The organism is Acinetobacter sp. GSS19, from assembly GCF_028621895.1.
Classification (GTDB): domain Bacteria; phylum Pseudomonadota; class Gammaproteobacteria; order Pseudomonadales; family Moraxellaceae; genus Acinetobacter.
Window position 1 is genome coordinate 1,326,171 of the sequence record NZ_CP117520.1, and the last position, 57,671, is coordinate 1,383,841.

General features: G+C 44.5%; 54 protein-coding genes (2 of these 54 cut by a window edge). 10 read left to right on the forward strand and 44 right to left on the reverse strand.

Translation table 11 applies throughout. The features are described 5' to 3' along the window. The 18 genes from tadA to PGW99_RS06465 form a co-directional block, all read right to left on the reverse strand. A protein-coding gene (gene tadA / locus PGW99_RS06380; RefSeq protein WP_273776752.1) for a tRNA adenosine(34) deaminase TadA crosses the window boundary here: on the reverse strand, window positions 1-280 show its 5' portion. 233 nt of this gene lie to the left of the window's left edge; only the first 280 of its 513 coding nucleotides appear in the window; it begins with the start codon at window positions 278-280; the stop codon falls past the left edge of the window. A 7-nt stretch (window positions 281-287) separates the two neighbouring features. Continuing rightward, window positions 288-1,412, reverse strand: coding sequence for an enoyl-CoA hydratase/isomerase family protein (locus tag PGW99_RS06385; protein ID WP_273776753.1), 1,125 nt, complete (start codon window positions 1,410-1,412; stop codon window positions 288-290). Further along, entirely contained in the window at window positions 1,409-2,122 is a 714-nt protein-coding gene (ung, locus tag PGW99_RS06390) for a uracil-DNA glycosylase (RefSeq protein ID WP_273776754.1), read from the reverse strand. Before ung ends, PGW99_RS06385 begins: the two co-directional genes overlap by 4 nt. A gap of 37 nt (window positions 2,123-2,159) precedes the next feature. Continuing rightward, window positions 2,160-2,756 (reverse strand): 6-pyruvoyl trahydropterin synthase family protein, encoded by a 597-nt coding sequence (locus tag PGW99_RS06395; protein WP_273776755.1) that lies wholly within the window; start codon window positions 2,754-2,756, stop codon window positions 2,160-2,162. A gap of 253 nt (window positions 2,757-3,009) precedes the next feature. Beyond that, window positions 3,010-3,609 carry a TetR/AcrR family transcriptional regulator gene (locus PGW99_RS06400; protein ID WP_273779452.1) on the reverse strand — a complete coding sequence of 200 codons (600 nt, stop codon included), beginning with the start codon at window positions 3,607-3,609 and terminating at the stop codon, window positions 3,010-3,012. A 46-nt stretch (window positions 3,610-3,655) separates the two neighbouring features. Then, on the reverse strand, window positions 3,656-4,429 hold the full coding sequence (locus PGW99_RS06405; protein ID WP_273776756.1) for a TatD family hydrolase: 774 nt from the start codon (window positions 4,427-4,429) through the stop codon (window positions 3,656-3,658). A gap of 30 nt (window positions 4,430-4,459) precedes the next feature. Continuing rightward, entirely contained in the window at window positions 4,460-4,801 is a 342-nt protein-coding gene (locus tag PGW99_RS06410; protein ID WP_273776757.1) for a PilZ domain-containing protein, read from the reverse strand. A gap of 18 nt (window positions 4,802-4,819) precedes the next feature. Beyond that, the gene (locus PGW99_RS06415) at window positions 4,820-5,803 is read right to left on the reverse strand and encodes a DNA polymerase III subunit delta' (RefSeq protein WP_273776758.1); all 984 of its coding nucleotides are present in this window, start codon (window positions 5,801-5,803) and stop codon (window positions 4,820-4,822) included. 12 nt (window positions 5,804-5,815) lie between these two features. Further along, a complete protein-coding gene (gene kdsB / locus PGW99_RS06420) occupies window positions 5,816-6,577 on the reverse strand; it encodes a 3-deoxy-manno-octulosonate cytidylyltransferase (RefSeq protein ID WP_273776759.1) in 762 nt (253 codons plus the stop codon). Between the two features lie 9 nt (window positions 6,578-6,586). Then, window positions 6,587-7,597, reverse strand: coding sequence for a tetraacyldisaccharide 4'-kinase (lpxK, locus tag PGW99_RS06425; RefSeq protein WP_273776760.1), 1,011 nt, complete (start codon window positions 7,595-7,597; stop codon window positions 6,587-6,589). Window positions 7,598-7,599: 2 nt separating this feature from the next. Continuing rightward, window positions 7,600-9,327, reverse strand: coding sequence for a lipid A export permease/ATP-binding protein MsbA (msbA, locus tag PGW99_RS06430; RefSeq protein WP_273776761.1), 1,728 nt, complete (start codon window positions 9,325-9,327; stop codon window positions 7,600-7,602). Then, window positions 9,327-9,752 (reverse strand): ExbD/TolR family protein, encoded by a 426-nt coding sequence (locus PGW99_RS06435; RefSeq protein WP_273776762.1) that lies wholly within the window; start codon window positions 9,750-9,752, stop codon window positions 9,327-9,329. Before PGW99_RS06435 ends, msbA begins: the two co-directional genes overlap by 1 nt. A 14-nt stretch (window positions 9,753-9,766) precedes the next feature. Next, the gene (locus PGW99_RS06440; protein WP_273776763.1) at window positions 9,767-10,405 is read right to left on the reverse strand and encodes a MotA/TolQ/ExbB proton channel family protein; all 639 of its coding nucleotides are present in this window, start codon (window positions 10,403-10,405) and stop codon (window positions 9,767-9,769) included. Window positions 10,406-10,453: 48 nt separating this feature from the next. Continuing rightward, window positions 10,454-11,341 carry a ParB/RepB/Spo0J family partition protein gene (locus PGW99_RS06445; RefSeq protein WP_273776764.1) on the reverse strand — a complete coding sequence of 296 codons (888 nt, stop codon included), beginning with the start codon at window positions 11,339-11,341 and terminating at the stop codon, window positions 10,454-10,456. Continuing rightward, the gene (locus PGW99_RS06450; protein ID WP_273776765.1) at window positions 11,338-12,120 is read right to left on the reverse strand and encodes a ParA family protein; all 783 of its coding nucleotides are present in this window, start codon (window positions 12,118-12,120) and stop codon (window positions 11,338-11,340) included. The genes PGW99_RS06445 and PGW99_RS06450 overlap by 4 nt, the downstream gene beginning before the upstream one ends. Before the next feature lie 24 nt (window positions 12,121-12,144). Next, entirely contained in the window at window positions 12,145-12,777 is a 633-nt protein-coding gene (gene rsmG / locus PGW99_RS06455) for a 16S rRNA (guanine(527)-N(7))-methyltransferase RsmG (protein ID WP_273776766.1), read from the reverse strand. An 84-nt stretch (window positions 12,778-12,861) separates the two neighbouring features. Further along, complete coding sequence (murU, locus tag PGW99_RS06460; protein WP_273776767.1) at window positions 12,862-13,551, reverse strand: N-acetylmuramate alpha-1-phosphate uridylyltransferase MurU; 690 nt, start codon at window positions 13,549-13,551, stop codon at window positions 12,862-12,864. Then, a complete protein-coding gene (locus tag PGW99_RS06465) occupies window positions 13,551-14,567 on the reverse strand; it encodes an aminoglycoside phosphotransferase family protein (protein WP_273776768.1) in 1,017 nt (338 codons plus the stop codon). Before PGW99_RS06465 ends, murU begins: the two co-directional genes overlap by 1 nt. A gap of 120 nt (window positions 14,568-14,687) precedes the next feature. On the opposite strand from PGW99_RS06465, the gene PGW99_RS06470 reads away from it, so the two are divergent. Both PGW99_RS06470 and PGW99_RS06475 read left to right on the forward strand, forming a co-directional pair. Further along, complete coding sequence (locus PGW99_RS06470; protein ID WP_273776769.1) at window positions 14,688-17,102, forward strand: LPS-assembly protein LptD; 2,415 nt, start codon at window positions 14,688-14,690, stop codon at window positions 17,100-17,102. After that, on the forward strand, window positions 17,102-18,409 hold the full coding sequence (locus PGW99_RS06475; RefSeq protein ID WP_273776770.1) for a peptidylprolyl isomerase: 1,308 nt from the start codon (window positions 17,102-17,104) through the stop codon (window positions 18,407-18,409). The genes PGW99_RS06470 and PGW99_RS06475 overlap by 1 nt, the downstream gene beginning before the upstream one ends. 99 nt (window positions 18,410-18,508) lie before the next feature. On the opposite strand, the gene hfq is transcribed toward PGW99_RS06475, so the two are convergent. The 4 genes from hfq to tsaE all read right to left on the reverse strand — a co-directional run bounded on the left by hfq (window position 18,509) and on the right by tsaE (window position 22,492). Beyond that, window positions 18,509-19,027, reverse strand: coding sequence for an RNA chaperone Hfq (hfq, locus tag PGW99_RS06480; protein ID WP_273776771.1), 519 nt, complete (start codon window positions 19,025-19,027; stop codon window positions 18,509-18,511). 95 nt (window positions 19,028-19,122) lie between these two features. Continuing rightward, window positions 19,123-20,067: a tRNA (adenosine(37)-N6)-dimethylallyltransferase MiaA gene (miaA, locus tag PGW99_RS06485; RefSeq protein WP_273776772.1), complete on the reverse strand. Its 945-nt coding sequence runs from the start codon at window positions 20,065-20,067 to the stop codon at window positions 19,123-19,125. Between the two features lie 6 nt (window positions 20,068-20,073). Next, complete coding sequence (gene mutL, locus PGW99_RS06490; RefSeq protein ID WP_273776773.1) at window positions 20,074-22,026, reverse strand: DNA mismatch repair endonuclease MutL; 1,953 nt, start codon at window positions 22,024-22,026, stop codon at window positions 20,074-20,076. Next, window positions 22,016-22,492 carry a tRNA (adenosine(37)-N6)-threonylcarbamoyltransferase complex ATPase subunit type 1 TsaE gene (gene tsaE, locus PGW99_RS06495; RefSeq protein ID WP_273779454.1) on the reverse strand — a complete coding sequence of 159 codons (477 nt, stop codon included), beginning with the start codon at window positions 22,490-22,492 and terminating at the stop codon, window positions 22,016-22,018. Before tsaE ends, mutL begins: the two co-directional genes overlap by 11 nt. 159 nt (window positions 22,493-22,651) lie before the next feature. Here tsaE and PGW99_RS06500 point away from each other — a divergent pair, with 159 nt between their 5' ends. The 3 genes from PGW99_RS06500 (at window position 22,652) to PGW99_RS06510 (ending at window position 24,524) form a co-directional block, all read left to right on the forward strand. Then, window positions 22,652-23,563: an RluA family pseudouridine synthase gene (locus tag PGW99_RS06500; RefSeq protein ID WP_273776774.1), complete on the forward strand. Its 912-nt coding sequence runs from the start codon at window positions 22,652-22,654 to the stop codon at window positions 23,561-23,563. A 108-nt stretch (window positions 23,564-23,671) separates the two neighbouring features. Beyond that, window positions 23,672-23,971, forward strand: coding sequence for a type II toxin-antitoxin system RelB/DinJ family antitoxin (locus tag PGW99_RS06505; protein ID WP_273776775.1), 300 nt, complete (start codon window positions 23,672-23,674; stop codon window positions 23,969-23,971). A gap of 109 nt (window positions 23,972-24,080) precedes the next feature. Further along, on the forward strand, window positions 24,081-24,524 hold the full coding sequence (locus PGW99_RS06510; protein WP_273776776.1) for a GNAT family N-acetyltransferase: 444 nt from the start codon (window positions 24,081-24,083) through the stop codon (window positions 24,522-24,524). Here PGW99_RS06510 and PGW99_RS06515 read toward each other — a convergent pair. Further along, entirely contained in the window at window positions 24,514-25,227 is a 714-nt protein-coding gene (locus tag PGW99_RS06515) for a pseudouridine synthase (protein WP_273776777.1), read from the reverse strand. The two genes, PGW99_RS06510 and PGW99_RS06515, sit on opposite strands and share 11 nt — an antisense overlap. A gap of 133 nt (window positions 25,228-25,360) precedes the next feature. Between PGW99_RS06515 and PGW99_RS06520 the strand changes: the two genes are divergently transcribed. Beyond that, complete coding sequence (locus tag PGW99_RS06520) at window positions 25,361-25,816, forward strand: DUF441 domain-containing protein (RefSeq protein ID WP_273776778.1); 456 nt, start codon at window positions 25,361-25,363, stop codon at window positions 25,814-25,816. A 21-nt stretch (window positions 25,817-25,837) separates the two neighbouring features. Here the strand turns inward: PGW99_RS06520 and PGW99_RS06525 are convergent, their stop codons facing one another. Both PGW99_RS06525 and PGW99_RS06530 read right to left on the reverse strand, forming a co-directional pair. Further along, entirely contained in the window at window positions 25,838-27,016 is a 1,179-nt protein-coding gene (locus PGW99_RS06525; RefSeq protein ID WP_273776779.1) for an MFS transporter, read from the reverse strand. 173 nt (window positions 27,017-27,189) lie between these two features. After that, window positions 27,190-28,110, reverse strand: a complete 921-nt coding sequence (locus PGW99_RS06530) for a LysR family transcriptional regulator (RefSeq protein ID WP_273776780.1) — start codon at window positions 28,108-28,110, stop codon at window positions 27,190-27,192. A gap of 253 nt (window positions 28,111-28,363) precedes the next feature. Between PGW99_RS06530 and PGW99_RS12415 the strand changes: the two genes are divergently transcribed. After that, the gene (locus tag PGW99_RS12415) at window positions 28,364-28,576 is read left to right on the forward strand and encodes a hypothetical protein (RefSeq protein WP_443098186.1); all 213 of its coding nucleotides are present in this window, start codon (window positions 28,364-28,366) and stop codon (window positions 28,574-28,576) included. A 614-nt stretch (window positions 28,577-29,190) separates the two neighbouring features. Here the strand turns inward: PGW99_RS12415 and pgaD are convergent. From pgaD to PGW99_RS06585, 11 genes are all read right to left on the reverse strand, one after another. Continuing rightward, window positions 29,191-29,643 carry a poly-beta-1,6-N-acetyl-D-glucosamine biosynthesis protein PgaD gene (gene pgaD, locus PGW99_RS06535; RefSeq protein ID WP_273776781.1) on the reverse strand — a complete coding sequence of 151 codons (453 nt, stop codon included), beginning with the start codon at window positions 29,641-29,643 and terminating at the stop codon, window positions 29,191-29,193. Beyond that, window positions 29,640-30,926 (reverse strand): poly-beta-1,6-N-acetyl-D-glucosamine synthase, encoded by a 1,287-nt coding sequence (pgaC, locus tag PGW99_RS06540; RefSeq protein ID WP_273776782.1) that lies wholly within the window; start codon window positions 30,924-30,926, stop codon window positions 29,640-29,642. Before pgaC ends, pgaD begins: the two co-directional genes overlap by 4 nt. An 11-nt stretch (window positions 30,927-30,937) precedes the next feature. Next, a complete protein-coding gene (pgaB, locus tag PGW99_RS06545; protein ID WP_443098187.1) occupies window positions 30,938-32,938 on the reverse strand; it encodes a poly-beta-1,6-N-acetyl-D-glucosamine N-deacetylase PgaB in 2,001 nt (666 codons plus the stop codon). A gap of 301 nt (window positions 32,939-33,239) precedes the next feature. After that, the gene (locus PGW99_RS06550) at window positions 33,240-34,253 is read right to left on the reverse strand and encodes an ion transporter (protein ID WP_273776783.1); all 1,014 of its coding nucleotides are present in this window, start codon (window positions 34,251-34,253) and stop codon (window positions 33,240-33,242) included. A gap of 334 nt (window positions 34,254-34,587) precedes the next feature. Continuing rightward, window positions 34,588-35,889, reverse strand: coding sequence for a hypothetical protein (locus PGW99_RS06555; protein WP_273776784.1), 1,302 nt, complete (start codon window positions 35,887-35,889; stop codon window positions 34,588-34,590). Between the two features lie 73 nt (window positions 35,890-35,962). Next, window positions 35,963-38,602, reverse strand: a complete 2,640-nt coding sequence (locus PGW99_RS06560; protein WP_273776785.1) for a bifunctional aconitate hydratase 2/2-methylisocitrate dehydratase — start codon at window positions 38,600-38,602, stop codon at window positions 35,963-35,965. Between the two features lie 292 nt (window positions 38,603-38,894). Then, window positions 38,895-39,164: a hypothetical protein gene (locus PGW99_RS06565; RefSeq protein ID WP_273776786.1), complete on the reverse strand. Its 270-nt coding sequence runs from the start codon at window positions 39,162-39,164 to the stop codon at window positions 38,895-38,897. A gap of 143 nt (window positions 39,165-39,307) precedes the next feature. Next, window positions 39,308-39,667 carry a hypothetical protein gene (locus tag PGW99_RS06570; protein ID WP_273776787.1) on the reverse strand — a complete coding sequence of 120 codons (360 nt, stop codon included), beginning with the start codon at window positions 39,665-39,667 and terminating at the stop codon, window positions 39,308-39,310. A 318-nt stretch (window positions 39,668-39,985) separates the two neighbouring features. Further along, entirely contained in the window at window positions 39,986-40,867 is an 882-nt protein-coding gene (locus PGW99_RS06575) for an MBL fold metallo-hydrolase (RefSeq protein WP_273776788.1), read from the reverse strand. Beyond that, entirely contained in the window at window positions 40,864-41,286 is a 423-nt protein-coding gene (locus tag PGW99_RS06580) for a DUF6691 family protein (RefSeq protein WP_273776789.1), read from the reverse strand. The genes PGW99_RS06575 and PGW99_RS06580 overlap by 4 nt, the downstream gene beginning before the upstream one ends. Further along, on the reverse strand, window positions 41,283-41,702 hold the full coding sequence (locus PGW99_RS06585; RefSeq protein ID WP_273776790.1) for a YeeE/YedE family protein: 420 nt from the start codon (window positions 41,700-41,702) through the stop codon (window positions 41,283-41,285). Before PGW99_RS06585 ends, PGW99_RS06580 begins: the two co-directional genes overlap by 4 nt. A gap of 80 nt (window positions 41,703-41,782) precedes the next feature. Between PGW99_RS06585 and PGW99_RS06590 the strand changes: the two genes are divergently transcribed. Further along, window positions 41,783-42,118 carry an ArsR/SmtB family transcription factor gene (locus PGW99_RS06590; protein ID WP_273776791.1) on the forward strand — a complete coding sequence of 112 codons (336 nt, stop codon included), beginning with the start codon at window positions 41,783-41,785 and terminating at the stop codon, window positions 42,116-42,118. A gap of 48 nt (window positions 42,119-42,166) precedes the next feature. Here the strand turns inward: PGW99_RS06590 and PGW99_RS06595 are convergent, their stop codons facing one another. Both PGW99_RS06595 and PGW99_RS06600 read right to left on the reverse strand, forming a co-directional pair. Further along, complete coding sequence (locus PGW99_RS06595) at window positions 42,167-46,672, reverse strand: translocation/assembly module TamB domain-containing protein (protein WP_273776792.1); 4,506 nt, start codon at window positions 46,670-46,672, stop codon at window positions 42,167-42,169. 24 nt (window positions 46,673-46,696) lie between these two features. After that, window positions 46,697-49,372 carry an autotransporter assembly complex protein TamA gene (locus PGW99_RS06600; RefSeq protein WP_273776793.1) on the reverse strand — a complete coding sequence of 892 codons (2,676 nt, stop codon included), beginning with the start codon at window positions 49,370-49,372 and terminating at the stop codon, window positions 46,697-46,699. 177 nt (window positions 49,373-49,549) lie between these two features. Here PGW99_RS06600 and PGW99_RS06605 point away from each other — a divergent pair, with 177 nt between their 5' ends. Further along, window positions 49,550-50,869 (forward strand): MFS transporter, encoded by a 1,320-nt coding sequence (locus tag PGW99_RS06605; protein ID WP_273776794.1) that lies wholly within the window; start codon window positions 49,550-49,552, stop codon window positions 50,867-50,869. A gap of 4 nt (window positions 50,870-50,873) precedes the next feature. After that, window positions 50,874-51,509 (forward strand): 2-polyprenyl-3-methyl-6-methoxy-1,4-benzoquinone monooxygenase, encoded by a 636-nt coding sequence (gene coq7 / locus PGW99_RS06610; protein WP_273776795.1) that lies wholly within the window; start codon window positions 50,874-50,876, stop codon window positions 51,507-51,509. A 50-nt stretch (window positions 51,510-51,559) separates the two neighbouring features. Here coq7 and PGW99_RS06615 read toward each other — a convergent pair whose 3' ends face one another. From PGW99_RS06615 to PGW99_RS06640, 6 genes are all read right to left on the reverse strand, one after another. Continuing rightward, a complete protein-coding gene (locus PGW99_RS06615; protein ID WP_273776796.1) occupies window positions 51,560-52,003 on the reverse strand; it encodes a 2-amino-4-hydroxy-6-hydroxymethyldihydropteridine diphosphokinase in 444 nt (147 codons plus the stop codon). Next, window positions 51,960-52,340: a dihydroneopterin aldolase gene (gene folB / locus PGW99_RS06620; RefSeq protein WP_273779456.1), complete on the reverse strand. Its 381-nt coding sequence runs from the start codon at window positions 52,338-52,340 to the stop codon at window positions 51,960-51,962. The genes PGW99_RS06615 and folB overlap by 44 nt, the downstream gene beginning before the upstream one ends. A gap of 32 nt (window positions 52,341-52,372) precedes the next feature. Further along, window positions 52,373-53,662: an ABC1 kinase family protein gene (locus PGW99_RS06625; protein WP_273779457.1), complete on the reverse strand. Its 1,290-nt coding sequence runs from the start codon at window positions 53,660-53,662 to the stop codon at window positions 52,373-52,375. 47 nt (window positions 53,663-53,709) lie between these two features. Beyond that, entirely contained in the window at window positions 53,710-54,450 is a 741-nt protein-coding gene (locus tag PGW99_RS06630) for a HesA/MoeB/ThiF family protein (RefSeq protein ID WP_273779458.1), read from the reverse strand. 346 nt (window positions 54,451-54,796) lie between these two features. Further along, window positions 54,797-56,449: an AMP-binding protein gene (locus PGW99_RS06635; protein WP_273776797.1), complete on the reverse strand. Its 1,653-nt coding sequence runs from the start codon at window positions 56,447-56,449 to the stop codon at window positions 54,797-54,799. Window positions 56,450-56,634: 185 nt separating this feature from the next. Then, window positions 56,635-57,671: the 3' portion of an acyl-CoA dehydrogenase family protein gene (locus PGW99_RS06640; RefSeq protein ID WP_273776798.1), read on the reverse strand. Its footprint extends 100 nt past the window's final position; 1,037 of the gene's 1,137 nt are visible here — the last part of the coding sequence; its start codon lies beyond the right edge, outside the window; it ends in the stop codon at window positions 56,635-56,637.

Genomic DNA, 57,671 nt, shown 5'->3' on the forward strand with positions numbered 1-57,671 from the left:
CCACACACATTGTGCAAGGTTCTAAGGTTACATATAGGGTAGCATCTTCAGGTAAGCGGTAGTTTTGAATCGATAAACAGGCCTGGCGAATCGCCTGAATTTCAGCATGTGCTGTAGGATCGTGACTAGAGATAGGAGTGTTAAAGCCTTGACCGATGATTTGGTTATTACTCACAATCACCGCCCCGACAGGAATTTCTCCTTTTGAGGCAGCCAATGCAGCCAACTCGTAAGCTTGCTGCATCCATTCTTCATCAGATTTAATTTGTGGTTCAGCCATCACGAAATCAGTCAATCACACCATACTGCTTCAACAAAGTATTCCAGCTTGCAATGCTTGTGACAGGTGGACAATCCCCTAAAATTCCTTTCAGGCTCAATTCCGAATAGACTTTCCATTCAGGTGAAAGATCTTTATCTACCAAGCGTGCGCGAACGCCTTCAACAAAGTCGGCATGGCGAATCTTCCAATCCGAAATCTGCAATTCTAACTCAAACACTTCATTCCAGGAATGGACCTGCTTGCCCCATTGCCACAATAACCAAGTGAGCGCTGCTGTTGCAGGTGAACCTTTCTGCAAGTTTTCACTCGCTTGACGTAACCAATCACTGCGTGCGTCATTTAAGCCAATAATGGCTTCATAATCATATTTAAAATCTACACCACGGCACACGCTATAGATGACATCCAGCGAATTTTGCAAAGGTCCTGGCGCTACCGGACGGTGTAAACTGTTCAGGGTGTCATCAATGGCACGAAAATCACCTGCTGGGTAATGATTCCAATCAATATCAATCACTTTCTGCAATACAATATCGCGGTGTGTATCACAGATATGGGTTGCCCATCCAATACCATACGCCCCTGCCGAGGTCATAATGGATCCGGTTAATCCGGTAAACAAGCCAATCGAACCACGATCTGCCAAGAAACGAGTGGCCCCTACATCTGGATATAAACCAATGTTGATTTCAGGCATCGCCAAGCGAGAATGTGGCGTCACCAAGCGGAAAGGCGCAGCCATAAACAACCCCAGACCGCCACCCATTACATAACCTTCGCCCCAAACCAGCACAGGTTTGGCATAGTTATGCAACAATAAATCGAGCGCATATTCCTGCTCAAAAAACTTGTTGGCCGCCTCGACTTCCTGATTAATCACCAGTTGACGCAATTTACGTACATCACCACCCGCACAAAAGGCTTTTGGCGTGGTGGAATCTAGCCAGATGGCTTTCACCTGATCATCATGGTGAAAATCTTCAAAGACCCGCAAAAGCGCGGTTACAATCGACTCATCCAGAGCGTGTAAAGATTTAGGCCGATTCAGGCGAACCACGCGCCAGCCATTTTTTGCTTCTTCAACAATTAAGTCCGGATGATAACGGTTTAAGTCGGGAGAATGTGTCATGCGTCCAGCTGCCAATCTATAGGCTCAATGCCATTTTGTTTCAGATAATTATTTGCTTTCGAGAATACACGACAACCGAAGAAACCACCACGGTTGGCTGCCAAAGGCGATGGATGTGCCGCTGTCAGTACCAGATGTTTACTGCGATCGATGCGTTGTCCCTTCCGCTGAGCATAGGCTCCCCACAAGATGAAAACCAGATGCTCTCTTTGCTCATTTAATACATCAATCACCTGGTCAGTAAAATCTTCCCAACCCCGTTTTTGATGTGAAGTCGGCTGCCCTGCCTCAACAGTCAGAACACTATTAAGCAGCAACACCCCTTGTTGAGCCCATCGCGTTAGATCCCCATGCGATGGAACCGGCATACCGAGATCGGTATGCAATTCATGAAAAATATTACGCAAAGAGGGAGGTAATGCCACTCCTCGCTGCACTGAAAAACTCAATCCGTGTGCCTGATTAGGACCATGATAAGGATCCTGTCCTAAAATCACCACCTTCACTGCGTGTAAAGGGGTGGTATTTAAGGCATTAAAGATCAGTGAACTGGGTGGATAAATCACTTTATCGGCTTTTTTCTCCGCCAATAAAAAGTTGCGTAACTGCTCCATGGTCGGGCCAAGCAGAAAATCTGCCAGATGATATTTCCAGCTATCATCTAAATGTACTTTATCGAGTTTGGCCTGCTGTTCTGCAGTTAATTGCATCCTGATTCATCCCTAAATTCATTTTATCGAGACAAAGTTAAACCTTAACTTGTAACTCGACTGCTGGGTTCTGGAATTTGATTCCTTGTTTAAGCTTTTCATACATCTGAGGATCAGCCCACTCAGCTTGCACCTGTTCTGAGAACTCAATCTGGTCCAAATGCAAAATTCCCATCTGCTGATTTTCAATATCTTCTAAGAAACTCTGGGCATAGCCTGTATCTGTTTCATGCACAATGACAGAATAAACCGATACATCTCCCTCACCATTTTCAGTAATGGTAGATTGCAACACTTGCTGGGCTAAAAAGAAGAAGATACGAGAAAACTGTTCCGCAGAGGGTGAAACCGGCAGTGACACCCAACGTGCACTAAATTGCTTGCAGGCTTGAATATAGTTTGGATCATCTTGCTGCCAAAAGCAGATCGCATGATCAAAACTGTCAAAAATATCTTTAATCACACCCTTCAGCAAGCCGAAATCATAAACCATTTGACCATGATCCAGCTTCGAAGCTTTAAGCAACAACTCTACCTTGTAACTGTGACCATGAATCGAACGCTTACAACGATCCGAAGTGCAGTTACGCACAATGTGAGCATTTTCAAACTTAAATAACTTACGAATTAACATGCGCCAAAGAGATGCTTAATAGTCATTAGTTGGGATTATAAAGCAAAACTGCAAAACTTAGCATTTATTTTAACGTTTGCATTAATTGGCAAAATACATCTACTGTAATGAAATTTGTTAGCACAGTTATTTCGAAACACAGCGTACCTTAAGCAGCAACAATCTCTGGAAAATCGGCGTCATATACACTTTAAAATACCAATCCACAATCGCCTTACCTGAAAATAGGGAGGTCACTTTAAATTGAGAAAATTTACAGTGCTGTTTGCTTTGGCAAAGCCAATACTTGCTCAATGCACGCCACGCGCAAAGTATCACGCGCTCCCAGATAGCGTTGATAAAAGCTGGAATTTAAAATCGCAGCTGTACCATGGGTCATCGACCAGATGGCCGCGAGATAATCGCGCACTGACATCTGACTTGAAATGGACTGCAAATATTCGTCAGTCATTTCGATAAGCATACGCATACGCTGTCTGCGGATCTGATACAGCTCACTAAATAGCTGGTGAATCCCCTGACCAGTAATCGAAAGACGCTCTTCTATCTGATGAAATAACACCGTGCGTTCCGGATGATGCAAATGATGCATCATAAAATAGGCCAGCAACTCCGGAAAACTTTTATTCTTATCCCGCATCATATCCAGCAACATGCGTTCATTCCGGATAATCAGCAACATGTACAGCTCATCTTTACTCTGAAAGTGCTTGTAAAGCGTCCCTTTTGCCAGATCGAGCTCTGCAGCCAAAGCATCCAGCGTCATGCCTGATTCGCCATTTTCCAATAATAGTTGCTCAGCCACCTGAAAAATCAGTGCTTCCCTTGCCCGAAACTGAGCCTGACGATCCATCTTCACGCGATTACTCTCTTAGCTGCTTATTTTATTCATGTGACATTTACTGTAATTTAAGGAGATTTTCAAAGTTCTGAGTAGTAATAAATGCCATCTCCTCAAGAGACTTATCATATACATCAGCCAATGCTTTGGCTACATAAGGCACATATTTAGGCTCATTGGTCTTGCCCCGATAAGGCACAGGTGCCAGATAGGGACTGTCTGTTTCAATCAGTACCCGATCCAGGGGCACTTGCTTGGCAACATCACGTAAATCTTGCGCATTTTTGAATGAAATAATGCCAGAAAAAGAAATGTAATAGCCACAGTCCAGTACTGCTTTCGCGGTTTCCCAATCTTCCGTAAAGCAGTGCAAAATGCCGTAATTGGACTGTTCGGCACGAATGATGTCCACAGTATCGTGCTTCGCTGCACGGGTATGAACAACGACGGGCTTTTTGACTAATTTAGCAGCCTGAATGTGACGGGCAAAACATGCTTTCTGTTCCATGACAAAATCCGTGCTGTGATAATAATCTAGTCCGGTTTCCCCCAAGGCCCAAACCTGATCAGCTTGTGCCAATTCAGCCAGATACTCCACGCTGGCACGCGCCATAACAGCGGCATCTTCGCAAGGGTGTATGCCAATGGTATAACCTACGTCTGAATGTCGTGCAGCAATCTCTGCCAGGGCAAGATGATCTTCCAAATCCACCGAGATACCCATGAATTTCGACACGCCCGCTGCACGCGCCTGCGCCAATGCCTGATCAAGATCACCATCATACGGGCTGAGATCAAGCATGGTTAAATGACAATGAGTATCTACAAACACAACATTTCCTTGGTAAAATTTAAAATAGCATTACATGGTATAGCTTGGACGATCCAAAGACATACTACCCGCCAATAATTTTTCGGCTTCCGATTTGTAATAGATGCCTTTTTCACCACTGAGCTGAATTGCAAAACCCTGTGGTTTAATACCGATCTGCTTTTGAGATATCCACACCACCTTGCCGGTTAAAGGAATTTTCTGGGTTTGCTCAGGCAAAGTGGCTAGTACAAAAACTTCTTCCCCAAGCTTAACGGGATGTTTGGAAGGAACAAATAAACCACCACCCTGCACAAAGGGCATATAACTGGCTTGCAAAGTTGCACGATCAGGAATATTGGCCTGGATAATACCGCCCATACGTGGTTGCATGAAATTTCCCCTATTATTTTAAACATTCATGAGTTTTATAAACAACTGATCCAGAATCAGATTGGTTTGTACATTCTGCTCAACAAAGCGTTTACCCTGCTGTATTTCAGCATACAACTCAAACAAGATTTCCAGAGAATATTGACTTTGTAGTATAGAAAAGTCGAGATCAATATTTTTGATATTCTGCTGCAGCTTGACACAAATCAAATCACACAACAAGTATTCAAACATCTGGATAAAATCCGTGAAATTGAGCAATTTTGTCCATTTACTGGATAAAGTCATCGGTTGATTTTTTTGTTGTACTAGCTTCTGCCAGTCTTGGATAAAATCCTGCCGTTGTTGGATCCACTCACTTTGTGCCAGTTCAATCGCACGTAACGGCATCTGATTGGCCAACTGGCTCAACAGCTGTAAACGTTCGGCTGAGACATCTTGCAAATGTTGTTGAAGATATTCTTGTAATTGCCCTGAACTCAAACGATCCAAGGCAAAATGCTGTAAACGGCTGCGAATCGTGGCTGGCAACTTCAGATAATGATCCGCCAATAAAATGATCACCACACGCTCACCCGGTTCCTCAAGGGTTTTGAGTAGCGCATTGGCAGAAGCCATATTCAGGGCTTCTGCCGGCTCAATCACAACGACACGCCAACCTTCGCCCGTTTGCTGTACAAAGGGCAAAAGATCACGAATTTTCTCAATCTTGATCTTGGCATTTTGTTTTTTATTTTCTTCATCGGTGCTGATATGCACATAATTCGGATGTGTATCTGACTTGATCCACTGGCAACTCGCACACTCGCCGCACGGTCCATTCGACTGCTTATGCAGGCACAGCACCCAACTCAAGAAGTGCTGTGCAAATGATTCCTTGCCACATCCCGGCTTACCATAAAATAATAAACCATGACCCAGCGAGGGAAAACGACTGGTCAGCGTCTGCCAGACCTGCTGCTGCCAAGGATAGACTTGTGAAGGAATTTCAGGATCAAACATAAGATCAAGCCATCATTGAAAATATGCAATATCCATTGCATTCAGTCGATCGAGATCTGCCTGCGTATCAACACCCGGCGGAAGGTTCGCTTGTGCAACAGCAATCGCGATACGATGGCCATTTTCAAGAACACGTAATTGCTCCAGACTTTCCAGTTGCTCAAGCGTACCCATTTCCCAGCTGACGTATTCTTGCAAAAGCTTCACACGATAGGCGTATAAACCCAAATGGCGATAAGCATGTGCATGCAAAGCGGGTTCAGCATGTTTGGCACCATCACGGTCATATGGAATGCCTGCACGGCTAAAATACAGGGCTTCATTCCGTTTTGACATGACGACCTTTACAATACTGTCACGCTGGAATTCATCCAGTTGATGAATCGGTTCACATAAGGTCGACATTGAACAATTTGGTTTGTCCACCAATAGTTGAGCGACTTGCTGGACCAATTGTGCCGGCAATAACGGCTCATCACCCTGCACGTTCACAATGATATCATCGCTATCCCAGCCTTTCATTTGTGCCACTTCGCTTAAACGGTCAGTCCCAGATGGATGATCGGCACGCGTGAGTACAACTTCTATTCCTTCTGCTCGACATAGGTCAGCGATACGCTCATCATCCGTAGCGACACATAAATCATCAAATCCCTGCACTTTTTTTGCCTGATCGACAACACGCAAAATCATGGCACGACCATGAATCTCTAACAGTGGCTTCCCCGGCAAGCGAGAACTGGAAAAACGCGCAGGAATAACGATATGTTTCATGGCTGAACCTTAAGCAATATGCAGACCGAGTGACTGGAGCTGCTGATGTAAAACTTGATAACAGTCTGGGGATAACACCGCCTCTACGGGAACCACCCAAATCTCACGATAGTTTTCTGGAAACTGTTTTAATAAAGGTAACAATTTCACCGCATCTTTTTCTGTGGTGATAATCGGCCCGGCATCCTCAAATTGCAAATCCTCAATTTCGTAATCATGATGATCCGGAAACTCATGACACTGAAATTGTTGCACCCCCATCGACTCAAGGGTTTGATAGAAACGTTGTGGAAAACCGATCCCAACCACCGCGTAAAAATTTTCTTGCGGATTAAAAACCGACTGATGCTGATCTCGCGGATTAAGCAAATATGGCTCAGCTGCTGCTAGGTGCATATGCAGTTTGGTTTGCGGTGTAGCAGAGTGTTCAATCACTGTACCGGTTTTTAAACGGCATGGCGGCTCACGCAAGTAGCCTTCTGGTAACAGTTTTTTATTACCCAAACCACGATTTTTATCCAACACGATCCATTCGATCTGACGTGCCAGCGCCCAGTGCTGCAGGCCATCATCACTGATAATCAAATCAAATTGCTGTTGTTGCAGGAGGAGGTCAATACTAAGTTGACGGTTTGGACCTACCGCCATCGGTACATGGGTGGCCTGCACAATCAAGGCAGGCTCATCACCGACATTTTCGGGATCCGAGTCTGCGCTCACCAAAGCAGGAAATGGACCTTTCGCTCCATATCCCCGACTAATCACTCCCACCCGGACACCATGGGTTTGCAGATATTTCACCAACTGAATTAATAGCGGTGTTTTACCACTACCACCCACCGTAATATTCCCAATCACCATGACCGGGACAGGAGATTGATAAACCGATTTGATTCCAGACTGATACAGCTTACGGTTCAACACAAAACCGGCACGATACAACCAAGACAGGGGACGCAGGAGCACAAGCCATCTGGCTTGCTGATTCCAAGCATCCTGAATTAATTGTGCCAAAGACATGGTTATTTTTCCTCAAAGTTACGCTGATGCAATTGATAGTAAGCACCCTGCTTCGCCATCAATTCACTATGCGTTCCTTGCTCCAAAATTTGTCCCTTGTCCATTACTACAATACGATCTGCATTTTCAATCGTTGACAGCCTGTGTGCAATCACGATGGTCGTACGATCCTGCATCGCCTCATCAAATGCTTTTTGAATAAAGTGTTCTGACTCGTTATCCAAAGCACTAGTCGCCTCATCCAGAATCAAGATCGGTGCATTTTTCAAAATGGCACGTGCAATGGCAATACGCTGACGCTGACCGCCGGATAAACTCAACCCCTGTGCACCTAGCGGAGTATCGTATCCGTGAGGTAATTGCATAATAAAATCATGTGCATAAGCTGCTTTTGCAGCGGCAATAATCTGCTCATCTGTTGCATTTTGCAGCTGACCATAAGCAATATTTTCACGCACTGTGCGATCAAATAAAACCACCTGTTGATTGACCATAGCAATCTGCGAACGCAAGCTAGTCAGCTCGATCTCTTGTATATCAATCTGATCTAGCAGAATATGACCCGCACTAAGTTCCTGAAAACGGACTAGTAAATTCACCAGCGAGCTTTTACCCGCACCAGAACGCCCTACCAATGCGACTGTTTCTCCCACTCTCACATGTAAACTAAAATTTTCAATCGCTTTAGAGCCATCTGAATAAGTCAAACTTGCCTGTTTGAAATCAATATCACCCTTCAAAACAGGTGTAAGTTGTCCTGTATTTTTTTCTGAAGGTGTATCCAGCAGCTCAAAAACAGAATAGGCAGCCGCCATACCACGCTGTAATTTTTCATTGATATCAGTTAGTGCCTTAATCGGTTTAGCCAACAAACCTGCTGCCGTGATATAGGCCACGAATTCTCCAGCAGAGGTGTCTCCTAGAATCTGTGGCCGCAAAGCCAACCAGATAATAATACTGAGCGCAATCGCCATAATCAGCTGAACAATCGGGCTGTTCATCTGCTGCACGACCACCATTTTCAGGCCGCGTTTCAAGTTTTCATTCGAATAATGATAAAAACGTTGTTGTTCAAAGGCCTCCCCACCAAAGCCCTTGACCACTGCATTACCATTGACACTTTCTTGCACCACATGATTAATGTCACCCATCGTGGTTTGTACTTGCTGAGAAAGTTTACGCATGCGCTTGGCCGCTTTTCGAATCAGCAAACCGATTAATGGGGCAAATACTAAAATACAAAGGGTCAAACGCCAGTTGCTATACAACAAATACCCAAGCAAACCAATCGTAATAAAGCCCTGCTGCACCAAAGTCCTGATAGATTCTGTCGATGCTGCAGTCAATTGCTCGACGTTATACATAATCTTGGCAGTGATTTGGCCACTAGAATTTTCCAGATAATATTGTGCTGGTAGCCCAAGCAGCTTGGCAAATACTTCCTGACGAATCTGAAAAATCAAACTTCTAGAGATAACGGCAGTGTAATAACCACCCACAAACAGCCCTAAACCACGAAAAAAAATCAGCAAAACAACTAGAAATGGAAACCAATCCAGATTCTGCTGATTTTGCTGCTGAATTGCATTAATAATATATTCTAATAATTTTGCCACAGAAACTTCTGTGGCGGCATTCAAACCAAATCCAACGAGTACCAATAAGGCCGCGCCCCAATAGGGTTTTAGATACGCTAAGAGACGAAAATAAACCTTAAGATCCTGATTCACTAATAACCTCGAGATGGTACTTTGGTACTGATATTAACGTTCACAAAGCCCAGTTGACCTGCAACATCCATCACCCGGATCACATCCTGATGACTCGCCTTAGCATCTGCTGCGATCACAAACATCAAATCACGACGCTCCTGTGCAACCTGTTTGATGGCTGTGCTCAAATCGGCCACTTCCTGACTCGAAAGTGCCTGACCGTTGACTGCATAATGCCCGGATGAGTCTACCATGACTTCAATTTTATGATCATATTGTTTTGGTGGTACACCTTGCGCATCCGGCAAGGTCAAGTTCAACCGGCTTGGCTGATTAAACGTGGTGGAAAGCAACAAAAACACCAGAATAAACAATAAACAGTCAATCATGGGTGTCAGGTTAATCGGAATATCTTCAACCTGTTGAGAACGTTTAAATTTCATCAGAGTTCACCCACTCAACTGGCCTGCTTGATCAAGTTTTGTGCAGACTTAGGGCGCTGATAGAACAAAGCTGCGTGAAACAGCGTCGATTGTTGTTCTAGTTCAGTAACATATTCCATGACTAAACGCTGAAAATAACGGTAAGCAAATAATGCAGGAATCGCGATCAGCATCCCCGCAGCCGTTGTAATTAATGCCTTAGAAATGCCGGGAATCATCAAGGTTGGATTACTGGTTGACCCCAGATCAATCACCAAAAATGATTCAATAATCCCGAGCACCGTCCCCAAAAGCCCCAGTAAGGGTGCAACAGCACTCAGGGTCCCTAGAAAGTTAATGTTTTTTTCCAGATAGCCAATTTCTTTGGAGGCCACTGCTTCCATCTGCGCACGCGCAAACTGCTCAGTCTGATCCTGCGCCTGCTGTCCAGCATGCAAAATCCGCCCCAAAGTTGTGCTTTGCAATTGCGGGTTTTGTTCCAACACGCTGAGGACTTGCGGTAAAGATTGGGCTGACTCAAGCAATAAATTTTGAGGTAAAACGGCTGATTTCTTTAACCGAATAAACCGTTCAACTGCAATCGCCACAGTAAAAATTGAACACAAAACTAATGGCAGCATCAGCCAGCCACCCGCTTTAACCAGTTCCCACATCTTGCTTCCCCAAAGTTAAAATTCCCTCATAAAGAGGGACATGATGTTTTATTCAGCCAAACAGATATTCAAAATACCATCCAGTTCATCTAATGAATGGTAGTGAATGACCAACTTACCTTTACCCTGTTTGTTATGGTCAATTTTGACTTCAGCCCCAAAACGTTCGGTCAGTTTTTGCGTTAACTGTTGCAAGTCAGATGAGACCGTAGTTTTGGCTTTATCTTCTTTTGGCATATTCCAGTCACGGGCCAACTGTTCCGTCTGACGTACGGATAGGCTTTTCTCTATCACCATCTCTGCAACCGCCAACTGGTCCTTGGCCTTAAGTGTCAAAATCGCACGGGCATGTCCCATATCCAGCAAACCTTGCTGCATGAAATCTTTCACCGGTTCAGCCAGGCTCAATAAACGCAAGAAATTACTCACTGTAGTACGTGCTTTTCCGACTGTATCTGCAATTTCTTGATGGCTTAAACCGAACTCGTCATGAAAACGCTGCAAGGCCAAAGCCTGATCTATCGGGTTTAAATCCTGACGCTGAATATTCTCAATTAATGCCAGTGCAATCGCAACCTGATCATTCAGCTCGCGCACAATGGCTGGAATTTCACTCAGACCTGCCAGTTGGGCTGCACGCCAACGGCGTTCACCCGCAATAATTTCATAAGGATGTTTTTCATCATCGACCGGACGCACCACAATCGGCTGCATCACACCATGTTTTTCAATCGATGCTGCAAGCTCCTGCAAGTCTTGTTCATTGATAAAACGGCGTGGCTGATAAGCGCCGCGTTTTAACAGATGCACATTCATCTGTTTCAACTGACCATGGTCCAAACTTTGCGCTTCGAGTTGAAGTTTCTCTTTTTGAATGGAACCAAGCAAGGCATCTAAACCACGGCCTTTGGCCAGTCCACGTTTTTTAATGGTCATGCTTGCATTCCTTTTTTCGCTTTAGTCTTCTTTAACATCTCAGCCGCCAGATTCAGATAAGCGACCGCTCCTTTCGAGCTTTTTTCAAAATAAATAATCGGCAAACCATGCGCTGGCGCTTCCGCTAAACGTACATTACGCGGAATAACGGTGTCATAGAGTTTCTTGCCAAAATATTGCTCAAGCTCTGCCGACACATCCCTGGTTAATGCGTTACGCGCATCATACATGGTGCGTAATACACCAATAATTTGCAGCTCCGGATTTAAGGCTTGCTGGATACGGTCAATCGTCTGAGTTAAATCAGCCAGACCTTCCAAAGCATAATATTCGCACTGCATCGGGATCATCACACCGTCGACTGCGGCCAAGGCATTAATAGTGATCAGGCTTAAACTAGGTGCACAATCGACAATGATGTAGTCAAAATCATCACGAATCTGGTTCAAGGCTTCACGTAAAATAAATTCACGTCCTTCCTGCTCTGCAATTGCCAGTTCCACACCGGCCAATTCACGGTTGGCACCCAACACCTTATAACCAACTTCAGCTTTACTGATCGCCGTTTCAATCGGTACTTCACCGAGTAGGACATCTGTCACTGAATACAGTAAATCATTTTTCTGGATGCCGGAGCCCATCGTGGCATTGCCTTGGGAATCCATATCCACCAACAGCACACGTTTTTTCAATACGGCCAGTGATGCAGCCAAATTCACTGCGGTTGTGGTTTTACCTACGCCACCTTTCTGGTTCGCAATTGCAATAATCTGAGCCATGGTAACCCCAATCCTTCAAATGAATTAAATACGTTCTAATAACAATAAATGACGCTGTTCATCGAGTCGCGGGACAGCCAACTCAATCACCTTGCAGGAAAATTCGACTTGCAACTGCTCAATCTCATCCTGTGGAACCAAGCCCTTCATTGCAGCAATAATGGTTTTTTCGTGCATATACGGTTTGGAGGCATCCACAAAATCAAGTAACGAAGCAAAAGCGCGGCTAGTAATCACATCAAACTGGCCCAACTCGCGAATACTGTCTTCGTTTTCCACACGTGTTTGCACGGCAATCACATTTTTTAGTTTCAGATCAGCAATAAACTGCTTCAAGAAACGGATTTTCTTGCCATTGGAGTCCAGTAACACGCACTGTCGTTCCGGCTGACACAAGGCAATAATCATCCCCGGCATCCCACCACCGGTACCGATATCGAGCAGGCGGCCTGCAGGCAAGTCTTTCAAGATCGAGAGACTGTCCAGCAGATGTTTCACCAGCATTTCTTTCGGATCACGAATCGCCGTCAGGTTATAAGCCTTGTTCCACAACACCAAGGCATCTTGATATTTTAATAATAAACCTAAAGCTTCGTCGCTCAAATTCAAGCCAAGTGCTTGACTTCCCTGCTTTAACTCTTGAAAAAAAGGGTGCATAGATAGTCAACATCTCAAAAAATTTAATGAAGTATACCGATTTATTCAGCGTGGAACAGTAGTGAACGTCTAGCGAATATGCACTTAATCGTATAGACCCTGACGAATTTGTTGATCCAGTGCACTTAATCGCTCAGGGGTGCCAACATCAACCCAGCTGCCTTGCATTTTTTCTGCAGCCACTCGCTCATCATGCATGGCCTGCCTTAACAGCGGTGCCAATGGTCGCTTGCCCTGCTCTAAACCATAAAACATTTCTGGGGACAAAACCGCAATACCACTATAAGTTAATGCTTCACCGGCTTTCTGCTGTTCAAAGGTATAAGCACGTCCGTCTAACAGATGAAAATCACCGGTTGGATGTTGTACAGGATTCGGAACAAACACCAGATGTGCAAGATCACGATGCAATTCAATCTGCTGCAAGGGTGCAAAGTCCATGGTGCTCCAGACATCACCATTCACCAGAATAAACGGATCATCTCCCAGCAAAGGTAAAGCACGGATAATCCCACCGGCAGTTTCCAGTCCCTCACCTTCGTGTGACCAGAGAATTTCCACACCGAACTGAGAACCATCGCCCAAAGCGGCTGCCAGTTTATCTCCTAACCATGCGGTATTGATGACAATCTGGTTCACACCCATTTTTTGCAGCTTTTCGATATGCCAAACAATCAGTGGCTTGTCTGCAACCTGTAGCAGTGGTTTTGGGGTATGCAGCGTTAAAGGTCGCATCCGGTTGCCTAAACCTGCCGCGAGAATCATGGCTTTCATCAGGCAACCACCTCATAGACACCATATTTTTCTACAAATTTAGGCATGACACGCTGCTGGATAAACTGCATAAAAGGTTCCAGTTCAGCATAACCTTGGCTTTCTTGTAGTAAGTACCACATCACGCGCGGTAAATCTTTCAAATAGCCGGACTTTCCATCACGTTCAAACAGACGGACAAAAATACCCAAGATTTTGATATGGCGCTGAATCGCCATCAAATCGGCTTCACGTTTGAATTGCTCAAAACTGCGGTTCTGGGTTGTGGCTTCTGGCAGCAATTCATAAAACATCTTAAACCAACGATACACACGATCCGCATTCCACTGTACATAGGCATCCCGAGTAATCGAAATCAAGTCATAAGTATAAGCACCAATCACCGCATCCTGAAAATCAATCACACCCAACTCTTGCTCACCGGCAATTTTCATCAGGTTACGGCTATGAAAATCACGGTGTACAATCACTTGTGGCTGTGCCAGTGCAGCTTTGGCCAAAAAATCGAACGCTTGTTCAATGATCACTTGCTCATTTTGAGTGGTTTCAATCTGCAAAGAAGGCAACATCCACTCAGTAAGCAGATGCATTTCAGTCAATAGTTTCTCGTAGCTATAGGCAGGTAACTGACTCGCAGCTGCATCAATTTGCTGCAGTTCGATCAGCTGTTTAAAACTTTGCAAATAGTAATGATCGACACTAATCTCATTCAACAAGGTTGAAAGCAGTGTGTCGCCAAAATCTTCAAGCAATAAAAAACCATTTTGTTCATCTTTGGCCAAAATCTGCGGGACACGAACTTCATGTTGTCCTAAAAACTCGGCGATTTTAACAAAAGGTCTGACATCTTCTTTTTCTGGTGGTGCGTCCATCAACATCAAGGTTTTATTATTGAGCTGGATGCGGGCATAACGACGAAAGCTGGCATCGCCTGGTAAGAAATTGATCTCAAACAGATCTGAAGCAAGAACAGAGCTAACCCATGTATGTATCAATTGTTCGCGTTGTGTATTCATTTGCAATAAAATCTAAAACAGGCTGAGTTTTTTAAAGTCTTAAGTGTAGCCACTTATCAAGTTTTTCTCTATGATGCGACAATAATTAATTGCGAAAAGCATACTTGGTTAATGAGACAAATGAAGCATCAGTTTAAATTTAATCCTTTAGCGACTGCTATTTTGACCCTACTCTGTGGTAGCTCGATATCAAGCTATGCTGCGTCAACAGAAACAGCGTCAACACTCAATAACGAACAATTACAAGACACATTGCAAGAAGCTTACCCGGGGCAAGCTTTTTTTGAGCAGTATTATGTTGATAAATCTGCACCTGAAGCACAGCAACGACAAAATGGTTTCAGCTCACAGTATTGTCAAGGTGCGTGGGTCACTCCGATTCAACCGTCATCTGAAACATTGGATCCCGAGCAAACCACCTCAACCATTACTGCGGATTATGGTCACTACAATCCTTTAGGAGACTCTGTACTCGAAGGCAATGTTGTGATTGACCAGCAGGGTCGTATGATCCGCGCAGATAAGATCACTTTGGATAAAACCCAGACCTTTGCCAAAGCCGAAGGACGAGTGCAAATGGCACAAGGCGGCTTACTCGCACAAAGTGATCAGATCAACTACAACCTGCGTACTCAGATCGGGGATCTCAACAACAGTTTTTATATTGCTGAACAGCAACATGCACATGGCCATGCTGACAAGATTGCCCGCACATCACCGACCGTTGCGGTCTTAGAAAACGCCACTTACAGTACCTGCCCACCCGATCAAAGTCCTACCTGGAAAATTCAGGCCGATCGCATTGTGCTTGATCAGGATACAGGGCGTGGTGTAACCCGCAACACCAAACTTTATATTAAAAATACGCCAGTAATGGCGGTACCTTACTTTAATTTCCCGATTGATGACCGTCGCACCACCGGGATTCTTAATCCAAGTTTTGGTTATACCAATGATGGTGGACCTCAAATTTCGGTACCCGTTTACCTCAATTTAGCACCTCATTATGATGCCACTGTAACACCACGTTATCTCGGTGGGCGTGGTGCAATGCTAGAAGGTGAATTCCGCTATTTAACTGAGAGCTTCGGCCAAGGAATGCTCTGGGGCGGATATTTGCCATCAGATACAAAGTACAATGATCAAGACCGTAAAGATCTACACTTTTTACACAACTGGCAAATCAACAATACCCTTGCAACCAATCTTGAATATAACTACGCATCCGATAAAGATTATTTTGCCGACCTGAATACCAATCCCAACTCCAAAACCGATTTAAACTTGCGTCGTGTGTGGCGTTTAAATTATTACAACGATATTCCCGGCTTATCAGCTCAACTAAAAGTTGAAAATTTCCAAACTTTAGACAAAACCGTCAAAGATCAAGATAAACCGTATGCACGCTTACCTCAATTTTTACTCAATTATGTCACTGGAAATCGACAAGGGCTCGAATACGAGTTCAACAATGATACAGCTTATTTCAAAAAATCTATCAATGATATGACCGCTGCAAATGAAGGTACCCGTATTTACAACCAATTTGCAGTTCGCTACAACTATCGCACACCATGGGCCTTTATCATTCCAGAGGGTTCTGTTCGCAGCATTAATACCTTTGCCGATCGTAACTCAGATACCCGTAATGCAGATACATCGACCATCGTGCCACAGTTCACTTTGGATACTGGACTAACATTTGAACGTGACGGCAAATTTTTGCAGACTTTGTCACCTCGTGCATTTTATGCCTACGCACCTTATGAAAACCAGGATAACTATCCGAATTTTGATACAACATCAGCCTCAATTAACTACAATCAATTATTTAACCCCTACCGTTTTTATGGACACGATCGCTTAGAAGATAATAATTTTCTATCACTTGGTTTGAGTTATAGCCTCTTAAATTCTGAAGGACTTGAAGTACTAAAAGCGAGCGCAGGTCAAAGTCACTATTTTGAAAATCGTCGTGTTCGACTGACAGAGAATGAGAAAATATACTCCGACTCTAGAACTGGGCCGATTCTCAACCTATCTAGCCAACTTTCAAAATACTTTACAATTAATGCGAATGCTGCTTGGATGCCAAATGGAGACAATGCACAACGTGATTTCCAAATGTATTACACGGGCGAACATGGCAATCTATATAATTTAGGCTATTTTAACCGCAGAGAGATTATTGACCGTCAGAAGTACTATGATCAAGTGGTTGCATCATTCATACAACCGATTCATAACAACTGGCGTATGATGGGCCATGTTCAGTATGACCTCGACAATAATGTCGCACGTGAATATCTACTTGGCGTAAATTATGAATCATGTTGCTGGGCGGTATCAGTCTACGGGCATTCCTATTATAACGATCTTGACAATGTAAATGATTCGTCGGTAAAGCCAAACCGTGCAATTATGGCGGAACTGACATTAAAAGGTCTCGGAGCATTTAACAATAAATTGGCATCGCTACTCGAGAATCGAATTTCAGGTTTTAATAAGATTAATCAGTATTGGACACAACGTTAATGAAAACGAAGTATATTCAACAGTTTTTTAAAGCAACCACGCTCGCACTTTGCATTTCAGTTTCTATCCCATCATTCGCTCAACCAGCCAATGACGAAGTAATTGCTGTGGTTGATAACAGTGTCATTTTACGTAGTGATTTAAACCAGCTGCTTGCAGAAACCAATTATCAGTCAAAACAACAAAACCAAACTCTTCCCCCTCAATCAATACTTGAGCAACAAGCCTTAGAAAAACTGATTCTACGCCAAGCTGAACTACAGCAAGTTAAACGTTATGGTCTCAAGGCCGATGAACGTGCACTGAATGAAACAGTTTTAAAAGTTGCTCAGCAATTCAAGGCTGGCTCCCTAGAAGAATTACAACAAAAGTTAGATGCACAAGAACCTGGCAGTTATGCCGCGTTACGTAGTCGTATTGCCGATGATCTGGCAATTAACCAGTTGCGTCAGCAGCAGGTGATGTCACGTATCAAAATCAGTGACCAAGATGTTGCAAACTTTTTGAAATCACCGCAAGGCCAAGCAGCATTGGGTAATCAGGTTCACTTGATCCACGTGCGAATTTCAGCAACCGGACAAGACCAGATTGCACAAGCCACTGCTCAACAAGTCAGAACAGCACTACAAAACAGTAATGATGTCGCTGCGCTTAACAAACAATACAGTAATAATGGCATTCAGGTGGAAGGTGCTGATATGGGATTCCGCAATCTTGCAGAAATCCCGGCAGAACTGGCTGCTCAGGCAGCTGCCTTACAGGCGGGCCAGACGAGCGCATTGATTCCATTACGTGATGGTATCCATCTGATTAAACTCATTGAACGGAAAAATAGCGAGCAGCGTGCTATCGTACCTCAATATCAAACCCGCCACATCCTGATCCAACCTTCTGAAGTCGTCAGCAGAGACAATGCCAAACAGATTATTGAAAATATTTATAATCGTTTGAAAGCGGGTGAAGACTTCGCTGTACTTGCTGCAACTTTTTCCAATGATCCAGGCTCTGCACGTGATGGAGGAAGTTTGGGTTGGGTGAATCCAGGTGTCATGGTCCCTGAGTTCGAAGAGAAAATGAAAAATACCCCTGTTGGGCAAATCAGCGAGCCTTTTCAGACACAATTTGGCTGGCATATTCTACAAGTCACCGAAACGCGTCAGCAGGATATGACGAACGAGTACAAAGAACGCATGGCACGCCAGATTCTAGGTGAACGTCAATTTGATACTGAGCTAGACAGCTGGTTGCGTGAAGTACGGGGTAACGCGTATGTTGAAATTAAAGACCCAGAATTAGCCAAGAAATAAATGAGTCCAACAAAAGCCCTGTCAAAATAACAGGGCTTTTTAAATTCTGCATATAAATTAAAAAAAGGCCTCTGAAGAGGCCTTTTTTTATATTACATCTCAACGATTATTGTCATCGTCTTGAGTGTCTTCGAATTTAGTATCGTTGTCGAAGCTTGGTGCTGATTGACCACCGAAGCCGCCTTGGCCACCAAAGCCACCTTGACCACCGAAGCCGCCTTGACCACCAAAGCCACCGCCCTGACCACCAAAGCCACCGCCCTGACCACCAAAGCCACCGCCTTGACCACCAAAGCCACCGCCTTGACCACCAAAGCCACCGCCTTGACCACCAAAGCCACCGCCTTGACCACCAAAGCCACCGCCCTGACCACCAAAGCCACCTTGTGCACCTGCTGGAGCACCCGCTGGACGTGGATTACGCGCTGGCACAACAGTTGAAATAGCATGCTTGTAAACCATTTGGCTTACGGTATTTTTTAATAATACAACGTATTGGTCAAAAGACTCGATATGACCTTGTAATTTAATACCGTTCACAAGGAAAATAGAAACAGGAATACGTTCTTTGCGGAGAGAATTCAAGAACGGATCTTGTAAAGTTTGACCTTTAGACATTTTATAACTCCAAAAAAAAATTAAAAATCAGCGCAAAAAAAACTATCTTTATGTGTCAGTTAAAATTTATAAAAAGATAGTTGTTAAATTTTGCTTTATCCGTAACAGTTTCGCAAGTCTTGTCGCGCTAGCTCAATCGTCTCATAAGTTTGAAAAACGTGCAGTTCTTGCAAAGAACGTAACCAAGTATATTGACGTTTGGCCAGTTGTCGTGTTGCAAATAGTGCCTTATCTTCCATTTCTTGCTGTTTTTTCTGACTTTTATCGCTTTTTAATAAAAATTCGAACACCTGACGGTAGCCTACCGCACGCATTGAGGGTAAATCCACATTTAAATCGTATTTTTCAATGATTGACTCTACCTCATTTAAAAAACCGATTTCCCACATTTTGTGTAATCTTTGTTCAATACGTTTATGTAATTCTAACCGATCGGGCATCAATGCATAGTTATGAAATGTATAACGATACGGCTGATTTTTAGGCTGTTCTGCCTGTAATTTTGTAATCGGTTGGCCGGTCAGTTTATACACTTCAAGTGCACGAATAATCCGCTGTCTGTCACTCACCTTAAATTTGTTACCTGCCAATGGATCGACTGCCACCAATTCTGCATATACCGACTCCCAGCCTTCCGCTGCCGCTTTTGCCTCAATTTCAGCACGTACCGCATAATCCGCACTTGGCAAATTGCTGGACAAGCCTTCTAATAAGGCTTTGAAATACAACATGGTTCCACCCACAAGCACTGGAATTTTGCCTTGTAGATGGATGGCATCAATCAGTTGGCAAGCATCTTCTACAAACTGGGCTGCAGAGTATACTTCGAGTGGACTAATAATATCGATGAGGTGATGCGGATATTGCAGCTGCTCTTGCTTGCTTGGCTTTGCTGTGCCGATATCCATATCCCGATACACTAAAGCCGAATCGACGGAAATCAGCTCAAACTGACCACGCTCATAAAGCTCACATGCCAATGCGGTTTTACCACTTGCGGTTGGCCCCATCAAGTTAATGACAGGCAATTGATTTGACATAGAAGCTTACTCTCCTCGAGCAAATAATTTATCTAATTGTGCCAATGGGAAAGCACGCCAGGTTGGCCGGCCGTGATTACACTGACTGGCAAATTCAGTCTGTTCCATCTGGCGTAACAAGGCATTCATTTCGGACAAACTCAACTGACGATGCGCACGAACAGCACTATGACAGGCCATTCCAGCCAGAATATGATCACGTTTCTGCAATAAGGCGTGTGCCTCATCACGGGGGTCAAGATCAGCCAGTAACTCTGGAATCAATGCAGCAAAATCAGCCTTATGTAAAATCGCTGGCACTCCACGTACAACTACCTGCTCATCACCATACTGATCAATATCCAATCCAAGCCGTTGTAACTGAGGTTTCAACTCATCCACCCGCGCCGCTTGCATCCGGCTAATCGGTATTACTTTTGGAATCAACAATTGTTGAGAGATCCAGAACTCGGGTTTATCCCAGGCTTGTTTCATTTGCTGCAATACAATCCGCTCATGCGCAGCATGCATATCTACAATAATCAGGCCTTCAGTGTTTTGTGCCAGAATATAAATGCCATGTAACTGGGCAATCGCGATGCCCAACGGGAATTCATCAACCTGATGTGATGGCTCTTCCGCCTGTTGCATAGTAGGTGCTGCAGATGTTTCCTCTGTTCGCAGCGGTGCAAGATAGCTTTTTAAAGCATTATTCAGTTGAGCCGAAGCCCCTGTATAGGGTTGTGGCTGATAGGCCACTGACCGTACTTGGCTGGCCTGAAAGTCAGTTAACAACTCCGTTGAAGCCTCTTGTTTCTCCAGCGGTGCATCGGTAGGCAGATCCGCTACACGATGGAGTTGAAATTGCTCTTGAAACCGCGGTTGGATTGCTGTTTGCGCTGTCTGTTCGGTTTCAATTTTTAATGCTTGTGCTAAATCAGCAGTTGCGGTTTGAAATTGTGCCAAGGTTTCTTTGGCATAATGACGCACAAATTCATGCACTTCACGCTGATTCAAAAAGCGGATTTCATGCTTGGTCGGATGCACATTGACATCGACATTTTCCGGATCCACCTGCAAAAACAGCAAATAGGCGGCATGCTGATGACCATGCAAGATCCCGTCATACGCCATACGGAGCGCATGGGATAAAGTTTTATCTTTGACAATCCGACCATTCACATAGACATATTGCAGATCTGCTTGTGCACGTGCATCGGATGGATGCCCTAGCCAACCAGACAGGCGCATATTGATACTTTCAGCATCAATCCAATACGCATTTTCGGTAAATGCACGTCCCAACAGTTGCTGAACCCGCTGAAACCGCAGCTCACCACTATCTGCAACCGGCAGATTTAAACGGATCGTATCGTTATGTTCTAGAACAAAACGAATATCAAAATGGGTTAATGCCAAACGGCGGACAATTTCTTCAATATGGCCAAATTCAGTGCTGGGTTTCTTTAAGAATTTACGCCGTGCAGGCACATTAAAAAACAGATCCTGTACACGTATATGTGTGCCTTTTTGCGTGGCAACCGCCTGTACCTGCTGATGAGTAAAAGCCGTTCCATTGACCTCAACTTGATAACCAATGCCAGAGTCATCTTGGCTACTGGTCAGCGTTAAACGTGAAACAGCCGCGATCGAAGCCAAGGCTTCCCCGCGAAAGCCGAGACTGACAATCGCCTGTAAATCTTCAGCACTCTGGATTTTACTGGTCGCATGGCGCATCACGGCAAGCGGCAAATCTTCCGTATGAATCCCGCGACCATTGTCAATAATTTCAATTAGCGTGCTACCACCCTGCGCTACCCGAATAATCAGCTCGGTCGCACCGGCATCAATCGAATTCTCCAACAGCTCCTTGACCACGGATGCCGGGCGCTCAATCACCTCACCTGCAGCAATCTGGTTGGCCAGTGCAGGATCAAGCGTATGAATACGACGTTCAGCAGTATTTTGCTCAAACTGCATGTAAAGCACCCTGCAGACGCTGGTATAAGGCTTCTGAATCCATGGATAACGTGACTTCACGTCCGGTTTCTTCTGCAGTTTTCTGCAGATCGATTTCTAGATCAGCCGCTGGAATCTCATCACCACCTTTAGATGGCCATTCAAACAGAAACAGACCATTCGGCGTTTCCAGATAATCGCGAATACCCATCAATTCCAGCTCATAGGGATCCGTCAAGCGGTACAAATCAAAATGAAAAATATCACGCCCGTTGACCTGATAAGGTTCCACCAAGGTGTAGGTCGGACTTTTCACTGAGCCTTGGTGCCCCAAACTGTGCAGATAATGTCGGGTCAGCGTCGTTTTGCCTGCCCCAAGATCCCCCATCAAATAAATCACGCCGGAAGTAAAATGCTGTGCCAAAACCTGTGCCAGATTTTGGGTATCCTGTTCATTGTTTAAGATGACTTTCAATGAATACTGCATATCACTCACAACATGATTCAAAATTACAAACATGATAGCATTGCGAGACTTTAAAGCCTATGTTGCCGGTTAAGATTGCGGCTTTTTTCATCTTTTCCAGTGCAACTGTCCAGCTTTTTTAGGCGAAGCCATTTCCCATGAATACTTGATTCTCCTACTATGCTAAACACTGATTTCACTCCTCCGATGCTTGATGGGGTCTGCGCCAGCAAACTGCACCTACCACCGCAATCCCTGGTTTCAGTACACACCGTATTCGAGTATCTGTGTCAGGAATTTCCCCATATAGATCCGGCAGAGTGGCAACAGCGTTTTCATGATCACCTCATTTATGATGCTGCAGGAAACCAGCTCCAGCTAAACAGTCCCTATCAGGGCAATAGTCATGTGTTTTACTACCGCTTTCTGGCGCATGAAATCGAGGTTCCTTATGAACATCAGATTCTGCATGAAACCGATGATCTGCTGGTGGTTGATAAACCACACTTTCTAACGATGAGTCCCACCGGACAGTATGTACAACAGACCCTGCTCGTGCGGCTGAAAAAACAAACCAACAATGCCGATTTAACGCCAATCCATCGTTTGGATCGTGAAACTGCTGGTGTCGTCCTGTTTTCCAAACGGCCGCAAAGTCGCGGGCTGTATCAGCAGCTGTTTGCAGAGCGACAAGTAAAAAAAATCTATCATGCGATTGCAGGCTACCGTGCAGACTTACCTTTTCCTCAAACCATAAAGCTCAGAATGCAAAAAGGTCAGCCTTTTTACACCATGCAGGTGGTTGAAGGAGAAGCCAACAGCGAAACCCATATAGAATTATTAGAACAGCACAATGGCTGGGCCAAATACCGGCTTTCACCACATACCGGCAAACAACATCAGTTAAGGGTACATCTGAATCATTTAAATATTCCAATCCAGAATGATCCACTTTACCCGGAGGTGCAGCATAAAGCCGAGGATGATTTTTCCTGCCCTTTACAACTTCTCGCCAAAGAAATTTCCTTTCCAGATCCTGTCACTGGTCAGATCATGCACTTTTACTCCAATTTTGAACTCACATTGAAATGATATTGTAATGACATTTAACAGACTTTAATTTGCTCAGATCATTGAAATTACATCGTGATTGTTTAAAATAAAGTCTGAAAAAATTCTTATTCTTTTGGTTTAAAATTCATGCGAAAAACAGAGGTTTATCAAGTCCGACTTGATTCACAAGAAAAAAAACAAGCCTTCGCGGTCTTTAAACAGTTGGGGATTACACCGGCACAAGCGGTACGTTTGTTTTTCAAACAAGTCGTATTAACCAAGTCCATTCCTTTCGCAATAGAAAACCAGAACATCAATATGGAACAGTTATTGAAAATGCGAAAGGCAAAATCTGAAGCTAAAGTTTCAACGTCTGGATTGGATGATGAACACGAAGCCTTGTTTGAAGAATTAAATGCGTTACTCAGTGAAACCGACAACCGTTAATTTTGACGTTTTAATGTCACTGTTCGCGTAAACAAAGTTATAACGTTTTAGTGCTCATTTTTTGGTTATGCTCTGTAAAGAATAAAAATAGTCTTGCAGGAAGCACACCATGATTGTTCGTAAAGCTGAATCTGAAGATTTACCTCAACTGGCTGTCTTGTTTGATGAATACCGCCAATTTTATGGTGCTTCATCTGATCTGGAAAAATCGCTCGATTTTCTACAACAACGTTTTCACAATCAGCAGAGTGTCATTTTTATCCATGTGAAAGATGAACTCATTACTGGCTTTGTCGTACTGTATCTTGGTTTCTCTTCGGTAGCCTGTTCAAATTATTACATTCTCGATGATGTCTATGTCACCCCTGCTTACCGGCGTCAAGGTTCAGCCAAGCAGCTGATCGATACGGCGATTTTATTTGCACGCCAGCAGGAGGCTTTACGCATCACCTTAGAAACCCATAAAACCAATACTGAATCGCAACAGTTATATGAAAAAATGGGATTTATTCAAGATGGCGAATTCCAGACCTATCATTGCTTTATTCGCTAGCCCGGGTTTTGGCCAGATTGACCTGTTCTTCTGTCAAATAAATCCATTGCCCTTCATTTAAGCTATTCAAACTTAAAGCCCCAATTTGCTGGCGGTGTAAGGCTTGTACTTTATTACCTACGGCGGCCAACATGCGTTTAACCTGATGATAGACACCCTGATGAATGGTCAAGCTTAATTGATAGTCAGATAATCGGATGACATCAGTTGCAGCATACAGTCCTTTTTCGTTGCGCAATTCGACACCTACCTGTAATTGCTGGATCTGCACCTCACCAATTCGGTCTACCGTGGTCACATGATAAACTTTCGCCACATGCTTACGCGGATGGGTTAAGGCTTGTAAAAAGGCACCATCATCGGTCAGCAGCAATAAACCGGTGGTATCCTGATCCAGACGTCCGACACACTGCAATCCCCGATTGAGTAGAACTTCAGGAAACAGATCAAAAACACTGTGATGATGCAAAGGCTGGTGTGAACATTCATAACCTTGCGGTTTATTCAGTGCAATATAGACCTTTTCACGGTAATGATAGGTCTCTCCATACACAGTAAAGGGCATTTCGGGATAAGGCTGAATCGACTGTTTCATGTCCGTACAGACTTGACCGTCCACAGTGACTGCTGCATTTTTGATTAACTGCTGACAATGTTTACGCGAACCAAATCCTTGCGATTGCAACATTTTTTCCAACAGCATGTTCAGCCCCATCATCAAAATCAACAGCAGGCATTGTATACCGTTTCCGCCAGAAGTCATCCCATCCGTACAAGCTCGGTAAAAAGGCGTACAATTCTGTCTCTGTCGCTCAAACCAGAGTTTTTGCTTTGCTATGCTCTCCCATCTTGACTTAAACCTCATCGTGCTGATTATTCTGCTAGCCTGCGGTATTCTCAGTCACAATTCCACTATTACCCTAGCCGCTGCAATTTTAATTATTGTACGCATCACGCTACTCCACGATTTTTTTCCCTACATCCAGCAGTATGGCCTGCATCTGGGAATTCTAATCCTGACGGTTGCAGTCCTGACCCCAATTGCCAGCGGTGCAATCCCAGGAGAAGCTATTCTCAAGTCCTTTCTCAACTGGAAATCTCTGCTCGCGATTGCCGTGGGTGTCGGTGTCGCCTGGTTAGGGGCACGGGGTGTCAGCCTGATGAGCCATCAACCTAATGTGGTCGCTGGATTGCTGATTGGGACGGTTGCTGGTGTTGCCCTACTACGTGGTGTTCCGGTCGGTCCACTAATCGCCGCCGGGATTTTATCTTTATTAATCGGCAAGTCTTAAGCCAAATTTAGCTGTGTTTATTTATCCATAACGGCTAAATAACCTCTGGCTCAGCAGTATGCCGATGATCGAAAAAACCGCCATCAAGATGCCCACCCAAAACCAGCTCTGTGTCGTGGAAACAATCACCGCAACGGTCGGCGGTAAAACAAATTGAGACGTTGCAGAGAACTGCAACACCAAACCGACGGTGGTACTAATCGCAATCGGTTGAGCGGCAAAGCGTAAGGCCTGAGAAAAGACAATCGCCGCCACAAGACCACCAAACAAAGAAAAGGCAAAGACCAAGCAATATTGCAAGAGAAATGGCAACTGATCCTTAAACAGATAAAAACCCAGCGTACACAGCATCATAACGACAAAACCACTTTGTACTAAAGTTTTAGGCAATAAACCCCGTTGCAGTAACAGGCCACAGATAAAAGTTCCAACCGCATTGGCGATGGTGACACAGGCAGTGAGTGCGCCCGCAAGCTGCAGACTGAGTTGATTTTGCTGATAAATGGTAGGCAAGAAACCCACCAGACTTAACCACTGGCCCGCATAGACCCCAAAAATCCCAGCCAAGATCCAAGCAGGTGGATGCCGCAAGGTCATTTTAATCAATTCAGCAACCGGAACCTGTTCATGCTGCTGGGTAGGCAAATGTGGGATGACTTTGACAATAATGATCGCAAGTACGGCACTTAACACTGCCAACCCGATCCAGACACCCTGCCAGCCCCAATACGGCAATAAAAATGGAGTGATAAAAAGTGAAATCCCCATCCCGCCGCCCATATAGGCACTCCATAGCCCCATACGGACATGTAGTTTTTCCACCGGTACCAGTTTACGGATCAAGGCAGGTGTACTCAGGGTCACGATTAAAAAACCGAAACCTTCTATAACACGTAACAGTAGCATCAAATTGATACTGTGCGAGCGACTCCCCAGATAGCTGCCCATGCTGAGCAACAGCAAGCCCAGCACAATACAACGTTTCAGGCCAATTTTTTCCGTATAACTGCCAAGTGTCAGGGCAAACAACATTCCCGCCCCTTGAACCAGCGATAACAGGAATCCCGCCTGAACCAGCGAAATTCCCAACTCAGCCTGCAGTACTGGGACTGCGGGAGGCAATTTACCAATGTGCATGGCAGCCACAAAGCCCGCCACAATAATCCACAGATCTTTACTCATCCATTTAGACTGAGACACGTCACTTTTCCTTGTTGGTGATGCCTCTCAGCTTAACAAAGACCCAGTATTTTTTTAGTCATTATTCTGATCATTAAATTGTTTTTTACGATGAATAACAAAATCTTGAGCTCATAACCTAATCTCAATTTTAATGTAATGATCACGTAAACCAAAAAACACCAAATGCATCACTAAGCCGGATAGTATTGATGACGTTTCTGCGAGAACTTATCCAGTTGCTTTAAAAAACCTTCAAAGTAACTTTTGTCCTGATCTTCGCTACGATAACCCGCATATAAGGTACGTCGCAAACCTTGAGGTGAAACACAATCCAGACGGCGACTGGTCACCCATCCTTTTTGTTCATACTCATTGACCACCCAATCCGGCAAGGCTGCAATCCCTCGGCCACTCGCAACCAGCTGAATCAACATCTGGGTTAAATCTGTGGTGCGGATCTGTTTAGGTTGGATATTTGCAGGTAAAAACAGACGCGCCATAATGTCGAGTCGATGCTTGTCTACCGGATAGGTAATGAGCGTCTCTTCTGCGAGCTCCTGTACGGTAATCCGCTCAGTACGCACCAAGGGATGGGTATTGGAAAGCACCAAACGCGACTCATACTCAAAAATCGGAAAGTACTCAATGCCCTTCAGGGCAATCGGATCGGCTGTAATCAACAGATCAAATTCACCATTTTGCAACAGTTCGTGCGGATTCGATTCAAAACCGGAAGCAAAATCCAGATCCACATCCGGGTATTGTTGACGATATTGGTTCAGCAATGGCATCAGCCAGTCAAAACAGCTGTGACACTCAGAAGAAAAAATAATACGACCGGTTTGACCATGCACAATTCGAGCAATATCGGTTTGTGCAATCTGGATTTGTGGCAAGACATCATCTGCCAGTTTCAGCAAACGCTGTCCGACATTAGAAAAAGTCACCGGACGGGTTCTGCGGTTTACCACTTCTACCCCATACCAATGATCAAGCTCTTTCAACTGATGAGAAATGGCAGAGGGCGTCAGGCATAAATCATTGGCAGCCGCCACCAGCGAACCATGCTCTCGTAAAGCCAAAAGTGTTTTAAGATGTCGAAGTTCCAACATAACAGCATAATAAAAATGAATTTAACTCAATATAGCATAGATTTAATTAGTCAGTTTCACTTTAATTTCTCATGCATCCTATGCCCAACAATGCATAAGCAGAATCGGTTCTTGTCATGGCTTTAATACCAATATCGGAGGTGATCCCCGTATTGCAGCCAAAATCGAACTAAATAGACCCGATTGATGCAGGTCTACACTTATTAATTTTTAGAAATTCTGTATGTTATGACAGCATCTTAATGTATTCAGTATGCGTAAGCACCATCTCTGCTGTTTTAAAGATGCTGAGAAATTAAACTCCATAGATCCGAAATTCTATCTGGCACGTGGTCGTACACCCTGCTGTCCAGACGTCGATGCACTGGAAATAATCAAATGGTCTTTTGCAAATAATCATTACTTAATTCTTGAATTAAATTCAGCTCAAAAATTTAAAACTGTTTTTTTTGATTTAATAGCATAAGTGGATCGTGCTAAGGCATTAAACCACTCCATTAAGGTTGTGGTCCTAAGCAGAGAAACCCATAGAACACTGTGGCTATGCTACAGATCACACTCCGCTTCAAGCCAATCCTGACTCGTTGGAATTTTCAGATTTATGCTCAAGTGTTTGATGATTTAGGTGTTGGTGGTGTGGACTAGTAGGTACGGCTAAACGCAGATGGCGTTCACACAGAGGGTAAAATGGCGCAACAGGTGCGCGCCAAGTTGGTGGTGACAACGTGATTTGTTTGGTTGATTTTGCTGTCCAATGATCACCCTCTTTTAACATCACAAAGCGTTCTAAAATTTTTTAAAGCTCAAAAGAGATCTCGAACAGAATCTCTCCTGTTTTTGTTGCTCACATAGCAAAAATAAATAATGTTTACTCAAACTCATCCGTTCTAGTAATACTACACATCAAAATCGTAAAGCCCCTCTAATCAGCAACGACAGCAACTCAATAGTCGCATCAATTGACATCTATACTGGTAAGAACGACTCCTCACCCTGAACATTCCCTCAGCTTCAAAACTAAAGAAATAAAGTGATATAAAAAAAGCCCTGCAGAGTGCAGAGCTTTGACTTCATCGCTGCTTAGTTAGATGAATGGGGTTCACCATCTTTACTGACGGTGACATTGGCACGTAGATCCACAATTTTTCCAGTCTGATTATGAAAAACTGTCAGATTTTTTGCCCCCTGCGCCTGGGTCAGCACGCCATGATCAAGCTGATAAAAATTGGCATAGTCCTGGCTATTATAGCGGTTCAAATGTTGCACACGCTTTGCCGGGATATAAGTTGCCCACATCCACAAACTAATCGCGCAAGCAAACAGAATCACCAGATAATGCTGAATACTAATCGCACCCAATACCTGTTCAAATAAATGTGGGCGATGAATCGCGATAAAGCCCATCGCGACCACCAACAGCGGCTTCCATAAACCAATCCAGCCCATCCACAACAAGGCTGTCGTGGTATTGGAAAGATATCTACGATACCAAGGCAACTGATGACGTAGATTAATAATCAATTTTGCACTCATCTTGCCACCTTCTCATCCGAAGTTGAGACACGAATACCACGGTCTGGACTGACCCAGCGTGCACGCTGGCCAGTACCCATCAGTAGAACTTTCGGAAATGCCACAATCGAAGCGAACAATGTAATGATCCAGAAAATAAACGGATACCAGATCATCCAGTAAATATTACGCAGCAAGTATGGCTCATAACGACTGTCCATCCATTTACTGATCACAAACTGCACCAGACAGGTCAAACCTAAAAACAGCCCACTTCCGGCAGGTAACACGGGTGAACTTGCCACCAGATCCAAACTATGTGCCGGTAAAATCAGCTGTAACAGCCATATCAGGACAATCAAACAAAGTGAATAAGCCCACAGCAGCGTACAGCACATTTCAATAAGTAACGGCCATAAAAAATTCAGCTTGGGTTGAAACAAGGCATCAATATTTTTAACCAGAACCTGTGCACCCCCCATCGCCCAACGCAAGCGTTGCTTCCATAAGCCTTGTAAAGTTTCAGGCATCAAAATCCACACCAAAGCATTCGGTTCGAATTCGATATCCCAACCGGCACGTTGCAATTTCCAGCTAATATCAATGTCTTCTGTCAGCATATCGCTTGACCAATAACCCACCTCATGCAAAGCGGTTTTACGGAAAGCGGTAATCACCCCGGAAACCGTGAAAAGTCGACCGAAACTACGCTGGGCACGCTTAATCATGCCTACAATTGAGGAGAACTCACCAACTTGAATACGGCCAATCAGCGTTGAGCGGGTTCGGATACGTGGATTACCCGTCACGGCTGCGATCCGTTTATCCGCGATAAAATGACGAACCATCCAGGTCGCAACATGCGGATCAAGCAAGGCATCACCATCAATACCGATCAGGTATTCTGCATCGGTCACCAAGGCACCAGCTTGTAGCGCCATCGCCTTACCTTGGTTTTCTGCCAGATGCACCACCCTTAAACGCTCATGTTCCAGACAGAGGCGATCCAAAACTGCTGCAGTATTGTCCGAACTACCGTCATTAATCGCAATTACTTCAAAGTCGGGATAATCCAGTGCCAACGCGTATAATAGCGTTTCCTCAGCATTATCTTCTTCATTAAAACACGGGATCAGCACTGCAACCTTCGGGGTTTCTGTAAGTGCAGGCGGCTGATCATAATCCGGCTGTTTGCGTTCGGTACGGTAAAAGCTCAAGGCGCCAATCATCCATAAATAGGCCATAAGCATAGGGTAATAAAAACTGAAACCAAGAATGGTTTTCCACAGCGAGGTTAAAAACATGAGAATATCCTTTATGGCACCATGCTGTTACTTTTCTGATCAAAAGCCTTACTCACGATCGCTGGATCCGGATGTTCCTGAATAGGATCATCCGGATAATAGGCCACATGAATTGCTCCCTGCTGATACAGGCTGTTGATCGTGTTGGCAATTTCAGTCGATGGAATTTTTTGCTGGTTGCGCCAGTCCACCGTCTGTAACTCAAATACGGTTTTTTTCAAACCTTCAGGATACTGTTTCACCCGGTCTAGCATTTCTGCGTAAAACTGATCAGGCTGCGCGACATTTTCCATATACGGCATGGCCATGATGGCAGTAAAGTCGTAGTTCTTAAGGGATTCTTCCAAGGATTGCGAGTACCAGTTCTCCGCATAGGGCTTAAGTGCTACTTGTGCATAGAGATTACGGGCAGTCATTAAAAATGGCTGATAACGTCGTACTTCAGTCACCAGACTTTTCGCAAAATTATCCAGATAACTGGTTTTAAATGCCGTCCATTTCTGTAATTGCTGGTCATCCTGTCGCACTTTTACAAAATCAGTCGACATGCCGTTTTGTGCATACACCGTTTTCGCAATCGGGCTGACGTCCTCATAGTCTGACAAGGTCATGTCATCGTGGAACAGCAAGCCGTTGAATGGGGTAGATTTCGCGAGATCCTGATAAATCTCTGTGACCACACGGCGCACTCGTGGTGAAAATGGGCTGACACGCAAATAACCCATATTCAAACGGTCTTGCTGTGGTCCCTGCTCAGTTTCAACCCGATCCTGTGCAGCAGGCTCATTTTTAGGAAATTCCCAGGCCATAATCGGCATCCAGGCATAGACGCGGCGGACTGCTGTACGCGTCTGAATAGACCAGGCCACATGATTGAACAAGTCAGCACGTAACGGAATATGACGATTCGGGAAATACACCAGATCTGCCGAGCCATTACCATCCGGATCCGAAAATGCCTGCAAATAGACGGTATTGACCTTCATGGCATTAATGCGGTCGAGTAACACACCCAAATTTCGTTCTTGCTGTGCCGGATCTTTGTCATAGATATAATCCAGATCAACATGCATGATTTTCTGTGGTCGGTTGTTATCCGTCTGATTCAACTGGCGGCTTTGAATTTCAGTTTGTAGCGCCTTGGCATCCATATCCCGATCGACCAGCACACGGGTTAAAGCACCGAGTGAACTCTGCACATGGTTGATCCCATCATCCAGCGTCATGGTAATAGGCATGCCTAATTGAGCTGCAGTTTTCACCACAAAGCTATTATAACGGCCATACGGCCACACCATAACCCGTGGGCTTTTTAAGCCATGTTGACGCAGTAACTGATTATTGGTTTTTAGGTCTTTGAAAATCCGCTGGTTATATTGCGCATCACTCTCATAACTATGGGTATGATCATGATAGGCATGGACGATGGCCGCGGCTTCTGAATCATGTTGTGGATTGGCGTTAATGCCTTTATGCAGATCATAACTATGGCTCGCGACCTCAATCAGCCCGGAATCCTGCATGGTCTTCATTTCCTGCCAGGACAAGAACTTGTCACGTGCTTGTTGCTCTCCCGCAAAATCAACGGGCTGGGTGTCTTTCGGTTCAACCCATTTACCGACTACAGCAATCACGGCGGGAATTTTCATACTTTTCAGCACTGGAAAAGCATTTTTATAAAATGTTTTGTAACCATCATCAAAGGTAAGCATCACCGCGTGTTCGGGTAATGGCTGTTTTCCTTTATGTGCTGCCAGTACCTGATCGACACTAACAAAATGATAGCCATGTTGTTTCAGTGTATTGAGGTGCTGCGTAAGTTGCTCCACCGAAACGGCATAGCTCGGAATGAGTGGTCGATCTGCATGACTCACCACTTCATGATAACTGATGACAATCAACTGGTCGGAAGTGCTAGATGGTTTTTGTGGGGTAGTCTGTGCATTGGCACCGAAGGCAAAGCATGTAATACCCAGGGCAAGCATTGTTTTTTTAAGCAAGGGGAAATTCATAGATCGTACTCGCTCACAACGAGCCTATTATCGATTACCAAGGAAGCCATTTAAATCCGCCAATCTTAAGCGAATCTTAAAAAGTGTGAGGGATATCTCAAAAATAATTGAGAAAAACTGATACAAAGCAAATGAGTTATTATTCTTTAATTTTTAATCGCTTAAATAGTTAAATAATGAATAAACATTCATGAAATGATCAAAAAATAAGACTCCCCTCTTTTTTAAATAGATTAAAAAATCACGATCAGATAATAAGGAATTGAAGATGCAAATGAGTTCATCACTTGAGCATTCAGGTTTATCCCATACAAGAATCTATATCCGTGTCTTTCGTTACCTTTTCGCCACAGTTTGGACAGTACTGATAAGAAAAATTTTTCAATTTTTGATTCGATTCAATTAAATGCTCACGCATCAAATGCACAATGATTTCATGGGTTTGATGATAAGGTAAACCAATTTGCCGACGGATCTGTTCAATCGTGGCCTGATCGCGCACCAAGTCTACCTTCTGGCTTAACAAGGCTTCCCTGAATTGTTGTTCTAATAATTGATTCCTTAAATTCAGCTCATTTGCCAGACCAGTCGCCAAAATACCTGCCGGCAAAGCGGCAATCCCCACCCCCAAAATAGTAATGATAGCACCGAGTATTTTACCTAGATCGGTGACTGGAGTTACATCACCATAACCGACCGTTGTAAGCGTCACCACAGACCACCACATGGCTTGTGGAATAGATCCAAAATGTTCAGGTTGAGCTTTATGCTCAACAAAGTACAATACCCCTGCCGCCATAATAATCAGGATAGAAAGGATAAAGAGCACCGCCTGGAAGGAGCCTTTTTCTCGTTTAATCACCGCCAGTAAAATCTGCAGTGAAATAAAATAACGCGTCAGTTTGAGTAAACGCAGTAATCGCAATACACGCAAGAAACGCAAATCAAAAGGGACGAAATAATTAATAAATGCCGGTAAAATAGCGATGAGATCAATTATTGCTCCCCAGCTCATCAACCATTGAAGGCGTTGCTTCCAAGCAGGTTGTTCAGCATCCTGTTCTGAAATGCTCCACAGTCTCAACAAAAATTCAATCGAAAAGATCCCAATCGACATCAATTCAAAATGATCAAAATACCATTGATAGGCTAGATAAAACTGATTAACCGATTCAAAGATGACAGCCGCCACATTGGTTACAATCAGACCAATCAAAAAATAGTTTAAGACACGACTGAAAAATGAATCGTATTGTTCATTTTCTAAATGGTTATAGACCCAACGACGAAAAGATGACCAAGCAAAAAGTTTCATTGATTATTAGGGATGATTGCTTGCAGAAAATAGTAATCGCGTTCCCTATCCCAACACAATAAAAAATCGCTTAGACATTCGCTATTTGTCTATTTTTATGTTCTAATGGCCTCAGTTTGAGATGAGCCTCTTACAGTATATAAGCTCAGACTTATATACGACTAGCCCCTAACCATGGGGCTTTTTAATGTCTAAAAATAAATACTCATACTTCATTAATGTAAAGAATCATAGTTTTTTAGATAGACAATTGGACCAAAAATCATGATTCAAATGTTTTAAATTAGAAGATATAACTAGGATTTAGTTCTAAAAATATAAAAAATAGCAATATTTATTCAAATGGATCTGGCAACTGATCAAGAATATCCTGTTTATCACAGTGCTTAAAAAAGAAGTATAACGTAGAGTCAATTATTCTCATTCTTTTGCCTGATCTATCATAATCGACAAATGGTGGTTTAATGTTAGAGTCTAATTGATGTTTTGTAATGTTATTTAAAAATGTTGCTAGATCACTAGATCTTATATCTTCACGGTTTCGATGATGAACAGATCTAATTTTTTCTAAAAGCTCAGTATTAGATAAACCATTTTCTAAAGACAAAAATTCTTGTGACAATAAAACTTTAATAAAATAATAAGGGAAAGCTAAAGCAAGTTTACCACTTTGATTACTTGTTTTACGTTTAACTATCGAAAATGATTCAAAACTCCGAATATGTCTTGTACCATATTCTTCACTTTTTCTACGAATAGCCTCTTCGAGATTTTTTGGTGTAATAATAACCTTAGTATTTGATGTTTCCAGCACTCCTGCATCAATACAACAATTTTTACATACTTCTTGAACAACCCCTACGCTATCAAAACAGCTATTAATCAACTCATCCTTAACTTGTGAAAAATCAACATTTAATAACTCTTCTCCTTTTTGTATTACTCTTTCAAAATCTTGCTTTTTCCACGGTTCTACAGCTATTTCTGTAATACGGTCTACCAAATCACCGTTAAATTGTGAAAGACGATTTACTTCCCTCCAAATACCTAGAATAATAAAAATTATTCCTTCATCTTGAAACACACGTAAATCATAAGATAACTGTTCCTGAACTTCTAAAGTTAAGTAATGGAAATTTTCAAGAACTAAAAACTTATTAATTTTAAATTTTCTTAATATTTCTGATACATCTTGTGCGAGATTTAAATCATACCCTATAAAGTTTTCTTTAATAGCAGTTGTGGAAGATTGTTTATCTGATAATTCTCCTCCTGCTTTAGCATCAGCAATAAATGGAATTCGAATCCCTCCACTTCCATTAATTTTACCACCACTTTCTTTACTATCAGTTGTAGTAGAACTCTCAACAAAAGTAATTTCCATTTGTCTTAAAATCGATTTATAGATATCTATTCTATTAGTCTGCGGCGAACACTCTACTTTAACGTATTGATCTCTTTCTAAATTATTTAAAATTAAAGAAGTCTTCCCTTGTTTTGAAGATCCATATACTACAATCTCATTGCCATCTGTTATAGCTTCTTTAAAAGCATTATCAACCTCTAATCTTTCAATATATGACTTAACTAATTTACTTCTCACACCAAATACATCAGAGAGCTTATTTATTTCCATTTTATTCTCAATAAGATAAGGGCTGATTAATCAGCCCTTATTCTTAACTCAATTTAAATTATTTTTCAATAAATTAAGACAATTGAGCCGCAGCAATTTTCTTGGTATCTACTTCGCCAGCTTCAGAAGTATATTCTTCCATTTTGTCGAAGTTCAAATACTTGTAGATGTCTGAAGCCATGCTGTCGATTTGCGCAGCATATTGTTGATATTCTTCCGGAGTAGGAAGTTTACCCAATACAGCAGCAACAGATGCAAGCTCAGCAGACGCCAAGTATACGTTAGAACCTTGACCTAAACGGTTCGGGAAGTTACGGGTAGAAGTCGAAACAACAGTCGTGTTCGGTGCTACACGTGCTTGGTTACCCATACACAATGAACAGCCTGGCATTTCAGTACGTGCGCCAGCTTTACCGTAGATGTTGTAGAAACCTTCTTCCATCAACTGGTGTTGGTCCATACGAGTCGGAGGAGCCAACCATAAACGAGTAGACAATGAACCACTTGGTACTTTATCTAGAAGTTTACCCGCTGCGCGGAAGTGACCGATGTTAGTCATACAAGAACCGATGAACACTTCATCAATTTTGTCGCCTTGAACTTCAGAAAGAAGTTTTGCATCGTCTGGATCGTTCGGGCAGCAAAGGATTGGTTCTTTGATGTCAGCAAGGTCGATTTCATACACTTTGGTGTATTCAGCGTCAGCATCTGCTTTGATCAGACTTGGATTCGCCAACCATTTTTCCATGTTTTCAACACGGCGTGCCATAGTACGCGCATCGCCATAACCTTCTGCGATCATCCACTTCAACATGGTGATGTTAGAACGTAGGTATTCAGCAACTTTCTCTTCAGAAAGCGTGATTGAACAGCCTGCAGCAGAACGTTCAGCAGAAGCATCAGAAAGTTCGAATGCTTGCTCAACAGTTAGGTCAGTTTCCATTTCAGACAAGTCGATCTCAAGGATACGACCAGAGAAGATGTTCTTCTTACCTTTTTTCTCTACAGTCAAGTCACCCGCTTTGATTGCGTAGTAAGGGATCGCATGTACGAGGTCACGTAGTGTGATACCAGGCTGCATTTTACCCTTGAACTTCACAAGTACAGACTCAGGCATGTCAAGAGGCATAACACCCGTTGCAGCTGCGAATGCAACTAGACCAGAACCCGCTGGGAATGAAATACCGATTGGGAAACGAGTATGTGAGTCACCACCAGTACCTACGGTATCAGGAAGCAACATACGGTTTAACCAAGAGTGGATAATACCGTCACCTGGACGAAGAGAAACACCACCACGGTTCATGATGAAGTCTGGTAGTGTGTGATGCATCGTTACGTCAACTGGTTTTGGATACGCAGCAGTGTGACAGAAAGATTGCATTACGAGGTCAGCAGAGAAGCCCAAGCAAGCCAAGTCTTTTAACTCATCACGAGTCATTGGACCAGTCGTATCTTGAGAACCTACAGTTGTCATTTTCGGTTCGCAGTAAGTACCTGGACGAACACCTTGACCTTCAGGAAGACCACATGCGCGACCTACCATCTTCTGAGCTTGAGTGAAGCCTTTACCAGAGTCAGCAGGTTGTACTGGAGTACGGAACAATGTAGATGGTGCTAGACCCAAAGCTTCACGTGCTTTAGCAGTCAAACCACGGCCGATGATCAAGTTAATACGACCACCTGCACGCACTTCGTCTAGAAGTACTGGAGTTTTCAATTCAGCTTCAGCAATTTGCTCGCCGTTTTTGAACGCAGTAACTTTAGCTGCAGCACGATCGATTTTAAGGGTAATTTCATCACCCATGTTCATGTTAGAAACATCGATCTCAACTGGCAATGCACCCGCATCTTCCATGGTGTTAAAGAAGATCGGCGCAATTTTACCACCTAGGCAGTAACCACCTTCTTTTTTGTTTGGAATGTGCGCGATTTCGTCACCGAAGAACCAAAGCACAGAGTTAGTTGCAGACTTACGAGAAGAACCTGTACCAACAACGTCGCCCACGTAAGCAACTTGGTTGCCTTTCGCGATCAATTCTTTGATTTGGCTCAATGGACCAACTTCACCTGGTTTTTCAGGGTTGATACCATCACGTTCGTTTTTCAACATTGCATTTGCGTGCAATGGAATGTCTGGACGGCTCCATGCGTCTTGTGCAGGTGACAAGTCGTCAGTGTTGGTTTCGCCAGTCACTTTGAAAACGGTCAGTTTGATTTCTTCTGGAACGTCTGCACGGTTTGTAAACCATTCAGCATCAGCCCAAGACTGAAGTACAGCTTGTGCATTTGCATTGCCTGCTTTTGCTTTATCAGCAACGTCATGGAATGCATCAAATACTAGAAGCGTTTTTTTCAATGCTTCAGCAGCTAGGCCAGCCAATTCTGCATTGTCTAGCAATTCAACAAGAGGTGCTACGTTGTAACCACCAAGCATAGTGCCAAGTAAGTAAACTGCACGTTCTTTAGAAACAAGTGGAGAAACAGCTTCACCTTTTGCAACAGCAGCCAAGAAAGCAGCTTTTACATAAGCAGCTTGGTCAACACCTGCAGGAACACGGTTTTCAAGCAAATCTACTAAGAATGCTTCTTCACCCGCTGGTGGATTTTTTAATAATTGGACCAACTCAGCAGTTTGAGCATCATCAAGTGGCTTCGGTGGGACTCCGAGTGCGGCACGTTCTGCAACGTGTTGGCGGTAAGCTTCTAGCACGGTTTATTCCTCTTTTTAAAAAATTACTTGTAAATTCCAGCTTTGTATAAGCTTCACAAGCAATATGGACTGCAAAATTCTACTAAAATTCCAGTTAAAAGTTAATGCAAGCAGCGTGTTTCTTTGTGATGCCCGTTATTTTATATCTAAATGATGTTCATATTGATGATGGAATAAGCGGTCATACTCAAATCTTGCACTTTACCTTGCAACATTTACCCTTTGTACTGGATTTCACACATAAAAAAGGCAACACATGTTGCCTTGTTTTCGTTTTAAACCATATACCACTTTAGTGAACCGTGGTTGCGTCAAGATAGCTTTTCAAGGCTTCGCGATCACCACAAAATCTCACCTGAATTTCATCCTCATGCCACATACTGTGGTCTGCACTGGCGAAAGAAATTTTAACTTGATATAACTTGGCCTGTTCATCAATCACACTATCAATTTCGACCTGATCCCCCAAGCTTAAAACGTAATGGCTGCCTCCAATGACCATAACGCCTTTCTCATCTTCCAAGAGCAAATCTGAATTATGCAGATAACCTACCACTTTCATTGTTCGCTCCTTATGATCATTAAAATTTAGTTCATTATTGATGATTTATCAGACACTTTCACCTTTTAGTATCGAGCTAAATGTGACAATTTATGTGCAATATCTGCTTAGGCTATTTTATTGCTCGCAAAAATAAACCGTTCTTAGAACGGCTTATAATTTGGCATCTTGTCATGAGCGGTTTTTAAACAGCGCTGATACGCTTTTTCCTTAAATTGCTCACGGAAAGTATCTTTATCCTGTTTCACTTCAGCATCAGAATACTGATAGGCCTCATCAATCAACTGCATCACCATTTTTTTGATGATTGGATCCTGAACCTGATTGGCATGTGTGACTGCCTGATCTTTTGGAATAATATTTTGGCGATCCAGCATAATAGAGCGTGCTGCATTGCCAATACTTTTACAGTAGCCCTGCCATTGCTCTTCCGGGGTAAGCGGCTTTTTCTCAGCACAACCGACCAATGCCACCATTACACCTAAAACCAAGAATTTTTTCATTGTCTTACTCCTGCTGCGCACTCATCATACCGCAATGCAGCACTTTGTGTAGAGGCAAAGAAAAAATTGCTCTGAAATTCAACTCACACATCCTGCAGGTACGAATAGTGGAACTGAATGAATTCAGTATTTTTTAACTCAATCTTGAAATGACGTTGGGAATACTCTGCTGCAAACACTGTCTGAGCAATACATGATCTTAAAATAAAACGACTGAGCCAATCGATTGACTCAGTCGTTCCAAGATTAATCCTACACCAAGCACTTGAGTGATAACCTAAGACCATCCAGAAGCCTATTGTGCTTTTAATGATCCTTTTATGCCTTGTTAAAATAGTTAAAAGGCAACTTCAGATAACGTATACCATTGGCTTCCGGCTCAGGGAATTTACCCCCATCCATATTGACCTGAATCGACGGTAAAATCAGTTTCGGCATCGCCAATGTGGCATCACGCTGCTGACGCATTTCCACAAATTGCTGTTTAGGTGTGTCCTGCTTCAGATGGATATTGCTGGTCTTTTGCGTTTTGATGTCGGTTTCACAAACGTAATGGTCACGCCCTTCCGGCTTGTAGTCATGGCACAGAAAAACACGCGTGTGCTCTGGCAATTCATACAAACGTTGTACCGAGTCAAACAAGATCGATGCACTACCTTTCGGGAAGTCACAACGTGCTGTTCCATAGTCTGGCATAAACAGGGTATCACCAACAAACACCGCATCACCGATCACATAGCTCAGACAGGCCGGTGTATGTCCCGGTGTCGGAATGTTATAGGCTTGCAGCTCACCAATCTGGAAATGCTCATAGTCATCAAACAGATAATCAAAGGATTGGTGCGAATTAAAATATTTGATGTCCAGATTATAAATCGCACTAAAGGTTTCCTGCACGACGGCAATTTTGTTGCTCATCGCGATCTGGCCACCTAGTTGCTCCTTGAGATACTGCGATGCTGTCATGTGATCAGCATGCACATGCGTTTCAAGAATCCACTGTACGCTCAAGCCTTCACGCTGCACATACTTAATAATCTGGTCTGCATGCGTAGTGGTGGTGGTGGCAGAGGCCGGATCATAGTCCAGCACGCTGTCGATAATCGCACATTTTTTGCTTGTTGGATCGATCACCACATAGCTAAAGGTGTTGGTGGCATCATCAAAAAAATCTTGTACGATCGGTTTTAACTGCGTCATGAACGGCCTCCTAACAATTGACGGTGAATCATGACCCCGGCAAACATCGCAAGGATAAAATACAGGGCTTCATAATGACCCAAACCAATCAGAGTCAAACTTGGTGCAGGACAGATGCCTGCAATTCCCCAACCTATACCGAACAATAACCCACCAATCACCAATTTGGCATCAATTTGTGTGTTATTCGGTAAATCAATCGGTTCATGAAATACGGTTTGCGGTTTTGGACTACGCATAGCTTTTTGGAAAGGAATAAATGCCACCATAATGGCACCACCCATTACAAAAGCCAGACTCGCATCCCAGTCACCAAACACATCCAGGAAATCTAGAACTTTTTCCGGATTGGACATTCCCGATACGATCAAACCGACAGAAAACAATCCACCAAAGATAAAGGCCAATAAATTTTTCATGACAAGCCTCCCAATAGATGGCGAATGACATAGACAGTCACAAACCCGGCAAACATAAAGCTTAAAGTTGCAACAATCGAACGTTTAGATAGACGGCTGATCCCGCAAATACCATGACCACTGGTACAACCCGAGCCTAAGCGCGTACCGAAACCTACCAATAAACCCGCTACAACCATCATCCACGGACTGGCACTAAGTTCAATATTAGGTGTAGTTACAAAACCATAAAAGAACGGCACAACAAACAGCCCGAGCAGGAACCATAACGCTGGTGTTTTAAAAAGCGTCTGAGGATTCATGACCTGGGCAATCAAACCACTAATCCCGGCAATTCTGCCATGAACATACAGATAGCCCACGACGGCTAGACCGAGTATTGCCCCACCGATAAAAGCAAGGAGAAAATCGTGCATTGCTCAACACCTTTACAATATATAATTTTATATTATATAATTTTTATAATTAATCAAGTCCTATCGTGAGGAATTTTGATTTGGAAGATTTCAATCCAAACCGACATATTGATTTTAGTAATGTTCCTGTCGTAACCAGCTGTTTAAAGGCACTGTCTAATCCCGATCGTCTGAAGATTTTATGCAGCCTGAGCCAGGGTGAACAAAATGTACAGCAAATTGAACAGCTCACGGGTATTCAGCAGCCCACGCTGTCCCAACAGCTCACCGTACTGCGCAAGGCAGAAATGGTTGCGACACGCCGTGAGGGCAAACAGATTTTTTATCAGATTTGTGATGTCAAAGTACTACAGCTGATGCAAACCCTATACGCTTTATATTGTGTAGATCAGCCAGTAAATCCTCAAATTCTCTAATATTCCACACCATTATTTAATGAACAGAGCGGTTCTCACCGCTCTTGTTTAGAAACGCCAATGATAGAACAAGTCAATTGCACGCTCGAGCGACTGGCTCGCTTCAAAATACAGTCGTTTGTTCATTTGATAACGCAAAGTCAGTTTGTTCACTGGCGTGAATACCCCCACCCCATAACGAATAAACAGATCGGGTGTGAGATAACCCGTCAAACTGACTTGGGTATCATCCCCTGTTCCCTGTGCGTCCAAAGCCAAACCACTCAAACCAAAACTGCGGCCAATCTGATTGGTCAAGGCACGTGTACCTCCCAAGCCCAAGCTAATCCCGGCTGCAGCAATGGTATTATTCACGTCTGATTTAAAGCTCTCGGCCTGGCTCAAACCACTGGTACCTTCATTGATCCTTCCCGTAATCATGGCATTTAATGCTTCCTGCTCAGACAGACCGGCATCGTTATACACTTGAATATTCGGGCTGGCTGCTGTGCCCGTCACCCGAATACCCACCAAACTACCTTGTACCGTTTTATTGGCATCAATATCCAGAGTTGGGTTGGAGGCCGGGCCATTGAAACGGGCAATTGCACGGTTCAAATCTAGACTTTGGCCATACGCCTCAATTTTGACACGTTGGCTGACTCCAATCGCACCACTGGCACGCATGGCTGTTTCGGTTCCACGTTGAGACAAATACAAACGGCCAATCAACGGAATACGACTGTCAAAGCCCTGGAAAATTACCCGATCACCCAAATTGACCTGCAAATCGGCGCGAATATCCCATGGTTTGGCTGCACGCAGAATGGCCAACTGATTTTGGCCTTCACGTATGATTCGTACATCAGAAGACACGTTGACAATCGGTGCAGAGGCTTGTGGCATTGAGATCAAGGCACGTGGAATATCGATTTTACCATTCACAGTTAAACGCCGATCCGCTGGTAAGACCTCCATATTGAGTTCTGGCGTGACTGAAGCGGTAATGAGGGGAGCCTGACGCATCACCAAATTTTCGCCTTTCAGACTCAACCGAATCCGAGGTTTATCCTGCCAGTTAATCTCCCCATTCAACAACCCTACACCCGGGCCACTATTAAATGCACCCTTAATCGTCGCGGAGTTCTGACGAATGGAAGAATACACTTGCACATTACTGAGATTGACAGGCAGCGATAACATGCTGATGGCACCATTTTTCAGGCGCATCTCGCCATTCAGTAAAGGATTCGTCAATGTTCCATTTACCTTACCTGCAAAAGACAAGGTGCCGCCCATAGAACGTACATCCCGGATAAACGGCTTAAATACCGCCAACTGCACTTCACTGAATGCGACTTCACCACGCATTGGCTTAGCCGCTTGATAAGGATCAATCACTACATTGGCGTAGCCTGTCCCGATATTTGGCGTTTTTACATCTAAACGTAATAACAGGCCTTCTGCCACACTTTTTCCGATCAGGCTAAGCTCATCATAATTCATGGTCATGGCAGGATCTTGTGGATCATCAGGTGCTAAACCAATCTCACCTTTACGGGTGACCAGACGAGCATCCAGCTTCGGCCGGTTGCCATTGCTCCATGATGCTTTGGCATATCCATTCAATTTACCTGTAAGTGCCAAACCTTCTGGAACAAAAGCCTGAAAATCCTGTAAATCCAGATTTTGGGAAACCAGCGAAACATTGCCATTGGCACGACTCACCCGCATCGATTGATCAAGACAAATCTGACTGCGTGGACTGGTCCAGCAATGCTGCCCGATAAACAGTGAAGCTCTGGCTTTGGAATACAATAACGGTGCATTCTGCTGCTGAACCAGATGAATGCGGTAAGAATCAAAATCACCTTTCTGGATTTGGCCTAACCAATCATTTTGTGGATTAAAGCCACCGGCTAGCTGTACATAAAATTTTGAAAGGCGGTTCTGTGCCGAAATACGGACCAAGTGTGCTTGCCGTGTTCCAGCGAGAGAAATTTCAGCTGCATCTAGACTCCGCTTGCCACTACGGAACTGCTCCAGCTTGGCAGTCAATAGGGTTGGCGTTTGTGCTGCTGTGGGTAACTCACCTTGAACACGCAGTTTTTTCACACTGAACAGTTCGTTAAAGCCAAAATTATCAACTGCGAGGTTCGCTGTTGCCTTTAAACGAGGGACTGATTGCACATCCAGATAGCCATAGGCTCGGCCACGCAGACCGGAATAGAGTTGATTCAAGGCCGGTGCATTGATTTTGACTTTCAAGCTTTGTGTGTTGCCGGTTGCCTGAATCTGGTTATTGGCATACACCAGATATAAATTGCGTGCCTCAAACTGCTGCGGTAAAAAGCCTTGTTGCCGTGAATCCAGCAACAAAGTCAAGTTACCCCGACCTCGCAACGGTTTATTGTTGAGTGTCCCCGCCACATTCAGCTTTTCAATATTAATCCGTTTCAGCTGCTCTCCCCAGTTGCCCTGGGTTCTGATATTGCCTGACAGGTCACCCTTTAAAGAAGCAACAAAATATTGCGGTTTAAAATGCACCAGAGAGGCATTGAGATCCCAACCAATGCCATTTTGCAGATTAACCATCCCCTGCGCATAAATTTTCCCGGCAACCCCACTATGCTGTAACTGACGCACCTGAATCAGACTTGGCGTACCCGCAATCTGCAGTTTCAGCAGCCCATCGGTGTGCTGTATCCCGTTGAGTGAGCCATCATAGTTCACGGCGAAACTCTTGAACTGACCACCAGCTTTAGGGTTCTGAAACAGCAAGGCGATTGTGCTACGCCCGACCAGTTGCACCTGTTCTTGTTGTGCGGTCTGCACCAATTGGCCGGTCAGGTTAATTTCATTGAGCTGAATAATATGCTGGTTGGGTTTGGCATAAGCATGCACCTTGACCCGACCATTCAGATGATTAACCGGTGCTTGAGCAACTACCGTTTGCAAATCAAAATCTTTCGCCTGCAAGTCTGCATTCCACTGCAACTGGCGCTTTTCAGAAGGCAATATGACTGAGCCCGTACCGGTCACCCGTTGTTGCTCCTGCTGGAAAGTAAAAGCAGGAATGTTCAGACTATTGTTGTGTAGATTCAAACGTGCTTGATAGTGCCCAGTCGGTAAACGGCCCTGCTGATGTTGACGCACCACACTGGACAGCAACATATCCTGACGGCCAGGTAAGAGGGTCATTTTTAACTGCCCTGAATCACTGCTCAGCCAACCGATATAAGGTACGGCACGATCAATCCCTTGCCAGCCAATATCCAAAAACATCGGTTTGGCTTTGGCTGTCGTTTGTTGTGCTTGGTTCAGCGTCAATGACCAATTTTCATAACGGTCAAAGTCAATCTGACCTTTAACCTGTAATCCATTCGCCAGAGTCCCACTGGAAGCGATATTGGCATCGAGCATGGGCGGCATAAAATCGCGGATCACCTGTGGAATAATTTTGTCTTTAGGATTAAGCCGCTCGATCCGACCATTCGCTTTCCAGGTCACGGCATCTTTCCAGCCTAAAATGCCAGCCAGCTTGACAGTTCCGGACATGACCTGCCCCGTGAGGGACTGCACATCCAGTTGACGCACATAATCAGTGTGCATTTTTGCCTGATATTGACCTCGTGGGATGTATTTGCCACTCAGGTCACTCTGCACCTGAATATCCATGCCACGCGTATTCGCCTGAAATTTGGCCAGACCGTTTTTAGTGAACAGCTTTTGTTCGAGCAACAATGGCCATTCATAGTCTTTAAACTTGACTTGACCAAACATCGGAACACCCTGACGCACTGGATGCAAAACAATCCAGCCTGTCAACAAATCTGGTGTATACGTCTCCACACCTGCAGCAATGGTATCTAATGAGCCTTTCGCTACCACACGGATATCATGGATATTCAGATTGCGCAGTGCAGGCAGATTGACATCCCCCACGGCATGGAGTGGATATTTGCCATCAAAGCGGATCATCCCGCTGGCATTCCGCACAGCCAGATAGCCCATATCCATCCGGCTATCGGTGAATTTCAGTTCAGTCCCCAGCCATGAGGCCTCATTCAGCTGGATATCATAAAAATCGACCGCAGCTTTACTGGTTTTAATCAGCAAATGATCAAGATCTGCGCGATCAACATACAGGGCGAACGGTAAACGAATCGGTGCAAACTGGAATTCTTTATTGCTCGGTGGTTTTTTATAAATAATCTGTAAGTTTTTCACATCCGCCGTATGCAGATGAATTTCTTTGTGGATCACGGCACGCCAACCCAAGGTGACATCGGCACGATCTATCTTGACGTCAACTGTTTTTAAATTCACCCAGATGTTTTTTAGGATAATGCCGTGCAGTAAATTACCGCTTTCATACTGATAGGAGATAATTTTCTGCTGTTCCAGCACCCGATCCAGCAAAAATTTACTGCCACGGTCTGTAGAAAACATCACGAGCACAGCCGAAACCAGCAGTAACACCACGATCCCGAGTGTTAATACAATGCTGCGTCCCATACGCCGTTTTTTGACTAACGGCGTTGTGGTGGTTTCTTGCTGTTCTACGTCAGACATACAAATCCTGCTGAAGTCGATAAATTAGAGTTGTGAGCCAATAAAAAAGTGTAAGCGGATTGGATGACCCTCATCCGAGATGCCGGAAGCGACGTCCAGACGAATCGGTCCAATCGGCGAAGCCCAACGTACACCTAAACCGACGCTATAAGCTGTCGGCGTATTAAAATTCTGATCATAGGCATTACCGAAGTCGGTAAATAACGCCGCACGCCAACCTTCTTTAAACTGGTAATTATATTCTAGAGAGCCGACGGCCAAGGCTTGTCCACCGACCTTGTAGCCATACTCGGTTGGGGTCAGACTTTTATAGTCAAAACCTCGGATACTCTGGTCACCGCCGGTAAAATAGCGCAAGTTATACGGAACTTTCTGGAAATCCTGCGCATAGATATACCCCAGATCGGCACGGCCGACAAATTGGTGATCATCATTTTCCCCCAGTGAGTAAATGAAACGCCATCCAGCATTGACGATAGCCATATCCGCATCACTGAGCAGGCTTTCACTTCCCAACTCAAGCTTGTAAGTCTGTTTAAAACCTTTTGATGGATTCACGGGTTTATCGCTGTCGGTACGTGAAATCTGATAACCCAGCAATAAAGACTGCTGTTGTGTATCGGAACCTGGTGCCATAAAGGCATCCGGAATTTTCTTGGTATCAACGACACCCTGTTGGGTTAAGCGATCCAGTCGGTAACGCACACCATAAGTATGCTGCCAGCTGCCTAATGGGTTTTTAATAATCCGATCTCCCCCCACAACAGCGGATTCGATCATGAGTCCATAGCCTGACGCGATGTCATCACGTTCCTCACGTTCATAACCGCCAACCAGACTCAGATAATCATTCAATGGATGATGATAAGGAATGCTGTAGCTACCATCGATAGATTGACGGATACTCGATACTTCCATGTTGGCATCAAAGGCATGGCCGCGCTTGTTCACAATCGCACGGCGATACTGGGCTCGCACACGTGGACCCGTATCGGAGCCATAACCTGCACCGGTTTCTAGACTATTCAGTTTATCTGCGTTCAAAGTCACAATGACCGGAATTTTCTGCTCAGCACGTGCCTGCACTTTTAACCGTTCAGTTTCCGACTGTTTTTCCTGTTGCTGGGCTTGTAACTGTTGTAGCGTCTGATTTTGAAGCGTTTCTTCGTTGCCAGCAAACTGCTCTTCATCCACCACATTCTGGGTGACTTCCTGTGAAGACGCGATACGTTTTTGATCCTGGACCCGTAAATCATTTTCTGCCAGCTTGTTCTGCTCAATCAGAGCCTGGATGTCAGGTGGCAATTCCAGATTCCGCTCAACAGGATCCGGACGGATGGCATCAACAAGAGTGTAGTTAAAATAACGTGAGTTGGTCAGGTTATTGGCCAGTGAGTTGACACGCCAGAAGGTATAATCATCCCCGTCTTTCCAAGGCACCATCTGCTGCAAGATGTCCATATCCAGCGGCAAGGGTTTTGAAGGATCACTCATCCGGAACTCGGCAGGACCCACCGCATAACGCTCACCCGTCTCATAACGTAAATTGATTTCCGCGGTATTTTGCGGTTGGGCCACCTTGACATCATGTAGACGCCAATAGGCATCGAAAAAGCCGTTATCGGATGCCGCATCATTAATCCGGGTTTTGGTCTGCTCATATAAGCCGTGGTGAAAAATATCCCCAACATCCTGATCCGGAAGTACGCGAATCACCTGGAATTGCGGATGATTCTGACCTGGACCGGTAAATTCAACATTCTGCTGCTCAATTCGAACAGGCTCATTCGGCGTGACCAAGACCCGCACACGGTTTGCACTGATACGTTCAAATTTGAAACTGGCATTGTAATAGCCCACAGCTTGAGCAGCCTGATTGGAAATACTGCGTAATTGCGGCACCACCAGATTAAAATCTTCAAACGCTTCCTGAGTCACTGTGGAAAGCTTGCCCCGAATATTGGCAGCCAGTTCAGCAGGCGCACCCTGCACTTCAGCACTAATGCGTGGCACATTAGCGGTATTCAATTCACGTGGTGGCCGGACTTTGTACCATAGACGTTTGAGTAGTCTAGGAGGCTGATCATTTTCAGGCCGGGTTTCAGCTGCACTGAGTCCTAGTTCAGCCAGACTGCGTCCGCCATCATTCGCTTCCACAATAATCTGGCTGTCTGCCTGAATGTTTTGCATCAACTGGTCAATATTGATAGGCGCTTGGTTGATTTCTGCCAGTTCCTGCTGTGTCGCTTCTGCAACCACCACTTCAGGCAAAGTAGTCAGACCCGCACGATAATTTTGTGCTTCCGTTTTCGCCTGTTCAGCAACACGAAAAATTTCTTCTGCCAGATTGGGGTCAATCGTGGCAACTGGTAAATCTTCCAGTTCATCAAACTCGATGGGCTGAAATTCAGCGATCTGTTCAGGCGCCTGTTCTTGCTGCTGTAACAAAATCAGGCTATCCAGTTGCGTTTCTGGAGGGCTATTGACTGTACTGCTATGACCCGTATCCAGTATGACTTCTGGCGTAGCCGTATTGCTGAGCGGTTCTGCAGTCGTTTCCGGCTCTTGCGCCATAGTGTGGGTTGCCAGCACTGCAAAGAAAATACTTACACTTAAGCGTTTATTGATATCATGCATGTTCGACATCGGATGCAGTGACTGTGCAAGCATTGATTTCTTAAAATTCATTTTTGCAGGCATACATGACTCAAAAGTAAATTATTTTTAGTAATGGGTATGGTGTAATGAGCAACTTTTAACAACTCAAATCTATTTGAATTTTACCGGATAAAAAGCTGAAAATATCATACATGATTTTGTTTGCTCATTTACCAATTCATCACATTTCTCTATAAAAGTTTAAAAAGCAGTGTGCTTATGCAAAAACATCCCCATCTGTTACAAACACGCCGTTTTCTGCCGATGTTTCTCACCCAGTTCTTTGGCGCGCTGAATGACAATATTTATAAACAAGCGCTGTTATTGGTCATTACCTATGGATGGATCAGTCAACAGAATATGGCGGTCAGCACCCTGAATAATCTGGCTGGCTTATTATTTATTCTGCCGTATTTTATTTTTTCAGCGACGGCAGGTCAGCTGGCGGACAAATATGAACGTGCCCGGCTCATCCGTGGAATTAAACTGCTGGAAATCGTAATCATGCTACTGGGTTCAGCCGGTTTCCTGCTCGGCAATTTAGGGCTGCTGTTTATTGCACTGTTCTTAATGGGGACACATTCCACCTTTTTTGGCCCAATCAAGTATGCGATTTTACCAGAGATTCTCAAACCCAATGAACTGGTCTCCGGAAATGCCCTGTTTCAGTCGGGTACCTCACTTGCCATTTTATTTGGGATGATTTTAGGGGGATCGGTCATCTCTGCCTCACAAGGCAATATGTTCTGGATCAGTTTTACCGTTGTGGGAATTGCATGCTTAGGCTATTTTTCAAGCCGGTTTATTTACAAACAAAATGTCGCCGCGCCACATATTAAGGTGGATTGGAATTTTTTCCGCACCAGTTGGCAGACCTTAAAATATGCGAAAAGTTTACCGATCATTTTCTGTGTCTTGCTCGGAAATTCCTGGTACTGGTTTTATGGGGCCACCTATTTGACCCAGATTCCTCAGCTCACCCAACAGAACCTGCATGCGTCAGAAAACGTGGTGAGTCTTTTATTAACCTTGTTTTCTGTCGGCATTGGGGTGGGTTCAATGCTATGCCGTAAATGGGGCGGCGCCTCGGTAAGTATCAAAATGGTGCCATTTGGTGCTGTGGGCCTGACTGTTTTCGCCTTATATCTCGCTGCCAGCCTGATGTTTGTACCTGAACCAAGCGGAACTTTGCTCGGTGTGCATGATATGTTCACCCGAGGCTGGGTCTATTATCACGTGATGTTAGCTGTCACATTCTTGGGCATTAGTGGCGGTTTTTATATCGTTCCGTTATATACCCTGATGCAGGCCTATTCGCCGCGCTCACACCGTGCCCGTGTCGTGGCAGCGAATAACATACTGAATGCTATTTTTATGGTGTCATCGGCAATTTTTTCAATTTTCATTTTAAGCATCCTGCAAATTGATATTAAAATATTGTTCGTGATTACCGCAGTGCTCAGCGCCATCTTTACCCTATGGTTGCTGTTCAAAATCAAGCCTATGCTAAAAAATACACCAGGCTGTTTGGAGGATTAACTACATGCGTCACTATACCGGTCTTGATCGACTCATCCATTCCTTTGACCAAGCCCTAAGAAGTCTGGTTCCAGGCGCGACAGCTGCGCAGCGTACCAATCCGGCACAACAGAGTGAAGCACCGCTCAGCGTCAGTGATGCTCGACACGTCGCTGGTCTGATGCGGGTGAACCACACGGGTGAAGTCTGTGCACAAGCCCTGTATCATGGTCAGGCACTCACCGCGCGTTTACCCAATGTACGTCGAGAAATGGAACAGGCTGCACTTGAAGAACAGGACCATTTAGCTTGGTGTGAAGACCGCCTGAAAGAACTCGAAAGTTACCCAAGCCTGCTCAATCCAGTCTGGTACAGCCTATCTTTTGGTATGGGTGCGATTGCCGGGATAGCCGGTGATCAATACAGCTTGGGCTTTGTGGCAGAAACCGAACGTCAGGTCAGTCTGCATTTACAGGATCATATCAACCAGCTTCCTGCGGAAGATGAACGTTCACGCAAGATTCTGCAACAGATGAATGAAGATGAACTGCATCATCGCGATACGGCATTAAAAGCTGGAGGTGTGGATTTGCCCTATCCGATACGTATCACCATGACCGCGATTTCCAAACTGATGACCAAAACCAGTTACTATATTTAAATTACAAATCAGAAAAAGACGATGATCTGCTGAGATCAGCGTCTTTTTATTTAGAATATTGCCTCAACCTGAATCACTGGAAAATGTTGTGAAGAGGTCAAAAAATCTGGATGTGGCCAGAGTTCATATAATGGGATTTTGACATCTAAGGCTAACGGCAATTTTTTTGGATTAAATTGCATTTTCTGTAAATCCTCACCCCAGGCAATCAAATCCACATCCAGTGAAATCTGATGAGAAGGACGGATCCGCCCTGCTTCCTGCTCAAGCTGTTTCAGCTGTTCCATCAGCTGTTCGGCATTGACGGTACTTTTTAATAGACAGGCGCAGTTCCAGTAATCAGCACCGACACCATCACGACAGGGAATTTCATAAATCGGGGAGAATTCAACATCTCCCCACTGGGCGATTTTTGCAAAGGCACTTGCAAGCTGTTGTTGAGGCTGAAAGTTACTCGCCAGGGCGAGAGCAAAAATCTTTACGGTGGCGTTCAAGACGAATTCCTACAGAATTGGCTTGCGCGATAATGGCAGGCTTCCGGATCATAATCATAATCGATTCAATACCCGGAAAGGTAGTAAAAAGCGCATCGAGCACCAGTTTTGCGGCATGTTCAATCAGTTTCGGCTGTGCCTGCTGGATCACCTGCGCAGCAATTTCACAGATTTGTGCATAATTGACGGTATCTTGCAGTTCATCGGATTGCGCCGCCTGTGACAAATCATGATGAATGGTTAAATCCAGCAATAAAGGCTGCAGAATTTGCCGTTCCCAGTTAAAACAACCGATCACGGTCTCGACCTTTAAACCTTCAATAACTATTGCATCCATCATGATTCTCTTGGCTGGGCTGGGGTATCAAATTAACTGTGCTGCGGATGCAGATTCTGGATCATCTGCAAACGCTGGTCAGCATAGATGTCAGTATATGGTGCCAGCACGCGCATGAAACGGTCGAAATACAGCATTTGCTTGAACAGCAAGGCAAAGTCGCGCGGGAAACGGATACCATGTCGCTCACCCACCGCCACCATATCCATCATGATGTCGTTTAGATCCGCAGGATTGGTGTGCAGTAATTCTTGCGGATCAGCCAGCATGACTCCGCTGAATAAACGCTCCAGATCCTGCGCCAAAACCTGCGGATCAATCTTGCTGTCGGTCATGCCCATTTTCAGCATATTTTCAGCCATGGCGGGATAATCGGTTTTTTGCAACGCATCCATAAAGCTGATACAAGCCGTCCAAACTTCCGGTTTCAGCTGTCCGACAATGCCAAAATCGATAAACCCGATACGGCCATCTTCTAGCAACATCAGGTTACCTGCATGCAAGTCAGCATGGAAACTGTTACACATCATCAGACTGCCAAACCAGGTATTCATGGCGGTAATCAACACTTGTGACGGGTCTTTGGCATATTTTTTCACTACTTCAAAATCAGTCAGTGGTACACCATATAAACGCTGCATGGTCAGGACACGGCGGGTAGAATACTGATGGTAGACTTTCGGTGCAGTCGCCGCCTGATTGTGCGTCTGGTTCAGATACTGGATAAAGTCATCCAGATTGCGTGCCTCTTCAATAAAGTCGACTTCACGCACCATACGGTCTTTAATTTCTTCCACAATATCCGCCAACGACGCGAATTTGACTTTAGGCACCGCTTTTTCCAGCAATTTGGTCGCCCAATGCAAGACATTCAGATCAGTGTAGAGAATGGTTTCTACACCCGGCTTTTGCACCTTGATTACCACATCTTCACCGCTGACCAGACGTGCGGCATGGACCTGGGCAATCGAGGCCGAAGCCAAAGGCTGCTCATCAATCCAGGAAAAAATTTCATTCAGGTTACGGTCTGCAAATTCCGAAGCCAGTACCTGTTGAATATAGCTAAATGGCAAAGTTGGCGTCTGATCCAGACAGCCCTGAAATTCTTCAACGTATTCACGCGGAAAGAGCGATGGTGTACTGGCAATAAATTGTCCGAGTTTAATATAGGTCGAACCGAGAGATTCAAAGGTCTCCCGCATCAGTTTGGCATTGCTTGGTTTTTCTGTTGCGTATTTAATGCCGGCTTTGGCAACCACCACGGCTGTTTCACCCATACGGCCCACGGAACGTAATCCATCCCACCAGATATTTTTTTTCATCATGTTATAAACACTTCTTGATTGTGGCAGATTCTAGCAAAGTTCCCTTAGCTTAAGGAAAATCTTGCCTGACAGATGGGGCAATTTGTATCTTTTTCAAAACCAAGTAAACGCTGTTTCATGGTTAAGCCGTCCCACAGCAACAATTTACTGCGTAACGGTGTACGATTTAAACCTAAATACAACAAAGCGTGGTGGGCCTGTAAAGCGGCCATCACTACGGGCGTGGTTGCCAGCACGCCAGAGTCAGCGCAGCGCAAACTTTCATTACTGTGCTGCGCTTTGGGGAACAGGCATTCATAACAAGCGGAATTTCCTTCCACCATAAACAGTTGCCCTTGCAAGCCAATGGCTGAGGCACTGAGCAGAGGAACATTCTGCTCTACACAGACCTGATTCACCAAACAGCGCGTACTAAAGTTATCACAGCCATCGAGAACCAAATCCTGAGCAGAAATCAGGTCTTTGGCATTGTGAATCTCCAGTTTCTGGTTGAGATAATCCACCTCAATATGGGGATTAATACTTTGCAGACGTTTAGCCAGTGTTTCGGCTTTAAAAAAGCCAAGGTCTGCCTGAGTAAAGGCAATCTGTCGCTGCAAATTGCTCATTTCGATGCTGTCGGCATCAATGATGGTTAACTTGCCGACACCTGCGCGTGCCAACAGCTCGGCCGAGCTACAGCCGATGCCACCCGCACCGACGATCAGTACATTCGCCAACTTGAGTTTCTCCTGGGCATCGATATCCCAGCCATCCAGCAGAATCTGGCGACTGTATAAATGCATTTCTTCATCGCTGAGGGTAAAGTCGTTCTCGAGCTGGCTGGCCACGTGCTGATCCTGTTGATATTTAAAACTTGGAAATCCCAGGTGATTATAGAGCAAATCTTGTTATTCATCAGCTTAAGCTTATTCATACTGCTTTTTCACACAGATCCAATAACTTTGTAATTGCACTATCGTTGTGGCACGATGTTTTTTACACACAATATTGGCTCTTCAGCGATGCACAAAAACTCATTCGCTCAAGATTAGAAAGCAGGGTAGACACCATCCACCTCAGTCCTCTCAAAAAAAAGCACCCTTTCGGGTGCAAGAGCATGGAACTGTGATCAATAGACGAAGAAATCACTCACCCTACTTTTTGCATGGCATGTTGCTGTACTTTCTCGATTTCCAGTTGTTTGAGTAAATTACGCTGAATTTTGCCGCTTGAAGTTTTCGGCAACTGAACAATAAACTCAATTTCTCGTGGATAGGCATGTTTGGATAAGCGTGAACGTACATAATTCTGCAGCTTGACCATCAGTTCTTCTGAAGCTTGATATTGTGGTTTAAGCACCACAAAGGCTTTAACGATTTCTGTACGCTCTGCATCCGGTTTACCCACCACAGCCGATTCCAGCACTTCTTCACATTCCAGCAAGGTACTCTCTACATCAAATGGTCCCACCCGATAGCCTGACGTTGTAATGACATCATCAGCACGACCAATAAAATCAATTCCGTGATTTTCATTGAGCCGCACCGTATCACCTGTCAGGTAATAACGCCCGACAAACGATTTACGGTTATGTCCGTCATAGCCTTTAAACCACATCATTGGTGATTGTTCACAGTCGAGTGCCAAGGTTCCGACCTCACCTGTAACCACTTCCTGATGTTGTGCATCCAGTACAGCAAAGCGATGTCCCGGAATCGCGTAGCCTGCTGAACCCACTTTTTTCTCATGCTGTAAGGCATGATGATTGGCAATCACCATACCCAGTTCGGTCTGGCCATACTGATCAAAAATATTAACCCCCAAATCCTGTTTAAACCAGTGAATGACTTCTGGCGTTAAAGGTTCACCGGCACTACTGACCACACGCAAGTGCTCCCGAATGGACGCATCTACTTTTTCTTTAAAGCCAAACAGCATACGAAAAGCGGTCGGTGAACCCGCCAGATTGGTCACGCGATAGCGTTGAATGGTTTCCAGCGCATGCTCTACTGCAAAAGGCCGCTCATCCATAATGGTGCTGTGACCCAGACTCAGCGGTGCGGTAATCCCGTAATACAGCCCATAGGCCCAGCCAGGATCGGCCAGATTCCAGAATACATCCTGTTCCTGCAAATCCAGTGCATGTTGCATATAGCCTTTAAAGGCCAGCAAGGCTTTTAAAGGCACAGGAACCGATTTGGCCAGACCGGTGGTTCCAGAGGTAAACATCATTAGAAAATCATCATCAAAACGGCGCATCACAGCGGGACATTCATCCGACTGTTCAGACAGTGCCTGCCAGAAATCCACATCTCCATCCGCCAAACTTCCAGTATGATGCACTGTTATGATGTGCGGAATTGCCAAACCATTGAGCTTGGGACGTTGTTCATCATTGGTGACCACCAATTGGGTTTGCGCGGTCGCAATCCGGTGCTCAATCGCTTTCGATTCAAATGCAGTAAACAACGGCTGATAAACGGCACCCATCCGCCAGGTAGCCAAAATGGTGATGACCAGCTCGGGTGTACGCGGTAATAATCCGGCGATACGATCGCCCGCCTGCAATCCAAGTGTGGTCAGATAATTGGCCAGTTGTGCTGCGGCTTGATTCAGCTGCTCAAAGGTATAGCTCGCCGTTTCTCCATTTTTTCCATGCCAGTACAGCGCAATTTTTTGCTGGCCAACATAACGGCCGCAGCACTCCTCATACGCATTCAGCGCTTCTGGCGTACCGACCAACTGCTGTTCAATCAATCGGTTTAAATCAAATTCCTGATACGCTTGTTCTAGTGTCTTCATCACGACAACCTCTGCATTCCTTGGGGTCAGGTCCTGCTATGGCCTGACTGGGTCATTGTTTTATTTATTCATCCATATCTGTCATCGCTGATCCAATCCTCTGGATGACATCATTCTTGTTATTTCAATCCACTGCCCGTTTAAATTAAACGGCAGCATCCTCATGCTGAGTGGTTCAGCAACAGTTAAACTTTGCAAACTTCGCGTGCAATCACTAAACGCTGGATATCTGAAGCTCCCTCATAAATCTGGCTGACACGCACATCCCGATAAATGCGCTCCACCGGGAAATCACTGACATAACCATAGCCACCATGAATCTGGATCGCATCGGAACAGACCCGCTCTGCCATGGTCGATGCAAACAGCTTGGCCATGGAGGCTTCTTTTAAACACGGCTGTCCTGCATCCTTAAGGCTCGCCGCATGGAAGACCAATTGACGTGCCGCTTCGATTTGGGTGGCCATATCCGCCAAGCGAAACGCCACAGCCTGATGCTGCACAATTTCTACACCAAAGGCTTTGCGCTGATTGGCATATTGCACTGCGGCCTCAAAAGCCGCACGTGCCATTCCCACTGACTGGGCAGCAATACCAATACGGCCCGCTTCCAGATTAGACAGGGCAATTTTGTAGCCTTCACCCTCTTGACCCAGAATATGATCCGCAGGAATCCGGCAGTTTTCAAAAATGATGGTGGCCGTATCGGATGCATGCTGGCCCATTTTGTCTTCCAGACTGGCCACGATATATCCCGGCGTATCAGTAGGCACCAGAAAACAGGAAATGCCTTTCTTGCCAGCGGTTTTGTCCGTTACAGCAAAGACTAATGCCACCTGAGCATGTTTACCCGAGGTAATAAACTGTTTGGTGCCATTTAACACCCATTCATCACCATCCCGTTCAGCACGACAACTGATGGCACTGGCATCTGAACCGACATGTGGTTCGGTCAGACAGAAACAGCCCAACCACTCCCCCGAAGCAAAACGGGTCAGATACTGCTGTTTTTGTGCTTCCGTACCATAGGCCAGCGTGATGCCACATGGTAATGAGTTCTGTACGCTGATAATGGTAGAAATGGCTCCATCTCCGGCGGCAATTTCTTCAAGAGCCAAAACCAGCGAGATATAATCCAGACCGGCACCGCCCCATTCAGTGGGAATCGCGATACCAAAAGCGCCCAATTGCGCCAGTTCTTTTAATTCTTGTGCCGGAAACT

Bases quoted from the DNA above. Each gene is read 5' to 3' on its own strand.
- PGW99_RS06385 (WP_273776753.1), bottom strand. From the start codon at position 1,412: ATGACACATTCTCCCGACTTAAACCGTTATCATCCGGACTTAATTGTT.
- ung (WP_273776754.1), bottom strand. From the start codon at position 2,122: ATGCAATTAACTGCAGAACAGCAGGCCAAACTCGATAAAGTACATTTA.
- PGW99_RS06395 (WP_273776755.1), bottom strand. From the start codon at position 2,756: ATGTTAATTCGTAAGTTATTTAAGTTTGAAAATGCTCACATTGTGCGT.
- PGW99_RS06400 (WP_273779452.1), bottom strand. From the start codon at position 3,609: ATGGATCGTCAGGCTCAGTTTCGGGCAAGGGAAGCACTGATTTTTCAG.
- PGW99_RS06410 (WP_273776757.1), bottom strand. From the start codon at position 4,801: ATGCAACCACGTATGGGCGGTATTATCCAGGCCAATATTCCTGATCGT.
- PGW99_RS06415 (WP_273776758.1), bottom strand. From the start codon at position 5,803: ATGTTTGATCCTGAAATTCCTTCACAAGTCTATCCTTGGCAGCAGCAG.
- kdsB (WP_273776759.1), bottom strand. From the start codon at position 6,577: ATGAAACATATCGTTATTCCTGCGCGTTTTTCCAGTTCTCGCTTGCCG.
- lpxK (WP_273776760.1), bottom strand. From the start codon at position 7,597: ATGTCTTTGGCACAATTAATTCAGGATGCTTGGAATCAGCAAGCCAGA.
- PGW99_RS06435 (WP_273776762.1), bottom strand. From the start codon at position 9,752: ATGAAATTTAAACGTTCTCAACAGGTTGAAGATATTCCGATTAACCTG.
- PGW99_RS06440 (WP_273776763.1), bottom strand. From the start codon at position 10,405: ATGTGGGAACTGGTTAAAGCGGGTGGCTGGCTGATGCTGCCATTAGTT.
- PGW99_RS06445 (WP_273776764.1), bottom strand. From the start codon at position 11,341: ATGACCATTAAAAAACGTGGACTGGCCAAAGGCCGTGGTTTAGATGCC.
- PGW99_RS06450 (WP_273776765.1), bottom strand. From the start codon at position 12,120: ATGGCTCAGATTATTGCAATTGCGAACCAGAAAGGTGGCGTAGGTAAA.
- rsmG (WP_273776766.1), bottom strand. From the start codon at position 12,777: ATGCACCCTTTTTTTCAAGAGTTAAAGCAGGGAAGTCAAGCACTTGGC.
- murU (WP_273776767.1), bottom strand. From the start codon at position 13,551: ATGAAAGCCATGATTCTCGCGGCAGGTTTAGGCAACCGGATGCGACCT.
- PGW99_RS06465 (WP_273776768.1), bottom strand. From the start codon at position 14,567: ATGAATACACAACGCGAACAATTGATACATACATGGGTTAGCTCTGTT.
- PGW99_RS06470 (WP_273776769.1), top strand. From the start codon at position 14,688: ATGAAGCATCAGTTTAAATTTAATCCTTTAGCGACTGCTATTTTGACC.
- PGW99_RS06475 (WP_273776770.1), top strand. From the start codon at position 17,102: ATGAAAACGAAGTATATTCAACAGTTTTTTAAAGCAACCACGCTCGCA.
- hfq (WP_273776771.1), bottom strand. From the start codon at position 19,027: ATGTCTAAAGGTCAAACTTTACAAGATCCGTTCTTGAATTCTCTCCGC.
- miaA (WP_273776772.1), bottom strand. From the start codon at position 20,067: ATGTCAAATCAATTGCCTGTCATTAACTTGATGGGGCCAACCGCAAGT.
- mutL (WP_273776773.1), bottom strand. From the start codon at position 22,026: ATGCAGTTTGAGCAAAATACTGCTGAACGTCGTATTCATACGCTTGAT.
- tsaE (WP_273779454.1), bottom strand. From the start codon at position 22,492: ATGCAGTATTCATTGAAAGTCATCTTAAACAATGAACAGGATACCCAA.
- PGW99_RS06500 (WP_273776774.1), top strand. From the start codon at position 22,652: ATGCTAAACACTGATTTCACTCCTCCGATGCTTGATGGGGTCTGCGCC.
- PGW99_RS06505 (WP_273776775.1), top strand. From the start codon at position 23,672: ATGCGAAAAACAGAGGTTTATCAAGTCCGACTTGATTCACAAGAAAAA.
- PGW99_RS06510 (WP_273776776.1), top strand. From the start codon at position 24,081: ATGATTGTTCGTAAAGCTGAATCTGAAGATTTACCTCAACTGGCTGTC.
- PGW99_RS06515 (WP_273776777.1), bottom strand. From the start codon at position 25,227: ATGCTGTTGGAAAAAATGTTGCAATCGCAAGGATTTGGTTCGCGTAAA.
- PGW99_RS06520 (WP_273776778.1), top strand. From the start codon at position 25,361: ATGCTCTCCCATCTTGACTTAAACCTCATCGTGCTGATTATTCTGCTA.
- PGW99_RS06530 (WP_273776780.1), bottom strand. From the start codon at position 28,110: ATGTTGGAACTTCGACATCTTAAAACACTTTTGGCTTTACGAGAGCAT.
- PGW99_RS12415 (WP_443098186.1), top strand. From the start codon at position 28,364: ATGCGTAAGCACCATCTCTGCTGTTTTAAAGATGCTGAGAAATTAAAC.
- pgaD (WP_273776781.1), bottom strand. From the start codon at position 29,643: ATGAGTGCAAAATTGATTATTAATCTACGTCATCAGTTGCCTTGGTAT.
- pgaC (WP_273776782.1), bottom strand. From the start codon at position 30,926: ATGTTTTTAACCTCGCTGTGGAAAACCATTCTTGGTTTCAGTTTTTAT.
- pgaB (WP_443098187.1), bottom strand. From the start codon at position 32,938: ATGAATTTCCCCTTGCTTAAAAAAACAATGCTTGCCCTGGGTATTACA.
- PGW99_RS06550 (WP_273776783.1), bottom strand. From the start codon at position 34,253: ATGAAACTTTTTGCTTGGTCATCTTTTCGTCGTTGGGTCTATAACCAT.
- PGW99_RS06555 (WP_273776784.1), bottom strand. From the start codon at position 35,889: ATGGAAATAAATAAGCTCTCTGATGTATTTGGTGTGAGAAGTAAATTA.
- PGW99_RS06565 (WP_273776786.1), bottom strand. From the start codon at position 39,164: ATGAAAGTGGTAGGTTATCTGCATAATTCAGATTTGCTCTTGGAAGAT.
- PGW99_RS06570 (WP_273776787.1), bottom strand. From the start codon at position 39,667: ATGAAAAAATTCTTGGTTTTAGGTGTAATGGTGGCATTGGTCGGTTGT.
- PGW99_RS06575 (WP_273776788.1), bottom strand. From the start codon at position 40,867: ATGACGCAGTTAAAACCGATCGTACAAGATTTTTTTGATGATGCCACC.
- PGW99_RS06580 (WP_273776789.1), bottom strand. From the start codon at position 41,286: ATGAAAAATTTATTGGCCTTTATCTTTGGTGGATTGTTTTCTGTCGGT.
- PGW99_RS06585 (WP_273776790.1), bottom strand. From the start codon at position 41,702: ATGCACGATTTTCTCCTTGCTTTTATCGGTGGGGCAATACTCGGTCTA.
- PGW99_RS06595 (WP_273776792.1), bottom strand. From the start codon at position 46,672: ATGTCTGACGTAGAACAGCAAGAAACCACCACAACGCCGTTAGTCAAA.
- PGW99_RS06600 (WP_273776793.1), bottom strand. From the start codon at position 49,372: ATGCCTGCAAAAATGAATTTTAAGAAATCAATGCTTGCACAGTCACTG.
- PGW99_RS06605 (WP_273776794.1), top strand. From the start codon at position 49,550: ATGCAAAAACATCCCCATCTGTTACAAACACGCCGTTTTCTGCCGATG.
- coq7 (WP_273776795.1), top strand. From the start codon at position 50,874: ATGCGTCACTATACCGGTCTTGATCGACTCATCCATTCCTTTGACCAA.
- folB (WP_273779456.1), bottom strand. From the start codon at position 52,340: ATGGATGCAATAGTTATTGAAGGTTTAAAGGTCGAGACCGTGATCGGT.
- PGW99_RS06625 (WP_273779457.1), bottom strand. From the start codon at position 53,662: ATGAAAAAAAATATCTGGTGGGATGGATTACGTTCCGTGGGCCGTATG.
- PGW99_RS06630 (WP_273779458.1), bottom strand. From the start codon at position 54,450: ATGCATTTATACAGTCGCCAGATTCTGCTGGATGGCTGGGATATCGAT.
- PGW99_RS06635 (WP_273776797.1), bottom strand. From the start codon at position 56,449: ATGAAGACACTAGAACAAGCGTATCAGGAATTTGATTTAAACCGATTG.